Below are 56108 nucleotides of genomic sequence, written 5' to 3'. Positions count from 1 at the left end.
GCGGGCGGACGCGCACGACCGGGTCGACCTGCCGACCCGCATTCTCAACCTGGCCACCCGCACCGCCCTGGACGCCGCCGAACTCCCGCTGGCGCTGCGCCAGTTGTTCGGACGCTGCAGCATCCGCTCGGTACCGGCCGAGATCGACGAGGACGAGCTGGACGGCAGCACGATGCGGCTGCGCGACCCGTCCGGCGGGCTGCTGGAGATCACCCGCGACCAGCCGCCGTTCACACCCACCGAGTTCGCCCGGGCCCGGGCCCTGGTCGAGCTGGACGCGCAGTTGGGTCCCCGGGTGCCGGACACCCGGGCCGAGCTGACCCTGCCCATCGGCGGGGCGCTGACCGTGCGCCGGGCCGACCCGTCCGACCGCGTGGCGGCGGTGGCGCTGCACGAACGCTGCAGCACCCGCACGCTGCGCCAGCGCTATCACGGCCCGGCCGCCGACAGCGACCGCTACCTGGGCCACCTGCTGGAACCCCGCTACGGTCAGACGCTGACCACGGAGACCCCGGACGGCGAGCTCGTCGCCCTCGCCCACCTGATGTGGGACGGGGACAGCGCCGAGATCGCGGTGCTGGTCGAGGACGCCTGGCAGCGGCGCGGGCTCGGCAGCGAGCTGGTGCGTCGGCTGGCCGAACTGGCCCGCGACGCCGGGATCGGCGAGGTCTACGCGGTGACCACCGCGTCCAACAGCAGCATGGTGGCCACCCTGCGCCGCCTCGGCGTCCCGCTGGACTACCAGGTCGAGGACGGCACCCTGGTCATCACCGCCCACCTCGCCCTGGAAGCCGCCCCGGCCACCCACTGACCCGACGGCGGGCACAGAGCCCGCCGCCGGGATCGGGGCAGCGCAACCATGCTGTGACCGAGCCTGCACGCTCTGCTGCCAGTAGCGCCAGGGACATGCGGGAACTTGCACGTGACAGCGCGGTGGCATGAATCTCGGCTGCGCGTCGGCCGCTGGACGCGCCGGGGGCGCGAGGCAAAGGCCTCGCGCCCCCGGTGGTGGGTCGGGTTGTGGCTACTCGACGGTGACGCTCTTGGCGAGGTTGCGGGGCTTGTCCACGTCCCGCTCCAGCGCGACCGCCGCGTAGTACGCGAACAGCTGCAGCGGGATGCCGAGCAGGATCGGGTCGAGCTCCGGCTCGTTCCTGGGCACCAGGATGGCGTCCTCGGCGAGCTTGGCGTCGGGACGGGTGTGGCCGACCATCAGCACCGGGCCGCGGCGGGCGCGGATCTCGCCCAGCGTGGTGAGGTTCTTCTCCAGCAGCTCGTCGTCCGGGACGATGGCGACGGTCGGCAGCTCCGGGCCGATCAGCGCCAGCGGTCCGTGCTTGAGCTCGCTCGCCGGGTAGGCCTCGGCGTGGACGTAGGAGACCTCCTTGAGCTTCTGCGCGCCCTCGCGGGCCACCGGGAAGCCGCGCACGCGACCGATGAACATCATCCCGTCGTGGCTGGCGTACTTGGCGGCGAGCTCGGCGATCTCCTTCTCCTGCGCGACGATCTCGCGGATCTGGCCGGGCAGCGCCTTGAGGCCGGCGCAGATGCGGGTGCCGTCGGCGGGCGACAGGTCGTGCACCCGGCCGAGGTGCAGCGCGATCAGCGCGAAGGCCACGGCGGTGGAGGTGAACGCCTTGGTGGAGGCGACCGAGATCTCCGGACCCGCGTGCAGGTACATGCCGCCGTCGCACTCGCGGGCGATGGCGCTGCCCACGGTGTTGACGACGCCGAGGACCCGGCCACCCTTGCGCTTGATCTCCTGGACCGCGGCCAGGGTGTCGTAGGTCTCGCCGGACTGGCTGACCGCGATGTAGAGGGTGTCCGCCTCGATCACCGGGTTGCGGTAGCGGAATTCGGAGGCCGGCTCGGCGTGGGCGGGGATCCGGGCCAGCTCCTCGATGAGCTGGGCGCCCAGCTCACCCGAGTAGTACGCGGAGCCGCAGCCGAGGATCTTGACCCGGCGGAAGGCGCGGGCCTCGCGGGCGTCCATGTTCAGGCCGCCGAGGTGCGCGGTGGAGAAGCGCTCGTCGACCCGGCCGCTGAGGGTGCGCTCGACCGACGCGGGCTGCTCGTGAATCTCCTTGAGCAGGAAGTGGGCGTGGCCCGCCGTGTCGTAGGAGGCCTCCTCCCAGTCCACCGTGGAGGGCTGCTTGGCGGTGGCGCGGGCGTCCTCCTGGGTGAAGGTGTTGAAGCCGTCGGCGCGCACGGTCGCCAGCTCGCCGTCGTCCAGGTGCACGACCTGGCGGGTGTAGCGGACCAGGGCGGAGACGTCGGAGGCGGCGAACATCTCCTTCTCGCCGATGCCCAGCACGATCGGGCTGCCGTTGCGGGCCACCACGATCTTGTCGGGCTGCTGGGCGTCCAGCACCGCGATGCCGTAGGTGCCGACGATGCGCTTGAGCGCGGCGCGGACGGCGTCCTCCAGCTCCACGCCCTCCTGGGAGAGGCTGGCGATCAGGTGAACGAGCACCTCGGTGTCGGTCTCGGACTGGAACACCACGCCCTCGGCCTCCAGCTTGGCCCGCAGCTCGTCGGCGTTCTCGATGATGCCGTTGTGGACCACCGCGATGCGCTCGGCGCCGTCCAGGTGCGGGTGCGAGTTGGCGTCGCTGGGCTCGCCGTGGGTGGCCCAGCGGGTGTGGCCGATGCCGGTCTTGCCCGCGAACCGTGCCGGGACCAGGGCGGCGAGCTCGCCGACCCGGCCCTTGCTCTTGCGGACCTTGAGCGTGCCCTTGGTCGCCACGGCGACGCCCGCGGAGTCGTAACCGCGGTACTCGAGGCGCTGGAGCCCCTCCAGCAGGATGGGCGCGGCGTCCCGGGAACCGATATAGGCGACGATGCCACACATGTGCGGACTCCTTCGTTGAGGGTGATCGAAGAGAGGTGTTCAGGAAACGTGGTGAGGGGGTGCGGCCCGGCGGGCTCAGCCGTAGACGAGACGGCGCAGCTGGCGAACGGACAGCTCGGGTGCCCTGACCCGGCGCTGCCGCAGTTCGGCGGCGATCCGCTCGAAGATCCGGTCGTTGGTGAGCCCGCGCGCCTGCAGTTCCGCGTGCCGACGGCGGACGTACTCGTCCGCGCTCTCGGCGAAGTACGCGAGCACGTCAGCGACGACCCGGGCGGCCTCGTTGGGGCCGAGGGCCGTGGTGCGCGCGAGATGCTCCAGGAGATCGTCGTGCGCGGGTGCCAACGCGGGCGCACCTGCGGTTCGAGGTGCGGCACGCGGTGCGGTGCGAGGTGCGGCTGCGGAGCTGGACACGAAGAGTGACCTTACGCATCTCGCCTGACGAAACCAAGAATCCTGCCCGAAATCGGGCAGGATCTCGCACGGTCGGACCTTCTGCTGCGCTGTGTGACGTCACGTGACGCAGGGTGCGCGCCGGCGAACCAGTGCTGGATCAGCAGTGGATCAGCGGCGACGGCCGCGCCGGGCCGCGACGAACCAGCCGGCGCCGCTCAGGGCCAGCAGCAGGCAGCACGCGGTGGGCACCCAGTTGCCCCAGGAATCGTAGAGGGTGCTTCCGGTGGCCAGCGGCATGGGGTAGGTCGCGCTGCCGCGGTCGTCCTTGCCCAGCGTGCGTCCGACCTGCCGTCCCAGCGGGTCGTAGGCGACGCTGACCCCGGTGAGCGTCGCCTGGACGACCGGGCGTCCGGTCTCGGCGGCGCGCAGCGCGGCCAGCGAGGCGTGCTGCTCGGGGGCGGAGGTGTTCTGGAAGGTCGAGGTCGAGGACTGGATCACCACCACCTGGGCGCCGTCCCTGACCAGGGTGCGGCTCATGTCCGGGAAGGCCGACTCGAAGCAGACCAGCGGACCGATCCGGAGCGTCCCGCCGCCCGGCTCCGGCACGGTCATCACCACCGGCGTGCTGCCCCGGCGGCGGTCGACGGCGGCGGCCTTGGACAGGTCGGCTATCCAGCCGAGGACCGGCCGTAGCGGGATGTACTCGCCGAACGGCACCAGCCGGATCTTGTCGTAGCGCTGCCCGGTCAGGCCCTGCGGGCCGATCAGCACCGAGCTTTTGTAGATGCCGCCGCTGCCCGGGCGCATCGCGTCCACGTTGACCAGCAGGTCGGCGCCGACCCGGGAGGACAGCGCAGCCAGCTGGGCGGTCAGGTCCGGACGGGCGCCCAGGTCGTACCCGAGGCTGCTCTCGCCCCAGACCACCAGGTCGGGCCGGGTGCCGACGAGACCGCCGGTGATCTGCTCGCCGTGCTGGGTCCGGTCGTCCAGGTCGGTGGTGCCGCCCGGCTGCACCACCGCGATCTCGGCGGTGGCCCCGGTCAGCCGGGGCTGCGGGGCCCACGCGCAGGCGGCCAGGGTGCCCGCGGCCAGCGCGGTCAGGGTGGCGTAGGCGACGGCCGAGCGACCCCAGGCGGCTATCAGCACCACCACCGCGGTGTTCACCGCGACCAGGACGAGACTGTCCAGCCACACCCCGCCGACCGAGGCCAGCACCAGCGCCGCGTGCTGCCGGTACTGGCTGGCCCCCAGCAGTGCCCAGGGTCCGCCGAGGTACTGCCAGGAGCGGATGGTCTCGATCGCCAGCCATCCGCACGGGACCAGGACGACCGCCGCCAGCGCCCGGCCCGCGTCCGGACTGCCGTGCAGCAGCCGCCAGACCAGCCAGCCCCAGGGCACCCAGAACAGCCCCATCAGCGCGGCCACGACCAGGATCGCCACGCTGAGGGTGGGGATCAGCCAGCTCATCACACCGACCAGGAAGCCCAGGCCGCCGTACCAGGCCAGGCGCATCGCCCGGCGGCCGGTCGGCGCGGCGCGCAGCACCAGCATCAGCGGGACCAGGCAGACGTAGGCGAACCACCACCACCCGAAGGTCGGGAAGACCAGCACCGGCAGCGCCCCGGTGACGGCGGCCAGCAGCGGCATCGCGGCCCGGCGGCCGAGCCGGCGCAGCCGCCCGTGGCCTGCCGCCGGGGGCGGTCCGGGCTCCGCCCCGGCCGGCGGCGTCCGCTCCGTCTCAGCAGCCATCGGACCTCTCCCGGCGACGAAAGTCACGTGACCTCAGCCCTCTCCCACGCTTCCCAAGGCAACCACTTCAGTGTCCGTGCATTCCCCCTGCTCAGCACCTCGAATCCGGGGATCGGCTTCCGATCCGGCAAGGGCTGGGGCACCCTGGATCCAGGGAGGCTGACATGGCATCACTTCCGCCCCGCAGGCGGCGAGCACACCATGACATCAACGATCTGTCCACACGTGCGCGGTACCGCCCGCGGAACGTCCCCGGAGTGCTCGGCCGCAGGCCCCGGGGGCAGCGGCTCGGCGTCGATCTGACCGTACTGGTGCTGCTGCCGCTGTGGCCGTTCATCGCCTATCCGCTGCAGCGCCGGCACATCCTGGACAGCGTCACCCGCCACTCGGTGGTGATCGCGCTCAGCGCGCCGATGCGCTTCCTGGCGGACCGGCTGCTCAGGAGCCGCGGGAACGACGGCGGCTGGGGCTGGGGCCCACCGTCCGCAGGTGACCGCGAACCGCGGCGTCCCCGGTCCGGACCGCCGACGGACGCCATCGCGCTGACCGAACCGCACAGCTGAGCTTCCGGTCCGCCGGGTGCCGGGGACCAGGGCCATGGGGCCCCGGTCCCCGCCGGGGAGGTCGGGAGGTCGGGAACGGCTATCCGCGTCCGCCCACGCTGTCCTCCGCCGTCCCCTGGCGCTCCAGCCAGTCCAGCATCGACTGCGCGCGCCCGGCCAGTGCCGCCTGCCGCTGGTCGTCCGGGTCGATCAGCGCCAGTGCCTCGGTGAGCTCGGCGACCGCCGCCCCGTGCTCCTCCAGCGCGATCCTGACGGCGGCGCCGTCGGTCCGCGCCTGAACGGCCAGGGTGGTTCCCGGTCCGCCGAGCGCGGCGAAGGCGTCGGCCGCGCGACGGAACAACTCCCAGGACTCCCGGTAGAGCTCCGGCTGCGAGCCGCCGACGAGTTCGGCGTCGTTCCAGCCCTCGTCCTCGGCCACGTCCCGCAGCAGCGCGGCGAGCTGACGCCAGGTGTCGGCCAGCTCGTGCCGCAGCGCGGCCGCGTGCTCCGGGTCGAGCCGCATCTCGGGCTGCTGACCGGACGGCTGGTCGGGCCGCTCGGCGCCGGCCGGCTCGGCCAGCGCCGCTGCGGCGACCTGAGCGGCCTCCAGCATCAGCGCCCGGCCGGGGTCGGCCGAGCGTCCGGCGGCGAAGGTCTGCCAGGCGCGCGCCCGCAGCGTGCGGACGACCATCGTCGGCACGCCCGCCTCCGCCCACAGGCCCTGGGCCCGGAGATAGGCGGCATCGGCCTGCTCGGCACGCCCGGCCGCGCTCAGCGACTCGGCGGTCCGCGAGGCCAGCTGCGCCAAAGCACCGGGATCCCCCCAGCCCTCCGCGACCTGCGCGGCACGCGCGAACTGCTCCGCCGCGTCCGCGTGCTCGCGCAACTCGCCGAGGCAGTCGCCGAGCATCCGGCGCGCGCCCACCTCGGCCTGCTCGCCATGCGCCAGCAGGTCCGGCAGCGCGGCCTGCAGCACCTCGGCCGCCTCGGCGTGGCGTCCGAGCGCCTGGTAGGCGTGCGCGAGCCGGTAGCGGGCCACCGCGCCCAGGTGGGCGCCCTGGCCTGCCTCATCCAGCCAGCGGGTGGCCTCCAGGGCGTGCTGGACCGTCTCCTCGTAGGCCTCACGGCCCGAGAGCAGGTCGGCGAGCAGCAGCCGGGTCTGTCCGATCTCGACGGGCTCAAGGAAGTCGGCGCCGAGCCGCAGCGCCTCCAGGGCAGTGGCCTCGGCCGCCGCCGGGTCGCCCTGTTCGGCCTGGATCCGGGAGAGCGGGACCAGGGCGTCGGCGGCCCGCCAGGGCTCCTCCGCCCGCAGGAAGCCGTCGGCGGCGGCGCGCAGTTCGGCGGCGGCCGGGCCCGGCTCCCGCTGGACCAGCGCGGCCCGGGTGTGGTGCGCGTCGGCCAGCAGCGCCAGCAGTCGCCGGGTGTCCGGCGCAGCCGTCGCGTCCGGGTCGGCCGGCGCGGAGTCGGCGACCCGCCGCAGTTCGGCGAGCGCCTCCTCGGCCGCCGGGCGGTGTTCCTCGGCGCCGCGTTCGGTGACCAGAAGGGCGAGGACACGGGCCTGGCAGAGCAGCGTCACGGCGAGCTGACGAGCCGTCGCCCGCCCCGTCACATACTCCGCCGTGGCCAGCGCCACGGCGGCCGCCGCCCGGATCCTGGCCTCGTCCGGCGCGTCACCGAAGGCGACTGACAGGGCCGCCCTGGCCTCGTTGATCGCCGCCTCGCCGGGCTCCCCGGCGGCCCGGAACTCCGCCGCGGCCTCCCGGAAGGCGGCTTCGGCGGTCGACCGGTCGGCGCCACCGGCGCGGATGCCGCGCTGGACCGCCAGTTCGGCCCGGAGCAGCGGTTCGCGCTGCGGCTCGCACTGCGGTTCGTTCTGCTGCTCACCCCGCTGTTCGTCCTGCTCGCCGCGCTCGCCCAGGGCGGCTTCGACCGCGAGCCAGGCCTGACGGGACGTCGGGTGCCCGCTGTCGCGCAGGCGCCGGGCCTCGGTGAGCAGCTGCTGGACCCGGTCCGGCCCGGCGCCGTCGGTGTCACCCCCATGGGTCTCGGCGCCATCCGTCTGCGCGCCATCCCTCCGGGCGGAGGACGCCGCCTTCGGACGGACCGGCGCCGTTCCGGGCAGCACCGCGTTGACGCCCAGCGGCAGCCGGTCGAACAGCGGCTGCTGGGCGACCGCCCCGGCGCTGCGCCGGGAGACCGCGTCGGTGCCGTTGCGCTGGTCGAACCGGGCGCCGAGGTCGACCCGCAGCGCCTCGCTGTGGTCCAGCAGCGTGGCCACCGTCCAGCCGCGGCCCTGCGGTCCGGTCACGGCCTGCTCGCCCAGGCCCAGCGTGCGCACTCGGCCCAGCAGCAGCACCGCGGACTCGGCGAAGCTCAGGGTGCTGTCGGGGTTCCCGCCGTCGGCCAGGTGCCGGGCGTGCTCGGCCAGGATCTCCAGGCCGCGCGCCTCGTTGCCGGTCAGCGCGCAGAACTCGATGTGGCGGGCGATGGTCGGCAGCAGGCTCTCGTTGCCGCGCGCCATCCGGTAGCCGCGCAGGTGGTTGCTGCGGGCCTGGTCGAGCAGGCCGAGCCGCAGCAGCGGCAGCAGCGAGTACGACAGCACCCGGTGCGGCTCCTCGGCACAGCTCAGCCTGCCCCCGAGCACCGGATCCCAGAGCTCCATGGCGCGCTCGTCGTGCCCCTGCTCGGCCTCCCAGTAGCCGAGGCCGCCCGCCTCGCAGGCGTGGCAGTTGCTCATCCGGTCGCGCTCGCCGGCGGTCCACTCGGCGTAGGCGCGCTCGGTGCGCGGCAGGTCGCCCAAGTGACGGGCGACGTAGTACTCCTCGACCCGGACCGTCCTGGAGTTGTAGCCGGCCAGCCGGTAGCGGCGCTCCATCTCGACCAGCCAGTGCTCGATCGAGGCAAGCGGGATGTCCGGGTAGTCGATCATGCTGCCGGTGACCCACTTGAAGCGCCAGAACAGCTCGTAGGCCATCTGGTCGTCGAACTGGCCGGCGTCCTCGTCCCACATCTGCAGCATCCGCGCGAACGGCACGAACATCTTGCTGCGCTCGGCGCTGTACTCGTACGCGGTGATCAGCGCGGACAGGGTCTCCAGCAGCAGCCCGCGGTCGCCGGTCCGCTCGGCCCTGGCGACCAGTTCCTCGGCGCGTGCGTTGCGCAGCGCGCCGTTCGGGGAGTGGTGGTTCTCCCCCATCGCGGCGCGGATCTGCTCCGCCTGGTCCTCGCTCATCGGCTCTCCCCCTGGTCGTTCTTGTGGTCAGGCGTGCGGTTGTCGTGGGTGGCCCAGTCCAGCAGCCCCAGGAAGGAGCGGTTGAGCAGCGCCGAGTCGGCCGGGCTCAGCGGCCGCCGGGAGAGCAGCAGGGCCTGCCCGTAGAGGGCCTCGACGGCGATCCCGGCGAGCTCCTGGTCCTCGATCGAGGCGATCCGGCGCACCAGCGGGTTGTGGTGGTTGAGCACCAGCCGGGCCCGGGGCGCGCTGCCGCGCAGGGCGCCGAGGATCCCGGCCCACAGCGCGTCGGAACTCTCCTCCGCACGGGCCCGCTCCCGCTCGTGCCGGGCGTCGCGGTCGTCCAGGTGCAGCGCGGGCACGCCGACCGGCTCGAAGGTGCGCAGCGCCACGTCGCAGTCCAGCGGGTCGAGCCGGGTCCGGGCGGTGGCCAGGAAACCGGCCAGGGCCAGCTCGGCGGCGGGGTCGACCGGGTCCAGGCTCGCGGTGACGGCGCCCGCGTCGAGGTCGGCGACCACGGTGCCGGGCAGGACCTGCGGGAGCAGTGCGACCAGGTCGGCGTCGTAGGTGTAGCCGCCGTTCACCACGCCGATGCCCTGCGCGGCGGCGATCGGCGCGATCTGCCGGAACTCCTCGACGGTGGGCGCGATGTGGACGGTGCCGTGGTCCCGGGCGAAGCGCTCCAGGGTGGAGCGGCCCTCGCTGGTCTCCACCGTGAGCCAGGGCAGCATCAGCCCCAGCATCTCCGGATCGTGCCTGGCCAGGGACTTGACGCCGAGCTGGTGCACGGCCAGGAAGCGGCCCAGCCGGTCCGGGTCGCCGGCGGCCAGGGTGCTCAGCCAGTCCCGGACCGTACCGCCCAGCGCCTCCCGGACCGCGGCCAGCGTCTCGTCCTCGTAGAGGCTCTCGCGCGAGGCGGTGGGCCGCAGCGTGTCGGTGTCCAGCACACAGCGGACGAAGAACGCCCAGTCCGGCAGCAGTCCCTCGGCACGGTCGGTGAGCAGCATGCCCTTGAGCGAGACCCGGTGGCCGCCGCGCTGGGCGGGGCTGGCCGCGGCCGGGAGGATGTAGCCGACTCCGCGGATCCCGGCCAGCGGCACGTCCAGCTCGATGACGTCCAGCGGCTCGAAGCCGAACAGCTCGGCGCAGTGCCCCGCCAGCGCGACCCGCCGCGCGGCGGGGGTGGCGAAGGGCCGGTTCCACACCGGCGGCAGGTCGCTGACCTGGTGCCGCTGCCCGTCCTGGTCCACCACGGCCACGTCGTAGGGCAGCAGCGAGCCGAAGTCCCGCGCCAGTTCCAGTACGCGCTGCGGGGTCAGCCACTCCCCCGTGCCGGGCCGGGCGACCAGGTGCACGGTGGTGCCGGGCTCGGTGCGGGCGTCCTCGGGGAGCTGCCGCACGGTGTAGGAGCCGTCGTCCCGCGCGGCCCACTCGACCGGCGGCTGCTCCGGGTGCCGCGCCGAGCGACTGACCACCCGGATCTCCTGAGCCACCACGAAGCAGGCCAGCAGCCCGATGCCGAACTGTCCGAGGAACTCGCGCCGCGCCGACTCCAGGCCGTCGCGCTTGGAGCTGCGGCCGATGGTGGCCAGCAGGGTGTGGACGTCGCTGCTGGTCAGGCCGATGCCGGAGTCCTCGATCCGCAGCTCGCCGGCTCCCGCGTGCAGCCGGACCAGGGCCGGCGCGGCGGGGTCGTCGAGGCGGCGGGCGGTGATCGCGTCCACGGCGTTCTGCAGCAGCTCCCGGACGTACACCCGGGGGCTGGAGTACAGGTGGTGGGAGAGCAGGTCGACCAGGCCGCGCAGGTCGACCTGGAAGGTGTGGGCGGACGGTTCGGAGCCGCTCGCAGCGGCAGGGCGTGCGTCTGGTGTCATCGGCTGGGTGCACGGAGGCTGCGCGGCACGCCGTTGCGGGCTGCGCCGGGAACGGCGCCGCCGGAGCGGGCATGGGCAGGCGCGCGGGTCAGGGCGATCAGCAGCTGATCGCACGGGCGGGAGGAGGACCCATGGTAGGGCCGGGGTCTGACGTCGGACCAGGGGATTCTTCGGTCCCCTGATCACTGGGACACACCCTGGCACAGGGGACTGACAGCCACCGGTCCGACCGCCGGACACCGCGCCCGCCCACCGTACGATCGGGCGCATGAACGACTTCCGCGCGGCCGGGCACGCCGCTGTCGACCTGCTGGCGGACTACCTGGGTGGGCTGGCCGAGGGACCGGTCTGGCAGGCCATGGACCCGGCCGCGCGCGAGCGGCTGCTCGGACTGCCGCTGCCGCGGCAGGGGCGCGGTCTGGACCAGCTGGTCCGCGACATCGGCGCCGACGTGCTGCCGTACCCGATGGGCAACGGCCACCCGCGCTTCTTCGGCTGGGTCAACGCCGCGCCCGCCCCGGCCGGGGTGCTGGCGACGCTGGCCGCAGCCGCGATGAACCCCAGCTCGGCCGGCGGCGACCACGCCGACGTTCACCTGGAGCGCACGGTGGTGCGCTGGATCGCCGAGCTCGCCGGCTTCCCGCACCCGCCCGGCGCCGGGCTGCTCACCTCCGGCACGTCGATGGCCACCATCGTCGCCCTGGGTACCGCACGCGACCGCGCCGCCCGCGCGCTGGGCGTCGACGTACGCGAGGAGGGCATGGCCGCGCTGCCCCCGCTGGTCGGCTACGTCAGCGCGGAGACCCACTCCTGCGTCCGCAAGGCTGCCGAGCTGCTGGGCCTGGGCAGCCGCAACCTGCGCGCGGTGCGCACCGACGCGGCCGGTCACCTGGATCCGGTGGCCCTGCGCGAGCAGGTCAGGGCCGACCGGGCGGCCGGGCTGCGGCCCTTCCTCGCCGTGGCCTCGGCCGGGACGGTCAACACCGGCGCGGTCGACGACCTCGCCGCGATCGCCGACGTCTGCGCCGAGGAGGAGCTGTGGTTCCACGTCGACGGCGCCTACGGTGCGTTCGGCGTGCTCGACCCGGTCGTCGCCCACCGCTACGCGGGGCTGGACCGCGCCGACTCGCTGGCGCTGGACCCGCACAAGTGGCTGGGCGTGCCGGTGGACTGCGGCTGCGTCCTGGTCCGCGACGCCGAGGAGCTGCGCGGCGCCTTCAGCCTGGTCCCGTCCTACCTGCGCGACGAGAAGGCCGACGGACTGCGCTGGTTCTCCGAACTGGGCTGGTTCTCCGAGTACGGCATCGAGCAGACCCGGCCGTTCCGCTCGCTCAAGGTGTGGGCGACCATCGCCGCGTCCGGCCGCGAGGGCATCAGCCGGGACGTCGCCCACTGCACCGCGATGGCGCGCCGTCTGGGCGAACTGGTCGCCGCCGCGCCCGAGCTGGAGCTGGTCGCCCCGGTGGAGACCTCGATCACCGCCTTCCGCTTCGCCCCTGACGGGGTGTCCGCGGACCGGCTGGAGGGCGTCAACCGGCGGCTGGCGGTGGCCGTCCAGGAGCGTGGCCGGGCCTTCGTCACCGGCACCGTCCTGGACGGCCGCGAGGCGCTGCGGGCCTGCCTGATCAACCCGGCGGTCCGCGAGGAGGACCTGGCCGTCCTGGTCGCCGAGGTCCGCGCGGCGGCGGCGGAGCTGCTCGCCGCCGGCTGACGCCCCGCCGCGGCGGGGCCGGCTACGAGGTGGTGAAGTCGGCCATCATGGCCATGTCCTCGTGTTCGAGGTTGTGGCAGTGCAGCATGAACCGGCCGGCGTAGTCCTCGAAGCGGACCGCGAGCTCCACCGACTCGGCGGGCCGCAGGTCGACGGTGTCCTTCCAGCCCGCGTCGAAGCTGCCGGGGCTGTCGCCGTTGCGGCTCACCACCTGGAAGTGGTTCAGGTGCAGGTGCACCGGGTGGTGGAAGTCGCTGACGAAGCGCCAGATCTCGGTGCTGCCCAGCCGGGGACGGGCCAGCGACCGTCCGGGCTGGTAGGACTGCCCGTTGATGGTCCAGCCGGAGGCCGACTTCTGGAACAGGAACGACCGGGTCGCGGCCGCCCTGCCGACGTCCAGCGGCTCCACGCTCGACAGCGTGTCCGGGATCCGCGAGTCGTCGGACACCGTGCCGCCGCCCAGGTCGAACCGCATCACCTCGGCGGTGCCGCCGCTGCCCAGCTGGTTGACCAGCCGGACCCGGCTGCCCGGCGCGTAGCGGGACAGGTCCACGACCACGTCGAAGCGCTCGGCCGGCGCGATGTCGATGCTGTCGTGCGCCAGCGGACGCGCCAGCAGCCCGCCGTCGCTGCCGATCTGCACCAGCCCGCCGCCGCCCGGAGGCTGCGGATCGAGGGCCAGCCGGTAGCGGCGGGCGTTGGAGCCGTTGAGGATCCGCAGCCGGTAGCGGGCCCGGTCGGCATGCAGCACCGGCCAGGGCGCGCCGTTGACCAGCACCACGTCGCCGAGGACGCCGTTCATGTAGGCGTCGGTCACCCCCGGGGTCCGCTGCGAGGCGTCCAGCGCCGGGTACGCGAAGGAGCCGTCCGCCGCGAAGGAGCGGTCGCTGATCATCAGCGGCAGGTCGCGGTCGCCGCGCGGCAGCGGCAGCGCGTCCTCCTCGTCGTCCTGGACCAGGTGGAAGCCGGCCAGGCCGCGCCAGACGTTGGGTCCGGTGAAGCCCATCCGGTGGTCGTGGTACCAGAGCGTCGCGGCGCGCTGGTTCAGCGGATAGCTGTACGTGCGCCGGGTCGCGCCGCCGCCGCTGTCCGCGCCCGCCATCCCGGACATGCCGGGCATCGGCGCGGCGGGGTCGCCGCCGGCCGGGTGGAGCAGCTCGGTCGGGTAGCCGTCGCTGTCGGCCGGGGTGTGGCCGCCGTGCAGGTGCACCACGGTGGGGTGCGGCAGCTCGTTGCCGTGGGTCACCACGGTGCGCCGTCCGGAGCGGGACACCAGCGTGGGCCCCGGGTAGCTGCCCTGGTAGGTCCACGCCTCGGTGTCCGCGCCCGGCAGGATCCGCAGCAGCGCCGGGCGCTGGGTGATCTCGTAGTAGTCGGTCGTCGCGTCGCTGCGCACCGGGCTGAGCACCGGCGGCCGGGGCAGGACGGTCCGGTAGGGCTCGGGCAACGGCGCGGTGCTGCGCAGCAGCAGTCCCGGCTGACCCGGCGACAGCAGCCGTCCCAGGTACGGGGCACCGGCGGCGACCCCGCCGACGCCGACCACGGCCGCCGCGCCGACGCCGAGGAAGCGCCGCCGGCTCAGCCACGCCGGGGCCCGCGGGTCCGCGCTCATACCGCGACCTCCGCGGACTGCGCGTCCGCCTCGACGGCCGCGGGCTCCGGGGCGGGCGCCGGCCGCAGCGGCGACTGCCAGGCCAGCGCGGCGATCCGGCCGACCAGGGCGAGCACCAGGATGCCCAGCGGGATGTGGATGATCAGTACCCGGGCGAATCCGAGCGAGATCTGCAGCCCGACGCAGAGCAGCGCGACCAGGTTGAGCACCGCCGGCCGCCCGGGCCCCCGCCCCGGCCGCCACATCAGCACCGTCGCGAGCAGGGACACCAGCACCGCGGTGGCCAGGATCATCGCGGCCATCTGATGGGCCGCCAGCAGGCTGTAGTCGCCCTGCAGGAAGCCCCCGGCCAGGAAGGGCTGCGTCACCGCGAGCAGCGCGGCGACGCCGGCCGCCGCACGGAACACCAGGTGGGCCCAGCGCCGCACCGGAGAATTGCCGTCGTTCACGAGCACGTCCCCCAGGATGAGTCGAGAAGTTCCAGTTGAGATAGTCCCAATAGGGACTATCTCAACTGGACCCTATACTGGATCCCCATGGACGCCAACCCCGCTTCCCCGCCCGCACCGGACCCCGCGCCGCGCGGCATCGACCAGCCCGGGCAGATCGGACTGCTGCTGCGCCGGGCACACCGGCGGGCGGCGCGCGCGTTCGGCGACGAACTGCAGTCCCTCGGCGTCGAGAACCGCCACGCCGGGGTGCTGCTGCAACTCGCCCAGGCCGGCCCGGTCACCCAGCGCCAGCTGATCGACGCACTGGGCAGCGACAAGTCGTCGATGGTGCGCACCATCGACGAAATGGAGGCCCGCGGCCTGGTCGTCCGCCGACCGCACCCCACGGACCGGCGCGCGCACGCCGTCGTGACCACCGAGGCGGGGCTGGCCGTACTCGCCGAGGTCCGCAACCGCGCCGAGGACACCGGGCGCCGACTGCTGCACTGCCTTCCCCCCGCCGAGCAGGCCCAGCTGCGGGACCTGCTACTCCGGTTCATCGAGGCCGACACCGAGCCCACCGACGCCGAGCCCGCCGAAGCCGGACAGCCGGAAGGCCACCCCGGGGAGTGATCCCCGAGATGGCCTACCGGCTGTCCGTACCCACGGCCGCACGGCCGATCGACTACTACTCGATGACGAGCTCGACCTCGATGTTGCCGCGGGTGGCGTTGGAGTACGGGCAGACCTGGTGCGCCTTCTCCACCAGGGCGTGGCCGGTCTCGCCCTGCAGCGACTCGGGCAGCTCGACCCGCAGCACCACGGCCAGGCCGAAGCCGCCGTCACCGTTGCTGCCGATGCTCACCTCGGCGGTGACCGAGGCCTCGCTGGTGTCGACCTTGGCCTGACGGCCGACGAGTCCCAGCGCGCTGGCGAAGCAGGCGGCGTAGCCGGCCGCGAACAGCTGCTCGGGGTTGGTGCCGTTGCCGTCGCCGCCCAGCGCCGGCGGCATCGCGAGCGCCAGGTCGAGCTGTCCGTCCGAGCTGACGGCGCGGCCCTCACGTCCGTTCGCGGTGGCGGCTGCGGTGTACAGGGCGTTCATGGCGGTCTCCTTATTGCTGTCTCCGACCCGACAGTCCATATAGTTGCACACAACTTAGTTGCGCACAACTCAATGGTTGGCAATCAACCAGTATCCTGGAGCCATGCCACAGCTCCCCACCAGCGCTCCCGTCACCGCCACCGAGGACCTGCTCCGCCTGGAGCACCAGGTGTGCTTCGCCCTCAACAGCGCCTCGCGCGCCTTCGGCGGCTTCTACCGGGAGGCACTGCGCGACCTGGAGCTCACCTATCCGCAGTACCTGGCGATGCTGACGCTGTGGGAGCACCGCGAGCTGCCGGTGAAGCGGATCGGCGAGCTGCTGCGGCTGGACTCGGGCACGCTGTCGCCCCTGCTCAAGCGGCTGGAGGCGGCCGGGCTGGTGCAGCGCACCCGCAGCCCGCAGGACGAGAGGTCGGTACTGGTCAGCCTCACCCCCGCCGGTGCCGCACTGCGCGAGCGGGCCGAGCAGGTGCCGCTCCGGATCGCCGCCGCCACCGGCCTGGACCCGGCCGAACTGCGGGCGCTGCACGGGATGCTGCAGGGGCTCACCGACCGCCTGGACACCGCCTCGGGCGCCACCGGCCGCGAATGATCGAACCGGGCCCGGGTTCCCGTGCCAGACTGTGCCTGCACTCGACAAAAACCAGGAGGTCCCCCATGGCCGATGAGGCAGCGGCAGACACCGCGGCAGCCGACACGACGGCGGCGGAGGCTTCGGAGCACCAGAGCCCCGAGGATGACGTAAAGCGCAAGTTCCGCGAGGCACTGGCCCGTAAGCGCGGCGTCCAGGCGGACTCGGCCGGCGCGGGCGGCGGCGCGGAGCAGTCCAAGGTCCACGGCACGCACGGCAAGTCCGGCGGCCAGCGCGACTTCCGCCGCAAGAGCGGCTGATCTGCGGTCAACCGCAGACGGGCTCTGGGGCGCTGCGTTCGGCAGCGCCCCAGAGCCCGTTCATTCGTCCGGCGACTGTCGTCGCGCAGCCGTCGTCGTTTCAGCTGTCGTCGTTTCAGCTGTCGTAGTCCAGCGAGACCTGGTCCGAGACCGGTTCCGCCTGGCAGGTGAGCACATAGCCGGCCTCGATCTCCTCCGGCTCCAGCGCGAAGTTGCGACGCATCCGCACCTCGCCGGAGACCACCAGCGCGCGGCAGGTCCCGCAGACCCCGCCCTTGCAGGCGAACGGCAGATCCGGACGGGCCCGCTGGGCGCCCTCCAGCACCGTGGTCCCGAACGGCACCGCGACCGTGCTCTCCCGTCCGTCGAGCAGCACCGTGGCCTGGGCTGACGGACCGTCGAACACCGCCTCCGGATGGCGCAGCGTCGGCGGCACGCCTTCGGACTCCTCGGCGTAGAACAACTCGCGGTGCACCCGGCCCGCCGGCACCCCGGCCGCGTCCAGCGCCGCCCGCGCGTCCTCGACCATGCCGAACGGCCCGCAGAGCCACCAGTGGTCCACGTCGCCGACCTCGACCAGGGCCGCCACCAGCGCGGCGAAGCGCTCCCGGTCCAGCCGTCCGCTGAACAGCTCGGCCTCGCGCGGCTCCCGGGACAGCACGTGGACCAGCTGGAACCGGTCGAGATGACGGTCCTTCAGGTCGGCGAGGTCGTCGGCGAACATCACGGTGTCGCTGCGCCGGTTCCCGTAGAACAGGGTGACCCGCGCGTCCGGATCGGCCAGCACCGAGGCGGCGATGGACAGCACCGGGGTGATCCCGGACCCTGCCGCCACCAGCACGTGGTGCGCCGGGCGGTCCAGATCCGGGGTGAACGTCCCCAGCGGAGGCAGCGCCTCGACCAGGTCCCCGACCTGCAGTTCGTTCACCAGCCAGGAGGAGAACAGCCCCCCGGGCACCTCGCGCACGCCGATCCGCAGCGGGCCGCCCACCGGCGCGCAGAGCGAGTACGAGCGCCGCTCCTCGCTTCCGTCCACCATCCGGCGCAGGGTCAGCGACTGGCCGGCCCGGAAGCGGTACTCCTCCGCCAGCGCCGGGGGCACCTCGAAGGTGACCGCCACCGCGTCCGCGCAGAGCCGTTCCACCGTCGCCACCCGCAGCGGATGGAACACCCGCGACACCGCGCGCGCGGCGGTTCCGGGCGCGACCCCGGTACCGCCGAGCGCCTCGGGGACGGGTACGGCAGCGGGGGCGCCGCCGGTGGCGGGGGTGCGGGTGGCGGTGTCGCCCTGGGGGCGTGCTGCGACCATCACAGCTCCTTGACCTGGTCGAAGGGTTCGCGGCAGGCCCGGCAGCGGCGCAGCGCGGTGCAGGCGGTGGCGGAGAAGCGGCTGGTCTCCTCGGTGTCGGCCGAGCCGCAGCGCGGGCAGACGACGACGGCCCGGACCGGGGACAGCGTCAGCGGCACCGGCCCGGAGGCCCGCACCGGCGCCGGTCCCGGCGGGGCAATGCCGTGGGCGGCCAGCTTGGCGCGGCCCTCGGCGGTGATCCAGTCCGTGGTCCACGGCGGGCTGAGCACGGTCCGTACCTCGACCTCGGCGAAGCCGGCCGCCCGCAGCGCGCCGTCCAGCGCCGCCCGCATCTCGGCGACGGCGGGGCAGCCGCTGTAGGTCGGGGTGAGGCCGACGCTGACCGCGGCGCCGTCGGCGCTGACCGAGACGTCCCGCAGCACGCCGAGGTCGGCGAGGGTCAGCATGGGCAGCTCCGGATCGGCGACCGAGGCGGCCACCTCCCGGGCCCGCGCCTCGACCCCGGCCGGCGGGTCGCTCACGGCGGCGTTCACCACGTCGCCTCCGGGTCCGAGCGGGCCACCGACTGGAGCTCCTCCAGCAGCGGCGCCAGGTGCTCACTGTGCCGGCCCCGCCGGCCGCCGCCGAGTTCCACCGCCACCGTCGACGCAGCCACCGTCGACGCCGACGGTGTCACCGTCGGTACCGGCAGCTCGGCCGCCGCCAGCACCTGGCGCAGCGCGCACTCGACCTCGTCGCGCACCTCCGGCTCCTCGGCGAACAGCTCGCCCAGGTACGGCCAGAGCTCGTCCAGCGCGCGCAGCATCCGCTGCCGCGACTCCTCGGTGCCGTCGCCCAGCCGGACCGTCCACTGGGCCGCGTGGTCGCGGTGGTAGGTCAGCTCCTGCACACCCTTGGACGCGATCGCGGCCAGCACCGGGTCCTCGTCCCCGGCCAGGCGCTGCAGCACCGCCAGCCGCCAGCTGGAGAACAGCAGCAGCCGGGCGACGCACTCGGCGAAGTCCCCGTTGGGCAGCTCCGCCAGCAGCACGTTGCGGAACTCGGCCGGCCCGCGGAAGTAGGCGAGGTCGTCCTCGGTGCGACCGGCGCCCTCGGCCCGGCCGGCCCGGGAGAGCAGCAGCCGGGCCTGGCCGAGCAGGTCCAGGCCGATGTTGGCGAGGGCGACCTCCTCTTCCAGCTCCGGGGCCCGGGTCACCCATTCGGCCAGCCGCTGGGCGGCGACCAGCGCGTCGTCGCCGAGCGCGAGGCAGCGGGCCGCCAGGGCGGCGGCGTCGACGCCGGGCGGCAGGGCGGGGTCCACCCCGTGCAGCGGGTCCTCGAAGCCGGTGCCGAAGGCCCAGCGGGCATCGCCCTCGGGCGAGTTCTCGGCGAGGGAGAGGTAGACGTGGTCGTCGTCAGTCATGGTCGGCAGCCGTCCGGTCCGTGGGCTCAGATGTGCGGGACGTCGTCGGGGATCGCGTAGAAGGTCGGATGGCGGTAGACCTTGTCGCCGCTCGGCTCGAAGAAGGGGTCCTTCTCGTCCGGGCTGGACGCCGTGATCGCGTCGGCGCGCACCACCCAGATGCTCACGCCCTCATTGCGCCGGGTGTAGAGGTCCCGGGCGTTGGTGAGCGCCATCCGCTCGTCGGGGGCGTGCAGCGAGCCGACGTGGACGTGGTTCAGGCCGCGCTTGCCGCGCACGAACACCTCGTAGAGCGGCCAGTTCGACCGCGGTGACTGCTGCTGCTCGCTCATGCGCCGTCCTCGTTCCGGTGGGTCAGGTCAGCGGCCCGCGACCGCTTGGCGGCATGGGCGGCCGCGGCGTCGCGGACCCAGGCGCCGTCCTCGTGGGCCTGGCGGCGGCGGGCGATCCGCTCGGTGTTGCACGGCCCGTCGCCACCGATCACACGCTGCAGCTCGGTCCAGTCGGGCGTGCCGAAGTCCCAGCCGTCGCGGTCCTCGCTGCGGCGCAGCTCAGGGTCGGGCAGCGTCACCCCGAGGCGCTCGGCCTGGGGGACCGTCATGTCGACGAAGCGCTGCCGCAGTTCGTCGTTGCTGTGCCGCTTGATCCGCCAGGCCATCGAGCGGGCGCTGTTCGGCGAGTCGCCGTCCGGCGGCCCGAACATCATCAGCGACGGCCACCACCAGCGGTCCACCGCATCCTGGACGGCGGCCCGCTGCCGCTCGGTGCCGCGCATCATGGTCAGCAGCAGCTCGTACCCCTGCCGCTGGTGGAAGGACTCCTCCTTGCAGATGCGCACCATGGACCGCGCGTAGGGCCCGTAGGAGCTGCGGCACAGCGGGACCTGGTTGCAGATCGCCGCGCCGTCCACGAACCAGCCGATCACCCCGATGTCGGCGAAGCTCAGCGTCGGGTAGTTGAAGATCGAGGAGTACTTCTGCCGGCCGCTGATCAGCCGTTCGGTCAGGTCGGCGCGGTCGGCGCCCAGGGTCTCGGCGGCGGAGTAGAGGTAGAGGCCGTGCCCGGCCTCGTCCTGCACCTTGGCGAAGAGGATGGCCTTGCGGCGCAGCGAGGGCGCGCGGGTGATCCACTCCCCCTCGGGCTGCATGCCGATGATCTCGGAGTGGGCGTGCTGGGCGATCTGGCGCACCAGCGTGGCGCGGTAGCCGTCCGGCATCCAGTCGCGCGGCTCGATGCGCTGGTCGTGCGCGACGGTCCGCTCGAAAGCGGCCTCGGCCGACATCGGAGCGGCATCGGCGCCGGCATCAGCCGACACAGGTACGGACATGCGGTCACCCCCGGGCTGGGCGGCAGACCGCAGGAAGCTGCGGCCCACTTTCAGACTACCGAACGATCGGTCGGGACTCAAGGACCGACGGGTACCTTGTCAGCCGGTCCGCAACCGGCAGGATGGGCGTCATGACCTCGATGCGCAAGGGCTCCAACCTCCCCGTTCCCGGTACCGCACTGCGCGCGGTGGTGAGCTGGCGCACCGACGCGCCCACACCGGACGTGGACGTCTCCGCACTGCTGCTGGACGGCGCGGGCAAGGTCCGCTCGGACGCCGACTTCGTCTTCTACAACCAACCGTCCCACGCTTCCGGCGCGGTGCGGTACGAGGGCAAGCGCCCGCAGCCGGGCGAGATGGCGGACACGGTGCTGGTCGACCTGGCACAGGTCGAGCCGTCGGTGGAGCGCGTCGTGGTCGGCGCCTCGGCGGACGGCGGCAGCTTCGGGCAGGTGCCGGGACTGCGCCTGCGGGTCCTGGCCATGGACGGAACCCCGGTGGCCGAGTTCGACATCGGGGACGCGACCAGCGAGACCGCGTACCTCTTCGGCGAGTTCTACCGCCGCGACGGGGCCTGGAAGTTCCGCGCGGTCGGCCAGGGCTACGCCACCGGCCTGGCCGGCCTCGCCACCGACTTCGGCATCTCCGTCGACACCGACGACACACCCCCGCCCCCACCAACACCCGCGCCCGCCGCCGCAACGCCTCCGACGGCCGCCGCGCCCGCACCGCAGACCCCGCCGGGCTTCGGCCCACCCCCGCCCGGCTACGGCACTCCCGCCGCGCCTCCCTTCATGCCGCCCACCCCCGCACCCCCGTTCACCCCGACGCCCGCCGCGCCCCCCACCCCCGCACCCCCGTTCATGCCCGCCGGCACCACACCTGCCGCGCCCCCGTACACGCCACCGACCGCCACACCGCCCGCGCCCCCGTTCATGCCCACGGCACCCGCGCCCGCCCCGCCCGTTGCCGCCCCGCCCGCCGCGCAGGCGTCCGCGCCGATGAGCCTGAAGAAGCAGAAGCTGATCACGCTGGAGAAGCAGCTCTCCGACCGGGGCGAACTCGGCCTGCTCGACCTCACCAAGCGCGCCGCCGTCAGCCTGGAGAAGCGCGGCCTGTCGGAGCACACCGCGCGGGTCGCCCTCTGCCTGGACATCTCCGGCTCGATGGGCGGCCTCTACCGCGCCGGGAAGGTCCAGGGCCTGGTCGAGCGCGTGCTCGCGCTCGGTCTCCGCTTCGACGACAACGCCGAGGTGGACGTCTTCCTGTTCGGCACCAACGGCCACAGCGCGGGCGGCGTCGGCCTGGACTCGTACCGGGGCTGGACCGACCGGATGCTGCAGCAGTGGCGGCTGGAGGGCGGCACCGACTACGCCGCCGCCATGCGGCTGATCCGCGAGGAGTACTTCGGCACCTCCGCGCTGCGGTACGGACCGGTCGCCGACCGGCAGCCGGTCTACGTCATGTTCGTGACGGACGGTCACACCACCAGCGAGCAGCAGACCCGCGACCAGGTGATGGCCTCCAGCTACGAGCCGCTGTTCTGGCAGTTCATGGGCATCGGCCGGTCCGCGAAGTCGGTCGACGCCCCGATGGTCGCGCAGCAGCAGCCCGACCCGCAGGTGAAGCAGTCCCGCTTCGGCCGGCGGCTCCGGGCCATGGCCGCGAACTGGAGCGACGGCACCTTCCGGTTCCTGGAGGAGCTGGACGACCTGCCCGGCCGCTACACCGACAACGCGAACTTCTTCTGCGTCCAGGACCCGGCGAACCTGACGGACGATCAGCTCTTCGACCTGATGACCGCCGAGTACGCCCAGTGGCTGCAACGCGCCCGCGGCCTGGGCCTGATCACCCCCTGACCGGCGGTCAGACCCCGCGCACGTCGCCGCCGCGCGTCCGCAGCACCTCCGCGACGTCGGCGGCGAGCGCGGGCAGCTCGGCGGCGGACAGCGAGGAGACGGTCAGCCGGACGCCCGGCGGCGAGGCCAGCCGGAACCGCGCCCCGGCGGCCACCGCCCAGCCGCGCTGCATCAGCCCGGCGACGGCCGCGGTCTCGTCCGGTACCGGGATCCAGAGGTTCAGCCCGCTGCGCCCGTACGCGCGCACACCGCGCGCGGCGAGCTCCGCCAGCAGGGCGTCCCTGCGGGCGCGGTAGGAGGCGGCCACCGGCGCGGTGTCCTCGGCGGCCCAGAGCGCGGCGACGGTCCGCTGCAGCAGGTGGCTGACCCAGCCCGCACCGAGGCGCTGGCGGCCGCGTACCCGGTCCATGGTCTCGGCGTCGCCGGTGAGCACCGCGACCCGCAGGTCGGGGCCGAGGGACTTGGCCGCCGAGCGGACCACCGCCCAGTGCGTCATGGTCGCCCGGCCGTCGGGGCCCGCGCACAGCGGGTGGAACGGGAGGTCCACGATGCCGTGGCCGTGGTCGTCCTCGATCAGCAGCACCCCGGGGTGCGCCGCCAGAACGGCTCGCAGGCCGGCGGCCCGCTCGGCGCCGACGGCCGCTCCGGTCGGGTTCTGCGCCCTGCTGGTCACCATCAGCGCCCGCACGCCGTCGGCCAGCGCCCGGGCGACCTCGCCCACCAGCGGGCCGTCCTCGTCGACGGCGATCGGTACGGCCTTGAAGCCCAGCGCCGGCAGCAGGTCCAGCAGGCTGCCCCAGCCCGGGTCCTCCACCGCGACGGTGTCCCCGGGGCGCAGCCGGGCCAGGAAGATCCGCTCGATCGCGTCCAGCGACCCGGAGGCCACTCCCACCGGCGCGGCCGGGACCCCGTCCCCGCCGAAGGACGCCTCCGCCAGGGCCTGCAGCTGCGGATCGATCGAGGGACCGCCGTAGAGCACCGGGGCGGTCGCGTGCGTCAGCGCCGCGCGGTGCACCGCGTCGGTCAGGTCGGGGGTCAGCGAGGTGTCCGGATTGCCGTCGGCGAGGTTGCGCACCCCCGCGGGTACGTCGATGCGCATGGCGTCACGCGGGGTCAGCGAGGGCCGCTCGCGGACCCGGCTGCCGCGTCGGCCCGCCGTCTCGATGACGCCCCGGTCCCGCAGCAGCCGGTAGGCGGCGGCCACGGTGTTGGGGTTGACGCCGAGCTCGACGGCCAGATCCCGCAGCGCGGGCAGGGCCGACCCGGGCTGCAGCCAACCGTCGCCGACCGCCTGTTCGACGTCGGCGGCGATCTCCGTGGCGCGACGTCCGCGAATCCGATAATCTCCTAGCACAAAATGCATTATGCACTAATACATACCCCCTGTCGACCATGAGGTACGTGATGCTGATCCACCCCTGGGACCGAGGCGCCGACCACGAGTGGCGGAACTGGCTCGCCGACCACGACTTCGGCCTGCTCGCCGCCAACGGCCAGGACGGGGCCGCGCCGGTACTGGTCCCGACCCACTTCCTCTTCGTCCCGGGCACCGCCTCCGGCGAGGCCGACGTGGTACTGCTGCACCTGGCCCGCCCCAACCCGGTCTGGGCCGCGATCGAGGCCAACCCGCGGCTCACCCTCGCCGTCACCGACGACTACGCGTTCGTCCCCGGCCCGTGGCGCCCCCAGCCGGACACCGCGCCCGAGGACGGCGTCCCCACCAGCTACTACGCCTCGGTGCACCTCACCGGCACCGCCGAGATGATCGACGACCCGGCGGCCAAGGCGGCGCTGCTGGACCGTCAGGTCGCCCGCTTCGAGCCCGAGGTCCCGCGCCGGCCCATCGTCCCCGGCCAGGCCCCGTACGGTCGGATGCTCTCCGCCATCCGCGGGATCCGGCTGCGGATCACCGAGGTCAGGCCGAAGTTCAAGTACGACGACAAGCGCACCCCCGAGGTGCAGGAGGCCGTCGCCGACCGGCTGCTGACACGCGACCTGCCCCGCGACGGCGGCGCCCGCGCCCAGCTGCTCCGCCGCCGCGAAGCCCGCGCCGACAGCTGACCCGCCACCCGGCCCGCCGGCCTGGCCGACGCCCGGCCCGCCGCCCGCCGGACCAGCGGCGCCCGTGGCCGCCGGACCAGCGGCGCCCGCCCGGCCGCAGCCGCGGCGCCCGTGGGCCGTCCGGGGCAGGCTCGCACCCGGACGGCCCACTCCCCCGGTCGTGCCGCCGCCGCGTACCGCACGGCCTTCCTACGCTGGTCGGACGGCCCCGAGCTGCGGGCCCGCCGCCACCCCGACGGCCCGCCGCACTCCCGGGAGCCCGCCCTGAGCAGCACCGCGACCACTCATGAATCCGCCTCCGGCGAAGGCAACCTGAGGCGGGTGGTGTTCGTCGCGGCGGCAGCCGCCATGGGCGGGTTCCTGTTCGGCTACGACAGCTCGGTGATCAGCGGCGCGGTCACCGGCATCCAGAAGCACTTCAACGTGGGCAGCGGCGAGACCGCCCTGGTCGTCTCCTCCGCCCTGCTCGGCTCGGCGGTCGGCGCGATGGGCGCCGGCTGGCTGGCCGACCACATCGGCCGGATCAAGGTGATGCACATCGCGGCGGTGCTGTTCGCGATCAGCGGCGCCGGATCGATGTTCCCGCCCAACATGTTCGTCCTCGGCCTCTGGCGGGTCATCGGCGGCGTCGCCATCGGCATGGCCTCGGTGATCGCCCCCGCCTACATCGCCGAGGTCGCCCCGCCGGCTGTGCGCGGCCGGCTCGCCTCGTTCCAGCAGGCGGCGATCGTGCTCGGGATCTTCATCTCACAGCTCGTCAACTACACCCTCAACCAGGTCGCCGGCGGCCATCCGAACGACCACATCGCGGGCATCGAGGCCTGGCAGTGGATGCTCGGCGTGGAGACCGTCCCCGCGTTGATCTACGGCGTGATGTCCTTCACCATCCCCGAGTCCCCGCGCTTCCTGATCTCGGCCGGACGGCTCGACGAGGCCCGCGGGGTACTCGCGGACGTCGAGGGGCCGGAGAGCGACGTCGACGCCCGGATCGCGGAGGTCCAGAGCGTCATGGCGTCCGAGCACAAGACCCGGCTGAGCGACCTGCTCGGTGGGCGCTTCGGACTCCAGACGATCGTCTGGGTCGGTATCGGCGCCTCGGTGTTCCAGCAGTTCGTCGGCATCAACGTGATCTTCTACTACTCGTCACTGCTGTGGCAGTCGGTGGGTATCAACGCCAGCAACTCGCTGCTGATCAGCGTCTCCACCTCGCTGGTCAACATCGTCGGCACGGTGATCGCGGTCGCCCTGGTCGACCGGGTGGGGCGCCGGCCGCTCGCCCTGGTCGGCTCGGCCGGGATGGCCGTCGCGCTGGGCACCGCCGCCTGGGCCTTCTCCTACCGTCACGGCACCGGCACCAGCGCCACGCTGCCCAACACCCAGGCCACGGTGGCGCTGGTGGCCGCGCACGTCTTCGTGCTCTGCTTCGCCTTCTCCTGGGGCGTGGTGGTGTGGGTGCTGCTCGGCGAGATGTTCCCCAACCGGATCCGCGCCCTGGCCCTGTCCGTGGCCGCCTCCGCGCAGTGGATCGCCAACTGGGCGATCACCGTCAGCTTCCCGAACCTCGCGGACTGGAACCTGTCCGCCACCTACGTGATGTACGCGTGCTTCGCGCTGCTCTCCATCCCGTTCGTCTACTTCTGCATCAAGGAGACCAAGGGCAAGGCCCTGGAAGAGATGGGCTGAGGCCTCCGCCGTCCCAGGCCGTCGTTGACCGTGCGTCAGGCGAAGGTCTCGGTGGCGGGCCAGAAGTCGGCGTAGAGGTCGTGCTCCATGACCCGGTAGTCGAAGTACGACTCGTCGGAGAAGACGACGCGTATCTCCACCATGCCGCCGCGGGTCTTCCCGGTCCGGCTGATGGAGCGGATGTTCTGCCGAGCGACGGAGACCTGCCGGGAGGGCGGGGAGGTCTGCCCGGCTATGCCGAGGTCCCAGATGGACAGACCCAGCTTGCTGATGACGATGGGACGGGTGGGCGAGCCCTCGCGCGGAAGGGTCCGGGCGATGGTTCCGGTGTCACCACCGATGTGGCGCGCCTTGGACACCTGCTCGGTGACCTTGTTGATGATCGTTCCGGTCAGGCGGGCGGTTCCGAAGCCGCTGCCGAAACCGGTCTCGTAGGCGACCGGCGCGCCGAAGATGAAGCCCAGCAGCTCGTCGCCGGGACCGAGGGCCTCGATCAGCGTGCCGCGGTGGTCCGGCAGGTTCGCCATCGCCCTGGCTACGAGTCGGTCACGCAAGCCCATTTGTCTCTACCTCATGTTCGTCACTACGGGGACACACGGTGAGGGCCTCGCCTCAACGCCGTACCGGCAACACTGCCAGCCACCGCGGAACGTCCACATCGGTAGAACTACGTAACCGGAGGGCTACGTATCGGTGGGGCGGGCGCTTCCCGCGTCCGCCCCACGGGGCCGCGTTCTCGCCCCGGCCCGCCGGCCCGGCCTGATTCTCCGTCAGGGACTGGGTGCCGGCTCGTCGGACGGGCAGACGCTGCGCACCCGCAGCGCCACCACCAGCGGGTCGACGCCCGCGCCCTGCAGGATCGCGGCGGCGCGGCAGGACGGGTCCGCGGCCAGCTCGCCCAGCAGGTCCAGGGCCTCGGGGTGGCCCCCGGTGCGTATCCGCGCGGAGGGACCGACCCGCGCCAGTGCGGCGGCCGCCGACCGGCTCCAGCCCGGCAGGCTGGGCAGGACCGCGCCGAGGGCGTTCTCCCCCTCGCCGGACCCCCAGTGCCGGCCGAAGCCGATGCTGCGCTGGGCCAGGTACCCCATCAGCCGGGTAGCCTGTGCGGGCAACGGCGCGGCCAGGCCGAGCACTCGGTCGTCGGATTCGAGCAGTGCGTGCAACAGGTGCCCGGTGTCGATTTCGGCGTCGCCCGCCCTGACGGCCCGGCGTCGGGCCCGGGTCACCACCGCACCGAGCCCCGGACCGCCGGGCCCACCTGCGTGCTGGGCTGCCTGTTCGACGCGCTCGGGGGCCACGTCGGAGAGATTCGAGTACAAGTGATCCACCACATCGTGAGAGACGGGGCAGGAGGCCTGATCGGCTCGGCCGTCGGCCGGTAATCCGGAAGTCTGCTGCGTAGCGTGAGCAAGCGTCAACCCACAGATACGATCTTCGCATCACGCAGTAACGGTTCCCCGCGACGGGCGATCCGGGCCATCCCCTGCGCCAGGGCCACGACATGGCGCGATGCCCGAGGTTCCGCCACGATTCGCCATACGGCGCACAGGTGCGCAGGCAGGCGTGCGCGATCCTTCCGCGCCCCCGGCAACGCAACCAGGCCGTCCCTCGACACGTCCGACAGGACGAACCGAGTCCCTCCTGCCACCCCTCGCACACCTCCGAGGACGCCCGCCCGAACCACGCCCCGGCAACCCGCGCCGGGAACTCCCCACGCCCGTACCCGGACGCCCCACGCCACCCGGAGACCGCACCCCGCCCCGAGACCCGTCCTGTCCCCGAGACCTCTTCCCGCCCCGGAGCCCGCCATCGATCCCAGCCCGCTGCGGACCCGCCCGGCCCCGCCACCGCCGGCCCCGCTTTCCGACCGGCCACTGCTCTACCTGGACGTGGACGGCGTGCTCAACCCCGTCTGCCCGCGCCCGGAGGGCGAGTTCACGTCGCATCAGGTGCACGGCTGCTCGGTGCTGATATCCGCGCGCCACGCCGCCTGGCTGCGCGAACTCGCCGGGACCTACCAGCTCGCCTGGGCCACCACCTGGGAACGGCACGCCAACCACTGCATCGCACCGCTGCTGGGACTGCCGGAGCTGCCGGTCGTCCCGGTACGCGGACAGCCCACCGGGGACTGGCTGCCGATCGTGCGGCACGCCGCCGGCCGCCCCTTCGCCTGGGTGGACGACGCGATCCCGGAGCCGGTGCTGCGCGGCAGCGCCGGCCGCCGCGACCGGCTGCTGCTGCGCGTCGATCCCGGCCAGGGCCTGCGCCGCAGTCATGTGGACCGACTGCTGCGCACGCCCCCGCTACGGATCAGTCTTCCTCGGCCAGGATGAGGTAGAGCTTCTTCCGGGCCTCGGCCAGCACCGCGAGCGCCTTGGTGCGCTGCTCGGGACTGCCGGTGGCCACCACCTGGTGCAGGGCCTGCCGCACCGCGCCCTCGGCCTGGCCGAACTCGCGGATGACGGACCAGTGTTCGCCCTGCTCGGGCTCCTCCCACGGAGCGTCGGGGCCGGCCTCGGCCTCGGCGCGACCGCTCTCGGTGAGCTGGAACAGCCGCTTGCCGCCGCTCTCCTCACCGGTGATCAGCCCCTCCTCCTCCAGCATCTGCAGGGTGGGGTAGACCGAGCCCGGGCTCGGCTTCCAGGTGCCGCCGGAGCGCTCCGCGATCTCGCGGATCATCTCGTAGCCGTGCATCGGCCGGTCCCTGAGCAGCGCCAGCAGCGAGGCACGGACATCGCCGCGCCGCGCGCGGCCGCCGCGCCCACCACCCCGCCGGTGCGGGCCGTGCCCGCCGAACCCGAACGGTCCGAAGCCGGGCCCGAACGCCCCCGGCCCCCCGAACCCTCCCGGCCCGGGCGGCGGAGGGGGAGGCGGCGGCCCGAACCCGCCGAAGGCCTCCCGGTGCTCGTGCCGCGGCCCGCGTCCGCCGCCCCAGCTCCGGTCACGTCGACCGGGCTGCGGCGGCTCAAAGGGGATTCCCATACGCATGATTGTTTCTCCTTCATGAACGACTGTCTCGATAGCTCAACGATATATCGGTAGCACTCACTCGGCAAGGGCTTTCGACGGGATCGGGTGTATTACCGTTGCTCCGCATGACCCACGCCGAGATCGGGATCACAGCGGAGCTGGTCCGGGATCTGCTGCGCGATCAGCACCCTGACCTGGCCGATCGCCCTGTGCGGCTCGGCGCGCGTGGGTGGGACAACCAGCTGTGGCGGCTCGGCGACGACCTCGCCGTCCGGCTGCCCTGGGCGACACAGGCCGCGGACGCGCTGCTGCGCAAGGAGCACGCCTGGCTGCCCGCCCTCGCCCCGCACCTCCCGCTGCAGATCCCCGTCCCGCAGCGCCTCAGCCCGCCCTCCGAGCGGTTTCCGCGACCCTGGCTCGTCACCACCTGGGTGCCGGGCGAACCCGCCGACCGCGCCCCCGTCACGCGCGCCGCAGAGGCGGCCGACACCTTGGCCGCCTTCCTGACGGCTCTTCACCAACCCGCCCCCAGCGGGGCGCCTGTCAGCGACTACGGCCGCGGTGGGCCGCTGGCCGACCGTGCCGAGGGGTTCGCCCAGCAGCTCGCCTCGGCCACCGAGATGGGGCTGATCCCCGACCCGGACGCCGTCCGCGCCGCCTGGGAAGACGCCGCCGCCGCCCCCGAGTGGACGGGCCCGGCACTGTGGCTCCACGGCGACCTGCACCCGGCCAACATCCTCACCGCAGACGGCACCTTCTGCGGCGTGATCGACTTCGGCGCCCTCTGCGCAGGCGATCCGGCCTGCGACCTCGCCGCTCCCTGGACACTGCTGCCGGACGGCGCCGCCGACCGCTTCTATCGGGCCTACCAGCCGGCCCCGGACGCCGCGACCCTGCGCCGCGCCCGCGGCTGGGCAGTGCTGCGCGCCCTCGGCGGCATCCTCATCGGAGAGGCCGGTGTCCACGGCCGCCCCGGCGGCAAGCCCGGCTGGGGCCCACCCGCCCACGCCGCGCTGCGACGCCTCATCGCAACGATCTGATTAATCGACCCCACGGCTTGTGACATCAGAGTCGGATCGCCGCTCGTCAGCACGCACAACACCACGGCGCGCGGCACCGGGCCCGAGGTCCGCAGCGCCGCGAAGGACGCGTTGGCCGCTGAGACCCAGCGCGATCGAGATCAGTTGACCTGGCCGGCGGGCCGCACAACGAGGTGGTTGATGTCCACGCCTTCGGGTTGACTGACGGCGAACAGGATCGCCTCGGCGACCTGCTCGGCGGTCAGTGTCGGCGCCGCTGCGGGTGATCCACCGCGCTCGTCCCAGAACGGGGTGTCCACAACCCCTGGGGCGACAACAGTGACGCCGACGCGGTCCTTGGCCACCAGGAGTCGGACGTTCTCGGCCAGGGCGTGCGCGGCCCACTTGGTGACGGAGTACAGGTTGCCGGGCGTGTTCCTGATGCCCGCCACCGAACCGACGATCACGATCCGGCCCTTGGACTCCCTCAGGTGTGGCAGTGCCTCGCGTGCCAGCAGAGCCGGGCCGAGGATGTTGGTGAGAACCATGGCACGCATGGCCGCAGGGTCGTGGTCCTCCAGCGTGCCGGGCAGGGAGAACCCGGCGTTCGCGATCACCGTGTCCAATCGGCCCCACAAGCCCACGACTTGACGCACGGCAGCGGCGACATGGCTCTCGTCGCCGGCGTCACCGGTGATGGTCAGCAGCCGCTCGCCCGCCCCGGCGGAGGTGGCGAACGCGGCCAGGCGACCGGCATCGCGGCCGGTGATCGCCACGCGGTGGCCTTGCTCGAGCAGGATACGGGCAGTGGCCGCACCGATCCCGCTCGAACCGCCGGTGATCAACGTGACGGGTTCCATGGCACGGCCTCCTTGGTGACGGCGGTATCGGCGATGCGCCAGGCTCCAGGTGTTGATGAACACTGAGTTGGCGGACGCAGGTTACCCGATGGTCATGATGCTGTGACGCACCACGAAGATCGGGCGGCCTGCGCCGCAAGTGTCGATCCCATGCCGGACCGACCGCGGCCCGTAGCCTGGGCCACGTGAACGTTCTCTTCGTCGCGAGCGTGGCGGTTGTCACCGCTGACCCACCGCAGAGCCGCAGGCTGTTCATTGATGCCCTCGGCCTCCCACTGGAGGGCGAGGGCGATGGCTACTACTCCAGTGGAAGCATCCCCGGCAGCAAGCACTTCGGCGTGTGGCCACTCTCGCAGGCGGCAGAGGCGTGCTTCGGCACACCGGAGTGGCCCGCGGGTCGGTTGGTCCCCCAGGCCTCAATCGAGTTCGAGGTGGAGGACGCGGAAGCTGTCGCAGTGGCAGGCGACGAGCTTCAGCGCGCGGGCTTCGAGCTGTTGCACGCGGCCCGCACAGAGCCGTGGGGGCAGACGGTGACCAGAATTCTCACGGAGGACGGCTTGATCGTCGGCATCTCCTACGCTCCGTCGTTTCACGAAAAGGAGCCTGCCTGAGCGCCGGGCCGCGCCCGCGAGAGCAGCACGACGGGTCGTCGAATGCGCGCCCGCCACCCGGCGAACCCCCAGGCCCACAACGGCGCAGGCGAATCCGCCCCTGCGTTGCGCCGGTAGGCGCGGGGTCCCGCAGATTCCCCACTGGCATACTCTGGACTGTGCTGACTGTTGATCAGACCGCTGAACCGGAGCCGATACCGCCCGCAGCCCCGCCGCGCAGCGTCGCAGGGACCGTGTGGCGGGCGCTGGTGGCGGTGCTCGTCTGCCTCGGCGCGGTCGCCGGAGGGGCCTGGGTCGGCGCGAAGGCCCTGCCGATCGACGGACGCTTGCTGGAGGCGCCCGCTGCGGTGCCCGGGCTCGTCGTCATCGGTCTCGGTTTGGGCATGCTCCGGGCTCGGCCATGGTTCGCCGTCGTTCCTGGGCTGGCGGCAGACGCCGCCGTCTGCGCCGGCGCGGGGGTGATCCACGACCGTCTGATCTCCGCCGGGCGGCTCCACCTGGACACCCTCGGCGCCCGGCTGCTGGCAGGCGGTTTCGCGCTTGCGCTTCTCATCAGCGTCCTCGGGATCGTGGTCGCCGCCGTCTCCGGTCACCGCCACCCCCGCGAGGACGGTTCCACCGCCCCCGCGTAGACGGCACCCCTGCCAGCTGCGATTGAGTGACCGCCAGGCTGCAAAGTCCAGGGCATGCCGTCCACAACCCGGATGACGCCCGCCAGGAGTGCTGCCTCGCTGTTGTGTGCACGATCCTGTTCGGGGCTGTGTTGATCGGGGTGCCGTTCTTGCTCGGCCCGAAGGGCTGACCTCCCCAACGCCAGGATGCGACCGGGCAGGTCGAGCCGGCGCGCGTAGCGTTCACTCTCGTTCCAATGCAATGACCAGAGCATCTGCCGTTGCGTTAGATTCACTCTCATTGCAACGAAATTCTGGCTTTCACCTGCATTGATGTGCATTTATAGCAACGAGTATGTTGCGTTGTTATCGAACGCAACGTAGCGTTTCTCTCATCGGAAACGGCGAGCTGCACAAGGAGAACATCATGCAGAAGTTCGACACCCCCGCCGCGATCACCGCCGTGCGGACATCGCCGCCGGGCGCATCCAGGTCATCGCCGCCGACCGCACCGACACCACCGTCGAGATCCTGCCCGCCAACCCCGCCAAGTCCCGCGACGTGAAGGCGGCCGAGCAGACCACGGTCGAATACCGCGACGGCGTCCTGCGGATCCACACCGCGGAGCCCCAGAACCAGTACCTCGGCCCGTCCGGTTCCCTGGAGGTCACCGTCCACCTGCCCGCCGGCTCCCGCGTCGAGGCCAAGACCGCCAGTTGCGAGCTCCGCGGCGTCGGCCGCCTCGGCGACGTCGCCTTCGACGGCGCGTACCGGCAGATCAAGATCGACGAGGCGGCGAGCCTCCGCCTCACCGCGGTCGACGGCGACGTCGAGGTCGGCCGACTGGGCGGTCCCGCGCAGATCAGCACCGCCAGGGGCGACATCACGATCACCGAGGCAATCCGCGGCACACTCGATCTCCGCACTCAGATGGGCGACATCTCGATCGGCGCCGCCACCGGAGTCTCGGCGGCCCTGGACGCGAGCACCGGCCACGGCCGCGTCCGCAACGCCCTCAAGAACGACGGCACCACCGGACTCGACATCCGCGCCACCACCCCCCAGGGCGACATCACCGCCCGCTCCCTCTGAAGCGCCGCGCCTCCAGAAACCTTTCACCGCACCACTCTTGATCCACTTTCACCCCGAAGAGAGAACCAGCCATGACCATCAAGCAGCAGTCCGCGTGGAGCGGCATGGTGACCGTCGACGACACCGCCCTTGCCGTGACCGACACCGGCGGAACCGGCACTCCCGTGATCTACCTCAACGGCTCCTACGCCGACCAGAAGCCCTGGCGGCGCCTCATCGCCGACCTCGGCGGCGACTACCGCCACATCACCTTCGACGAGCGGGCCCGGGGCAAGTCGCGGCGCGCCTCCGACTACTCCTTCGAGGCGTGTGTCCGTGACCTCGACGCCGTCCTCAAGGCGCGGGGCGTAGAGCGGCCGATCCTGGTCGGCTGGTCCTACGGTGCCCTGGTCGCGATGCACTGGGCCGCTCGCAACCCCGACCGCGTCACGGCAGTGGTGTCCGTCGACGGCGCGATGCCGACCGTGGAGATCGACGACGCCACCCGCGAGCAGGTCCGGAACCTGTTCCGCAAGCTGAGCCCCCTGTTCCCGCTGCTGCGCCCGCTCGGCCTCGCGGCTCGGATGAGCACCGCGCAGCACGCCGAGATCAACCTCGAACTCATCGACCTGTGCTCGGCCCGCGCCCTCGCCCCGGTCCTTGCCGGCGTGACCGCACCGACCCGGTACATCATCGGCACCGGCGGCAACCTGGGCGCCACCGAGAAGGAGATGGAGGACATGCGCGCCGAGCTGGGCCGGATGCTCGACGGCAACCCGACCATCCGGATCAGCGGGAAGGTCGCCAGCAACCACTCGCACATCCTCAGCAAGGACTTCCGCTCCGTCGCCGACGCGGTCCGCGAACTCGCCGCCTCCCGCGACCCCAGGGTCAGCTGAGCCGCGACGGACCGCGTCACGATCAGGACGGCGTCAGACTGCTCGACGCGGCCGGCGGCACGGGAGCGTGGTGCTCAGCCGAGGAAGTCGACGCGGTCGATGAGACCTTCGCGCACGCGGTAGGCCACCAGGACGCGGATCGGGTCGTCGGCCACGCCGTGGGCGAGTTCGTGGTCGACCACCCAGTCGCCTTCGCTGAGCCGCCCCAGGATCTCCGCCCGGCAGCGTCCTTCGGCGAATTGTGGGGCGTACCTGTCACGGAGAGCCTGACGGCCCTGCAGTCGGCTGCCGTCACGCCGGAGGACCAGGACGTCCTCGGCATAGGTGGCGGCGAAGGCGTCGATGTCGTGGCTGTTGTAGGCGGCGAGCTGCTGCTCGACCACTTCGCGCGGATCGGTCATGCCCGTGATCATTCCATCCTTCAACAAGACCAACCGCTGCCCGCCGCCGGATAACCAGGAGCGCCCGGCCGAGGCCTGCCGGTAGCGTCGCACAGCGGCAGGCCGAGAGGCCGCCGCGTACCGGCCAAGCACTCCCCGAACAGCCCCGACCCCGGAGGACCGCACCCCATGGACCGCATCTCAGCTGAACGGCCGGCCGAGCGGGCGCTCACGGCTCCCACGGTGTCCTGCGTCTTCGTCTGCCACGACGGCGCGGGCCGGATCCTGCTGGCCCGGCGCGGCGCGGGCGCGCGGGACGAGCCGGGGGCCTGGGACACCGGGGCGGGGGCCCTGGAGCACGGTGAGTCGTTCGAGTCGGCGGTGCGGCGCGAGGTCCGCGAGGAGTACCTCGCCGATGCCCTGGCGATCGAGACGCTGGGGGTGCGCAACATCCTGCGCGGCGATCCGGTCTCGCACTGGGTGGCGGTGCTGTTCGCCGTCGAGGTGGATCCGAGTCGGGTCGCCATCGGCGAGCCGCACAAGTTCGACGCCCTCGACTGGTTCACCCTCGACGACCTGCCGCAGCCGCAGCACTCACAGCTCGGGGAGACCCTCGCGCTGTTCCGCGCCGCCCGCTGATCCCTGCCGGATCCCCGCCGGATCGCTGCGGCGCCGCCCCGCCGGACGGTGACCACCGTCCGGCGGGGCGGCTGACGCTCGCGGCGGCCGTTGCACCCACAACAGTGGTGCGCCGGCAGCAATGGTGCGCCGACGGCGGTGCGGCGGCGGCCTGCGCGCGGTGGTGTCAGGCGCGGGTGTCGGGTCCCTGGCGCCGGACGTCCTGGACGTGGCGCAGGGCCTCGCGCAGGTCACCGAGCCAGGTGTCGGCGTTCTCGCCGACCTGGCGCACGCACCAGGCCAGTGCCTCGCTGCGGCTGCGGGCCACACCGCCCGCGACCAGCGTGTCCAGCACCTGCCGCTCCGGCTGCTTCAGCCGGGTCATCGCGGGCACGGCCAGGTGCGTGAACAGCACCCGGGTGTCCTCGTGCCGCACGCCCCAGGAGACCTTGCGCCCGAAGCGGCGCTCGGCCTCGCGGGCCACGGCGATGCGCTCGCCGCGGGTCCTCTCCCTGAACTCGTCCACCGCGGTCTCGGCGGACTCCCCTGCCGCGATCCGGCCGACGACCGTGATCTCCTCACGGTCGACCGTGATCTCCGGCGTCTCCTCGAACAGTCCCTCGGGAAGGTGCTCGGCGAACCACTGCGCCAGCGTCTCCCCGGTCGTACCGGTTGCACTCATGAAATTAGGATTACATGATTACACCGCCCTGCGGACGGCACTGCGCTGAGCCGTCAGCGAACAGCTGCGGCGGAGGACGGACAGGGTCCACGGCACGGCGGGTCTGCGGGGCGGCGGGTTTCCGGAACGGCCGACAGCTCAGGTCGGCAGCCAGCTCACATGGCCGGCGAGCAGCACGTAGCCGACGAAGGCCACGGTGTCGATCAGCGTGTGCGCGACCCAGAGCGGGGCCACCCGGCCCCAGCGCCGGTACAGCAGGCAGAAGATCACACCCATCACCACGTTGCCGACGAATCCGCCGACGCCCTGGTAGAGGTGGTACGAGCCGCGCAGCAGCGCACTGGCCGCCACCATGGCCGGCCAGGACCAGCCGAGCTGACCGAGCCTGCGCAGCAGGTAGCCGACCACGATGACCTCCTCGACCATCGCGTTCTGCGCGGCCGAGAGGATCAGCACCGGGATACGCCACCAGACGTCCGGCAGCGAACTGGGCACCACGGTGAGGTTGAAGCCCGCCGCCCGCGCGCCGAGGTAGAGCAGCAGTCCCGACCCGCCGATCCCGGCGGCGATCAGCACCCCGCGCCCGAGGTCGGACCGGCGCCGGCTCAGGTCGAAGCCGAGGGCGCGCAGCGACGAGCCCTCACGCAGCAGCAGGTGCGCCACCAGCGCCACCGGCACCAGTGCGCTGGCGATGTCGAACAGCTGCCAGCTGAGGTCCAGCCAGGGGCGGCCCGGCGCGAGCGAGCCGTTGAGCGTGGCGGTCTGCGACTTCAGCGCGGCGGGCGCGGTCAGCGAGCCGATGAAGCTGATCAGCGCGCTGACCCCGCTGGCCCCGAGCGACAGCCCCAGCACGATGACCGTTTCCTGCCCGAGCAGCCGCCGGGTCAGCCCCACCGGGGCGGGGAGGGTGTCGGTGCTGGTGGTCACGGAGCTGTCTCCCACACGAAGCTGAGCGAGCCGGGCGATGGATTCGGCCGATCATCGCACAGGACGCTGTGACCGGACGCCTCAGCGCACCGGCCAGGTGTGCACCGGCTCTCCGGTGCGCATCAGCTCCATGTAGCGGCGGGTCATCGCCTCCAGTGCGGGCCGGCGCTCCAGGCCGAGCCGGTCCCTGCGGTCGTGGAAGACCGCGCTCTGCCAGGCGGCGCCGTTCACCCCGCGCAGGCAGCGCTGCTCGATGATGCCGAGGTAGCGGTCCCGGTCGACCGGTTCCACGCCCCAGGCGTCCAGGCCCTGCCGCGCCAGCGGCAGCAGCTCGTCCAGCACCAGCTGGCGCACCGGGAGCTGGGCCACGCCGCCCCCCGCGCGCACACCGGGTCCGCGCGCCCCGAAGCGGCCCACCCTGGGCCACCACAGCTCGGCGTCCAGTCCGTACCGGGCGGCGGCGTGGAAGTTCTCGGCGGCCAGTTCGAACGGCAACCGGGTCCACACCGGCCGCGCCTGGTCCGCCAGCGAACGCACCAGGCCGTAGTAGAAGGCCGCGTTGGCGAGGGTGTCGACCACGGTCGGCCCGGCCGGCAGCGCCCGGTTCTCCACCCGCAGGTGCGGGACGCCGTCGGCGATGTCGTAGACCGGCCGGTTCCAGCGGTAGATGGTGCCGTTGTGCAGCCGCAGCTCGCGCAGTGTCGGGATGCCGCCGGCCGCGAGCACCTTCATCGGGTCCTCGTCGTCGCACAGCGGCAGCAGCGAGGGGAAGTAGCGGTGGTTCTCCTCGAACAGGTCCATCGCCGAGTCGATCCAGCGTTCGCCGAACCAGGTGATCGGGCGGACGCCCTGGGCCTTCAGCTCCGCCGGACGGGTGTCGCAGGCCTGTTCGAAGAGGATCGGCCGGGTCTCCCGCCACAGTTCGCGCTCGAACAGGAACGGCGAGTTGGCTCCCAGCGCGAGCTGAGGCCCGGTGAGCGCCTGCGCCGCGTTCCAGACGCCGGCGAAGCGGCTGGGTGTCACCTGCAGGTGCAGTTGCAGCGAGGTGCACGCGGCCTCGGCGACGATGGACACCGAGTCCACCCGCATCCGCTCCACACCGTCGATGTCCAGCGCGATGTCCTCGCCGCGCGCCGCCAGGATCCGGTCGTTCAGCAGCTGGTAGCGGTCGCCCCGGGACATGTTGTCCAGCACCGCGTGGTCGCTGGTCAGCGTCGGCAGGATGCCCACGGTGACGATCCTGGCACCGACCTCGGCCGCCTTGCGGTCCGCGTAGCGCAGTCCGGTGTCGATCTCCTCCCGCAGCTCCTCGAACACCCGGCCGCCGAGCCGGTGCGGGGCGATGTTGACCTCGATGTTGAACTGGCCCAGCTCGGTCTGGAAGTCGCCGCTGGCGATCGAGTCCAGGACCTGCTCGTTGAGCATCGCCGGATGCCCGTCCTCGTCGGCCAGGTTCAGTTCGATCTCCAGGCCCATGACCGCCCGGGGGCGGTCGAAGCGCCGTTCCGCCAGCATCAGCTCCAGCGCGTCCAGGCACTGTCGGAGTTTCCGCCGGTACAGCTGACGGTCTGCCAGATCGGAACCGCCGGCCGCGACCTTCTCCCCCATGAGCGACTGCCTCCCTCGGTCGTCCGCGTGGAGCACCCGTGCGGGCTCTGAGCATCATGCCCACCGGATGAGATCGATAGCCGCCCGATCGGCATGTGCCAACACGCTCCTGCGTACACAAACGTGGCGGGAGGCCACTTGCGGCCGCACACGGTGGGTAGTAGAAGAGTCACGGCGCGCACCCGTTCGTATAGACTCGTCGTACTGGTATGAGTTGCCCGACCTGGTGGCAACTCCTCCTGCGCAGGCTTCGACACCCGTACCGTCCGCAACGGCTCGGACCAGCGCCCACGAACGCACCGCTCGGCCACACCGCACCACGCACGGCTCCGACGCACCAGGCACCGCACCCGCATACGCGAACTCCCCCAGGCTCCGACGTCCGCCCCCGGCGTCGGCGGCTTCCCCGCACGTCTCTGCCACGAGAGGCGAATCCATGCCCCTGTCGCTGCCCCAGCCTCCTGCCGCCGCCCTGCGCGCCGTCCTCGACGCGCTCGACGACCCCTCCGCCGTGCGTGCGGTCCGCACCGCGGCCATGCGCCGAAGCGCGGGGCTGCTGGCCCCGGCGAACCCGCTGCCGGTCCATCTGCTCGATCCGGTGGCGTCGTATCCGCAGGACAGCCCCCTGGCCGGGGCGCGGCGCACCGGCTGGCGCTTTCTGATCAGGGACGGCGACGAGGTGCTCGCCGCGGCGGACACCGTGGAGTCCCCCGAGGGTCAGGCCTTCTCGCACTTCGCCGAGGGTCCCTACCCGCTGTCGACGCTGCGGGCGCTGCAGCAGGCGGCGCAGCACACCGGGGGGTCACCCACGGTCTACCTGCCCCGCCTGCTGTCCGTGCCCGGCCACTACATGGCGGCGCTCTGGCTGCACCCGATCCTGGATCGGGCCCAGAGCGCGGACCTGCTGATTCCGCTGGCCCCGGCGCCGCTGGGGGTGACCGCGCACCTGCCGCACCACGCGGACGAGCTGCTGGCGCTGCTCGCCGTGGGTAGCCGGCAACTCCTCACCGCAACCGGCTGAATCACCCGCTCCAGCGATCACCACCACCCGAAATGACCATGCCGAGCATGGTCATTTCGTCATGCCCGGACGGGGCTACCGGCTCCAAACGGGTGGTCCATGATGCAGAGCGGTGACGCATGTCACCAAAAGGCTGCGGAAGCGTCTCCAGGCGTCAACACTGGGAACCAGCACGGGCAGCTTCAGCTTCTACCCGGGAAGCAGGCGGTTCACACCTCCGAAGCGGACCGCGCGGTGATCTGAAACGTCGAATCGAGGGTACGCGCTATGTGCCAGCACCGTCCTGAATGCCCTTCGGCCGATTCACCGGACCGAGAGGCGGCCGTCGTCGTCGCGAGCCACCCCGAACAGGGCTGGAGTCTGCTGTGCAACGGCGTCCTGCTGTTCGAGGACACCGGCGAGATCCTCCCCGACGGCCGGGTGATCGCTCCGCGACGGAGCCTCGCCGCAGCGTAGCCGCCTTCGGCGGCAGAAAGACGCAGGGCGCGGGGAACTGCGCGACCAACCCTCTACCTCAGTCGATGGTTGGCAGCGCAGTTCCTCGCGCCCCTTTTTGCGAGGCTTACGCCTCGTAGTCCTCGAGCGGCGGGCAGGAGCAGACCAGGTTGCGGTCGCCGTAGGCACCGTCGATGCGGCGGACCGGCGGCCAGTACTTCTCGGCGGGGTTGACCCCGGCCGGGAAGACCGCCTCCTGGCGGGTGTAGGGGTGCTCCCAGTCGCCGGCCAGCAGCGCGGCCGTGTGCGGGGCGTTGGCCAGCGGGTTGTCCCCGGCCGGCCACTCGCCCGCGCCGACCCGGTCGATCTCGCCGCGAATGGCGATCATCGCCTCGCAGAAGCGGTCGATCTCACCGAGGTCCTCGCTCTCGGTCGGCTCGATCATCAGCGTCCCGGCGACCGGGAACGACATCGTCGGGGCGTGGAAGCCGTAGTCGATCAGGCGCTTGGCCACGTCGTCCACGCTCACCCCGGCCGACTTCGCCAGCGGGCGCAGGTCGATGATGCACTCGTGCGCGACCAGGCCGGACGGGCCGGTGTAGAGCACCGGGTAGTACGGGGCCAGCCGCTTGGCGATGTAGTTGGCGCTGAGCACCGCGACCTGGGTGGCGCGCTTGAGGCCCTCGCCGCCCATCAGCCGGACGTACGACCAGGAGATCGGCAGGATCGCCGCCGAGCCCCAGGGCGCGGCCGAGATCGGGCCGACCCCGGTCTCCGGGCCCGCCGACGGCTGCAGCGGGTGGTTCGGCAGGTACGGGGCGAGGTGCGCGCGCACCGCGACCGGGCCGACGCCGGGGCCGCCGCCGCCGTGCGGGATGCAGAAGGTCTTGTGCAGGTTCAGGTGCGAGACGTCGCCGCCGAACTTGCCCGGCTTGGCCAGGCCGACCATCGCGTTGAGGTTGGCGCCGTCCACGTACACCTGGCCGCCGGCCTCGTGCACCGTCGCGCAGATGTCGGCGATGTTCTCCTCGAACACGCCGTGCGTGGACGGGTAGGTGACCATCAGCACCGAGAGCTGGTCCCGGTGCTGCTCGATCTTGGCGTGCAGGTCCTCGACGTCCACGTCGCCGTCGACCAGGGTCTTCACGACCACGACCCGCATCCCCGCCATCACCGCGCTGGCGGCGTTGGTGCCGTGCGCGGAGGAGGGGATCAGGCAGACGTCACGGCCGGTGTCGCCGTTGGCGTGGTGGTAGGCGCGGACCGCGAGCAGTCCGGCCAGCTCGCCCTGGGAGCCGGCGTTGGGCTGCAGGCTGACCTTGTCGTAGCCGGTGAGCTCGGCGAGCCGGTCCTCCAGCTCGTGGATCAGGGTCAGGTACCCGGCGGCCTGCTGCTCCGGCGCGAAGGGGTGCACCGCGGCGAACTCCGGCCAGGTGACCGGCTCCATCTCGGTGGTCGCGTTGAGCTTCATGGTGCAGGAGCCCAGCGGGATCATGCCGCGGTCCAGCGCGTAGTCCTTGTCGGCGAGCTTGCGCAGGTAGCGCAGCATGCCGGTCTCGGAGCGGTGCGCGTGGAACACCGGGTGGGTGAGGTACTCGTCGGTGCGCAGCAGTGCCTTCGGCAGCCGCTCGCCGGCGGCGGCGTCCAGCGCGTCGACCTCGGCGACGGCGGCGGCCGGGATGCCGAAGGCGGTCCAGACCGCGGCCAGGTCGGCGCGGGTGGTGGTCTCGTCGCAGGCGACGCCGACCAGGTCGGCGTCGACCAGGCGCAGGTTGACCCCGGCCAGGCGGGCCGAGTCGACCACGGCGGCGGCGCGGCCGGGCACCCGGGCGGTGACGGTGTCGAAGAAGGCGTCGTGGACGATCTCGACGTCACCCGCGCGCAGGCCCTCGGCCAGCACGGTGGCGTAGCGATGGGTGCGGGCGGCGATGTCGCGCAGCCCGTCCGGGCCGTGGTAGACCGCGTACATCGAGGCCATCACGGCGAGCAGCACCTGGGCGGTGCAGATGTTGCTGGTGGCCTTCTCGCGGCGGATGTGCTGCTCGCGGGTCTGCAGGGCGAGCCGGTAGGCACGGTTGCCGTCGGCGTCGACGGAGACGCCGACCAGGCGGCCGGGCAGGCTGCGGGCGTACTCGGCGCGGACGGCCATGTAGCCGGCGTGCGGTCCGCCGAAGCCCATCGGCACGCCGAAGCGCTGGGTGGTGCCGATCGCGATGTCCGCGCCCAGCGCGCCGGGCGAGGTGAGCAGGGTCAGGGCCAGCAGGTCGGCGGCGACGGCGACGACCGCGCCCAGGCCGTGCGCCTGCTCGATCACCGGGGCGAGGTCGCGGACCACGCCGGAGGCGCCCGGGTACTGCAGCAGCACGCCGAAGACGCCGCGCTCGGCCAGCTCGGCGGGGATGCCCGCGCTGAGGTCGGCGACCACGGTCTCCACCCCGGTCGGCTCGCACCGGGTCTGGATCACGGCGATGGTCTGCGGCAGGGCGTCGGCGTCGATGACGAACACGCCGCCCTTGACCTTGCCCATCCGGCGGGCCAGCGCGACCGCCTCGGCGGCGGCGGTGCCCTCGTCCAGCAGCGAGGCCCCGGAGGTGGGCAGACCGGTGAGGTCGGAGACCACGGTCTGGAAGTTGATCAGGGCCTCAAGCCGGCCCTGCGAGATCTCCGGCTGGTACGGGGTGTAGGCGGTGTACCAGGAGGGGTTCTCCAGCACGTTGCGCAGGATCACCGGCGGCGTGAAGGTGCCGTGGTACCCCAGTCCGATCATCGAACGCAGCACCTGGTTGCGGTCGGCCAGCGCGCGCAGCTCGGCCAGCACCTCGGCCTCGGAGCGCGCGGCGGGGAGGTCCAGTGCCTCCAGGCTGCGGATCGCGGCCGGCACGGCGGCGGCGGTGAGCTCGTCCAGGCTGGCGTAGCCGACCTGGGCCAGCATCTTCGCCTGCGCTTCGGCGTCGGGGCCGATGTGGCGGTTCTCGAAGGGGCTCGACTGCTCAAGCCCGGAGAGTGTGGACGTCATGGCTGGGGAGCCTCCTGGTCGGACCCGGATGGCACTGTGGGTGTGCCGGGACGACCTCCCCCTCTGTCATGGAACCTGAGAGCTTCACCGGCCGCAGCCGGCTTTCACCGTCGGTGAGGGCCGTGTGGAACAGGCCCTGCTTTCCAGAGTGACCTCGCGCGCGCGGTACGGGTGCCTGAGAGATTCCGGGGAGGAGTTGCTCCTTCGGCGCCGCAGCGGTGCACGGACTCTCCCGCGCGCACTCGACTGGTCGGGGCAAGGGTACCAGCGGGAGTCGGACATCCATCGAATGGAGTAGCGACACACCCGCAATGGCTGCGGGCATTCGACAAATCGATCTTTGTGCCTTTTCGTATGAGTTGACCAGTATTGCCCAGCCCGCCGTGAGGAGTGGACGAGCCGTGCAGACCGAGATCGACCCCAGGGACCTGATCGGCCACAAGGCTGTGGACCGCAACGGCGACAAGATCGGAACGGTGGACGAGGTGTACCTGGACGACGCCACCGGCCAGCCGGAGTGGGCCGCCGTGCGCACCGGGCTGTTCGGTCGCGACGCCTTCGTCCCGCTCGCCACCAGCGAGTTCATCAGCGACGAGCTGCGGGTGCCCTACGAGAAGTCGCAGGTGAAGGACTCCCCCGACTTCGGCGCGGGCCAGCACCTGTCGCCGGCGCAGGAACTGCAGCTGTACCGCTACTACGGTCTTGAGGTTCCGACCGGCGGCCAGGACAGCGGCGCGGGCAGCGCCGGGGGCGCGGCCGGGGACGCCGCGAAGGCCGCCGCCAAGGCGGACCCGGCCTCGACGTCGACCACCGGCACCGTGTCGACCCCGGTGGTCTCCGCGAGCGGCGCGGGCATGGCCGCTCCGGTGGCGGCCACCGTCGCCGCCACCACGGTGCCGTCGCGGGCGGAGGCGCCGCCGCGCCACGACACCGCCGGCACCGCACGCGCGGACGCGGCCCGCATGGAGGCTCCCCGGACGGACGCGCCCCGGATGGACACCAGCCGCACCGCGGCGTTCACCGCCGCGCCGCCCGCCGCACCGCCGCAGAGCCCCGCGGCCACCACCGCGAGCACCCCGGTGGCCAAGCCGGACCCGCTCACCGACCCGCTGCCGGGCAGCGCCGCGCCGAGCCTCGCCAAGGGCGGTGCCGCGCCGTTGGCCTCCCGTACCGCGGAGCAGCAGGCCAACGTGGGGGTCCCCGAGCCGGTCGAATTCGTCTGCCGTGAGGAGCGGCTGGACATCTCCACCGAGTGGCGCGTGCTGGGCCGGGCCCGGCTGCGCAAGTACGTCACCACCGAGCAGGTGGAGCGCCGGGTCCCGGTGATCCGCGAGCGGATCCGGGTCGAGCGGGTGCCGGTCGGCGCGGAGGAGCGGGTGCAGCTGTCGGACCAGGAGATCGCGGAGAGCTCGGAGGAGGTCACCCTGCACGAGCAGCGGGTGGTGGTCCGCAAGGCGATCGTCCCGGTGGAGCGGATCCGGCTGGTGACCGAGCGGTTCACCGAGGAGGAGGTGGTCCGGGACGAGCTGCACCGGGAGCACATCCAGGTGCAGGACAGCACCCGCCCCACCGGCCCGACGCCGGTCCCCGGCAGCGGCCAGCCGATGGCTCCCCCCTACACCCCGCCCGCGCGCCCCGAGGACCCCGATCACGCCATCGGCGCCTGACCCCCCGTCGGCGTCCGGTCCTGGGCCGGCGCCGGCTCCGGGGGCGGCGGGTCCCGGGGCGGCGGCTGGCCCAGGGGCGATGCCGGCTCCGGGGGCGGCGGCTGGTCCTGGGGCTGCGCAGTCCGGGCGGTGCGCAGCAGCGACTGGGCGCGGGCCGGGTCCAGGTCCGGGTCGTCGACGGCGAAGGTCCGTACCCGGCCGACCGGCGACCACGGGCTCTCGAAGCGGACGGTCACCCGGCCGACCCCGCTGCCCTGCACCCAGCCGGGGCCCAGCTCGGCGTGGTGGACGTCCTGGCCCGGCATCCAGCGGCGCGCCGCGGGCGACCGGGCGTCGGCCGGCTCCGGTACCAGCCGCCCCGGGTGGAACGCCCGGGGCCCGGCGGGCCCCCCGTACGCGGCGTCAGACCCCTCCCCGGCCTCCGCCGCATCTGCGCCGCTCCCGGCGTCCGCAGCGGCCCCGGCAGCGGTCCCGTCCCCCGGCACGCTCCCGGCGTCCGCAACGCCCTCAGCCGTAGCGGCGGAGCCCTCCGCGTGGGCCTCCGCCTCCTGCCGAACGTCCAGGGCCTCGCGCTGGGCCTGGGCGAAGAGGTCCTCCTGGGTGAAGTCCGCCAGTCCGGACACCCCCACACCGAGCAGCCGGACGCCGCCGGTGAGTTCCACCTGTTCCAGCAGCCGGCGCGCCATCCCGGAGATCACCAGCGGATCGTCGGTCGGGGAGGGCAGCGTCTCGGAGCGGGTCAGTGTGGAGAAGTCGAAGCGGCGCACCTTGATCACCACGGTCCGCCCGGAACGCCCCGCCGCACGCAGCCGCCCCACGCAGCGCTCGGCCAGCCGGTCGAGCTCGTCCCTGATCCGCTCCCGGTCGGCCAGGTCCACCTCGAAGGTGTCCTCGACGGAGACCGACTTGGCGTCCCGCTCGGCCACCACCGGCCGTTCGTCCAGACCCAGGGCGAGCGCGTGCACACCGGCGCCGTGCGCCCGGCCCAGCAGGCGCACCAGTTCGTCCTCGGGAGTGGCCGCGACCTCGGAGACCAGGGTGAGGCCCACCCGGCGCAGCGTCTCGGCCGTGGCGGGGCCGACCCCGGGCAGGGCGCGGACCGGCAGCGGGTCCAGCACCTCGCGCTCCCGCCCGGGTTCGATCAGCACCAGCCCGTCCGGCTTGGCGTCCTCCGAGGCGATCTTGGCGAGGAACTTGGTCCCGGACAGGCCCACCGACGCGGTCAGCCCGACCCCCTCGCGAATGTCGCTGCGCAGGTCCTCGCCCAGGGCCCGCAGCAGTTGCGCGCCCTCCTCGGGCCCGCCGGAGGCCAGCAGTTCCCGGTAGGGTCCGGCCTCCAGGTCGACGAAGGCCTCGTCCAGGCTCAGCGGTTCCACCAGCGGAGACAGCTCCCGCAGCAGGCCCATGACGAAGTCGCTCACCTCCCGGTAGAGCTCGAACCGGGGGATCAGGAACGCCGCGTTCGGACAGAGCCGCCGGGCCTGCGCCATCGGCATCGCCGAGTGCACGCCGAACCGGCGCGCCTCGTAGGAGGCGGTGGCGACCACGCCCCGGTTGCCCAGGCCGCCGACGATCACCGGCTTTCCGCGCAGGCTCGGCTTGGACGCCTGCTCCACCGCGGCGAAGAAGGCGTCCATGTCGAGGTGGAGGATCGACGGCAGGGCCCGCATGCCTCGATCATCGCGCACACCACTGACAACGCCCGGCAGCATGGGACGGGACTCAGTGCACCGGCATCGGGACGGGTGGGCCGAGCAGCGAGGGATCGGGGGTGAACAGCACGTCCAGGGCGGCCTCCCCGGCCGCCGGAAGCTCGCGGAAGCCGCCGTAGTACCAGGTGGCGTCGTGCGTCTCGTCGACGCCGACCCCGTAGGCGTCGATCCCGGCCGCCCGGCACAGGGCCAGCGCGCGCCGGATGTGGAACCCCTGGGTGACCAGGGTCGCCCGGCGCACCCCGAAGATCCGCGCGGCCCGCGCGCAGGAGTCCCAGGTGTCGAAGCCGGCGTAGTCGCGGACCACCCGGTCCGAGGGGACCCCGTGCTGGAGCAGGTAGTCGCGCATGGCGTCGGGCTCGTCGTAGCCGACGTGGCCGTTGTCGCCGGTGACCAGGAACTCCTGGACCGCCCCGCGCCGGTACAGGGCGAGCGCGGCGTCCAGCCGGTGCGCCAGGTACGGGGTGGGCCTGCCGTGGTCGAGCCCGGCGCCGAAGACCACCGCGACCGGCTCGGACGGCGCGTTCGCCACGGTACGCAACCGCCCGTCGCTGCTGAGGTGCAGCCAGGCCGGCGGCAGCGACACCAGCACCGTCAGGGCCACGAAGAGCTGGAACGCCAGCCGTTGGCCCCGCCTGGTCCGCAGCGCGCGCCACAGCGTTCGTGCCCGGCGCCTCGCCCATGATCCGTCGAGCCGTCCCGCCGAGCCGTCCCGCGCCCGTTCCCGCAGCACCTGTTCCCGCAGCACCCGTTCCCCCGCATCCGCTCGGTCCCCGCCGCAATGATCGTGGACGATGATCGCAGCCGGGGTTTCGAGGAGTGCGGACGCGGGTTTCAGCCCGCCCGGTTGCGGCGCCGGGCCAGTTCGTCGCCGGGGTCGTAGCCGACCAGCGTCTCGCCGGTGTCGGCGCGTTCGCCGTGCAGCCGCCGCAGCGAGCCGTCGAGCTCCCGCCACACCGCGCCCAGGGCGATGCCGAACACGCCCTGCCCGCCCTGCAGCAGGTCGACGACCTGGTGCGGAGTGGTGCACTGGTGCACCGTGGCGCCGTCGCTCATCAGCGTGATGCCGGACAGGTCCGCGACGCCGCAGGCCCGCAGGTGCACCACCGAGGCCCGGATGCTCTGCAGCGAGACGCCGGCGTCCAGCAGCCGCTTCACGACCTTGAGCAGCAGGATGTCGCGGAACCCGTAGAGCCGCTGGGTACCGGAGCCCTGGGCCGCGCGCACGCTGGGCTCGACCAGGCCGGTCCTGGCCCAGTAGTCCAGTTGGCGGTAGGTGATCCCGGCGGCCGCGCACGCGGTGGGGCCCCGGTAACCGATCAGCTCCGAACCGGGGTCGACGCCGGAGGGCGGGTACGCCTCCGGGTCGGGCTGCTGGGCCGGGAGGGACTCCCTGCCGCCGCAGTCCCCCCCACCCTGCTCGGGCACGACGGTCGCCGCGACCGTCTCCCAGCCGATGCGGGCGGGGCGCCCGGACGGACGCAGTGCGGGGTGGATCGGGCAGGAGCCACCCGCGGCCATGCTGTCGCCGGTGCTGCTCACGCGGCCCTCCGTCCACTCGTCCAGCGGAATCGCCCTGGGGTGCCCGATCGCAGGCGGGGTGCGAAGTGGCGCACCCGGGACGTCCACACCCGACGGTAGGCAGTTGCCGAACGCGCGTCAACGATCGCCACGCTCGGCATGGCGGGTGATGTCGCCCTGATGAGTGGTTTAGCGTGCCCTGAGCACGGGTAAAGGCCTCCGAATGCCCGACTGCCCCAACATGAGGGGTACCGCAGGTGCCTACTGGTTGCTGCTGCCGAAGTCCTCGGGCGAGATCTGGTCCAGGAACTCCCGGAACCGTTCGACCTCGTCCTCCTGCTCGTCCGGGATCGCGATCCCGGCCTCGTCCAGGACTCCGTCGCTGCCGTAGATCGGCGCGCCGGTGCGCAGCGCCAGGGCTATGGCGTCGGAGGGACGGGCGCTGACCTCCACCCCGCTGGCGAACACCAGTTCGGCGTAGAACACACCCTCCCGCAGGTCGGTGATCCGCACCTCGGTGAGCTGCTGACCCACCGCCTCCAGCACATTGCGGAACAGATCGTGCGTGAGCGGACGCACCGGCGTCATCCCCTGCTGGGCGAAGGCAATGGCGGTGGCCTCCCCCGGGCCGATCCAAATGGGGAGATACCGGTCGCCCCCCACCTCGCGCAGGAGAACAATCGGCTGGTTGGAGGGCATTTCCACCCTGACACCCACGACGTCTAGCTCGTTCACACCTGCAACCCTAGGGTGCGGCGGGCCGATACTCCAGTTCTCACGGGTTCTGCCCGCGATTGCGTGGCATTCCGGCCTCCCCGCAGGTGCCCGGCGAGATCCCGAAATCGCCCCGCCACGCTCAGACTCCCGGCTGGGCGCGCAGCCCGGCCTGCACCAGAGCCGCGTGCAGGCGCACCGACAGCGTCGCCAACTCCCTTGCCAGCGCCGCCGCATGAGCCCGGGTCTGCGGGTTGCGGTGGCGCCGCAACGGCGCCACCACCTGCTCCACCAGGCCGACCTCGCGGTCCGCGGCGGCCTTCACTGCGCGCAGGTGCCGCGGCTCCAGGCCGAACCGCCCCAGCTCCGCGACCAGCCGGGCCACCTGCAGCATCTCCGGGTCGAACCCGCCGTCCGCGGTGGCCACGACCAGGCCGTAGGACTCCCAGTCGGCGAGTTGCTGCTCCCCGATCCCGGCCGCCGCGAGCAGTTCCGCCCGCCCCAGCCTCGGACCGGGCAGCACCGCCTCACGCGCGCCCTCCGGGTCGGAGCCCGGACCGGACGGGCCGGCGCCCACCGCCTGCTGCTCCGCCCCCGGCAGGGCCGGGGGCGCCTCGCCGGCGTCCATCGCGTCCAGGTGCTCACGGATCACCCGCAACGGCAGGTAGTGGTCGCGCTGCATCCGCAGCACATAGCCCAGCCTGGTGACGTCGTCACGGCTGAACTTGCGGTAGCCCGAGGGCGTCCGCTGCGGCTCGACCAGCCGCTCCGCCTCCAGGAACCGGATCTTGGAGATGGTCACCTCGGGGAACTCGTCACTCAGCACGCCGAGCACCGCACCGATGCTCAGCAGTTGCCCGGCCGTGTCGGACCCGCCGTTGTCGCCCTGCACAGACCATCTCCTCCGTGATGTGCCGGACCTGCTACGGCGGTCCGGCCGTCAGTACCCCCTGCGACCCTCGAAGAAGACCAGCCGGTACTTACCGATCTGGACCTCGTCGCCGGTGCTGAGCGGCACCTCGTCGATCCGCTCCCGGTTGACGTAGGTGCCGTTGAGGCTGCCGACGTCCGCGACGCTGAAGCCGGTGGGCGTGCGCCGGAACTCGACATGCCGCCGGGACACGGTGATGTCGTCCAGGAAGATGTCGCTCTCCGGGTGCCGGCCCGCCGTGGTCAGCTCGGTGTCCAGCAGGAACCGGCTGCCCGAGTTCGGACCGCGACGGACCACCAGCAGCGCCGAGCCGGGCGGCAGCGCGTCGACCGCGGCCTGCGCCTCCGGCGAGATCGCCGGCGACACCGCGGCCGCCGACACCTCGGGCTCGTAGGCCTCCAGCCCCGAGATCGAGATGGTCGACGTGGTCTCCGACGGGCGCTCCGCCGCGCCCCGGGCCCGCAGCGGTGCGCCGCAGTTGGAACAGAACCGGCTCGCCTCGGGGTTGCTGCTCCCACAGCGGGTGCACACGGTCACGCCTGCGGCCTCCTGTCGCGGATCGCCCCCCACGCTCTGCGCCGCACTCTGCTGCGCATAGGGATCGACGCCAAACTCTCCACCTGAGGTTGAGGGTACTGCCCCTGGGGCTATGCCGCCCCCACCCTGCGCGTCCGCGTGTCGCGCGTCGCCGCGGAACAGCGCGCGGTCGTCGGCGGGGGCGAAGGCGTCGTACTCCGATGCGCCACGCATGCCCGGCACGACCGGGCCTCCCTCGTCCGCCCGGCGGTGCCGGGCGGTAGGGGCTTCCACGGCAGCCTTCGGGGACTTCCGACCGAACAGCTTCGAGAACAGACTCACGGACGATTCCCCTTGCGTGACACGAACCCGCCGGTGAGGCAGGGTGAAGCCATCATGGACGATAGGTGTGAACTCCGGCCACAGAACCGGACTGCAGGCCTCAAGACGGCCCGACGAGCCGTCATGGTTGCGCCGAGTGAGCGTAGTCAGTCGATGTGAGCGGGATCAAGGCCGTGACCGCGACCGACGACTTCTCCGTCACCGTCGCCGTGGCCTGGTCCTTGTCCACCGTCTGCACCACTCCACCGGGAATGTTGAGCGCGGTGTCGAGGTCGTGCGAGTTGCCGATCACGGTGAAGCGGTACGGCTGCGAGACCTGCGTGCCGCCGACCGTGACCATGCCGGTTCCGGCGTCGGCGAACCACGTGTTCGCGACCACCCGCACATCGTTGATCTGCACCGCCTCCGCCCCAGCCGCCCGCAGCTCCTCCAGCGTGTTGAGCAGCATATCGGCCTGCACCTTGCCGGCGGGGTCGGTGATGGTGAGCTCGATCCCGGGGCCGGTCGCGCCGACCGTACCGGCCAGCACCCCCAGCTGCTGCTCCTTGGTCAGCGTCTGGATCTGCGCCTCCTTCGCCTGCTGGGAGCTGTTCTGCAGGGTGGTGAGCGACTGCTGCAACTGCTGCCGCTCACTCTGCAGCCGCTGCTGACGCGCGTCCACCTCGTCCAGGATCCGGACCAGGTCCTCCTGCCGGGCGCCGCGCAGCTGGCTGTCGCTGGTGCTCGTCGAGCGCACCTGGATCGCCAGGCCGAGGCCGAGCGAGAACAGCAGTACCGCGACCAGGAGTTGGGCCCGGTTCAGCCGCGGCGGCCAGATCGCGGCCAGCAGCCGCTGCCGGCCGCTCAGCGACTCGGCCGCCGTACCGTCGACGCCGGCTTCCGCGGCGTCCGCGTCCCGCGCGTCGCCGGGCGCGGCGGCATCGGCTGCCGCGCTGTCGCGTGCGACGCCTCCCGGCGGAGTTCCGGGTTCGGAGGCGGGAGGCTCCGCGACGGGCTCCGCCCTGTCCTCGTCCTTGCTCACCTGTGCTCCCGCCACGTCCGACCTGCGCCGATCATCCCACTTCCGCTGCCCCGCCCGTGCACCGGGTGCACGCGTGCCACGTCTCAGGCCCGGAACAGGTGCCGGCGGATCGCCGCCGCGTTGGAGAAGATCCGGATGCCCAGCACCACCACCACGCCGGTGGACAGCTGCGAGCCCACCCCGAGCTGGTCGCCGAGGAACACGATCAGGCCTGCGACCACGACGTTCGACAGGAACGACACCACGAAGACCTTGTCGTCGAAGATACCGTCGAGCATCGCCCTGATCCCGCCGAAGACCGCGTCCAGCGCGGCCACGATGGCGATCGGCAGATACGGCACCAGGGCGGTGGGAATGCCCGGCTGGACCACCAGCCCGACGATGACCCCGACGACGAGGCCGAGTACGGCGATCACGGTGTTGCTCCTCCCCTACCGGTCGGCACCGCGGAGAGCAGGGTGCTCCTGGCCGCCGCCGGTAGATCGACACGGTCCTGCGGACCGACGCTGAATCTGATCCCGTACGACTGCTGGAGCTGGCGCAGATAGACCCCGCCGGTCACGTTCTGGTCGAACGCGGCCCCCATCTGCGGCCCCCCGATGGCCAGCACGGTGTACGGAAGAACCAAGGGCCGGTTGTCGACGAGTATCGCGTCACCGGCCGCACGGATCGCGGACAGTGAGGTGAGCCGCTGCCCGTTGATGGCGATCCCCTGCGCGCCGGACTGCCACAGCGCGTTGACCACCAGCTGGACGTCGCGGTCCCGGACCCGGCCGCTGTCGGCGAACCCGGCGGCGGTACGCGGGTTGTTGGCCCCGACGTCGGTGCCCACGGCCGCCGAGTCGTCCAACACGACCTGCAGTCCCGGCCCGTAGGCGGCCGAGGTGCCGGACACCAGCTCCAGCCGCTGCAGCCGCGCCGCCTCCGCGGCGTCGCCGCCGCCCTGCCCGCGCAACGCCGCGATCTGGGCCTGGAGCTGCTGCACCTGCTGCTGGACCTGGTCCGCGTTGGCCGTCTCCAGGCCCACCCGGGCCACCAGTTCCTGCCGCTCCTTCGCCGCGACCGGCGCGGACGCCCGCACCTGGACCGCCCCGATGGTCAGCACCAGCGCGGGCAGCGCCAGACCCACGCCCAGCAGCAGCTTCCCCCGCAGCGAGCCGGGCATCCGGCTGCTCCCGTAGGCCCCGCGACGACGGGCCGCCTCGGCGTAACCCTCGTCGAGGCTGTGCTCCATGACAGTGGTCAGCAGCGACATGGAGGCGTCGGGCCGCGCATAGCGCTCCGCCCGTTCACGCTCCGCCCCGGTGTCCGACATGGGCCACATCGTCGCACGTCGGCGCGGCTCCCCCGACGCAACTCGCGTCCCGGGCGCCGAACCCGGCACACGATCGTGACATTCCCGGCGCCGGCTCCGGCCGGCCTCCGGTCAGGCTCCGGCCTGGGACCCGGCCGGGCTCCGCCGGGCTCGGGCCGGGGACCGCCCAGAGCCCGGCCGGAGCCCGGCCCGGGTCTCAGCGGTCGGTGGCCTCGACCACGGCCGCCCACTCGTCCAGCAGCGCCTGCGTGGACGCGTCGTCGGGTCCCTCGGCCCAGAGGTGGGTGACCGCCTCCGCCGGATCGGGCACCACCATGGTCCAGCGGCCGTCGGGCTCCACCACCCGGACGCCGTCCGTGGTGTCGACATGCCGGTCCCCGGCCGCCTCCACCACCGAGCGCATGACCAGGCCCTTCGCCGACCACGGGGTCGCCAGATCCCGGCGGTGCACATGCGCCTTGGGAATCCGCGCATCGATCTGACTGAGAGTCAGCTGAGTCCGGGCCACCAGACCCACCAGCCGGACGAAGGCCCCGGCACCGTCGAACACGCCGCTGAATTCCGGGATGACGAAACGCCCGCGCCCGTCGCCGCCGAAGATCGTGCCCTCAGCGGACGCGGCGCGGGTCAGGTCGTCCGGCGAGGTCGTCGTCCACAGCACCTGGGTGCCGTGGTAGGCGGCGACCTGCTCGGCGATCCTGGTCGTGGTCACCGGGAGCGCCACCTTGCCGCTGCGGCCCTCGGCCGCCACCAGGTCCAGGAACACCAGCAGCGCCCGGTCGTCCTCGATCAGGTGCCCACGCTCGTCGACGAACGAGACCCGCTCGCCCACCGGGTCGAAGCGCACCCCGAACGCGGCCTTGGACGAGGCCACCATCTCGCCCAGCCGCACCAGGCCGGCGCGGCGCTCCTCGTCGGTCTCGGTCGGCCTCGCCTCGTCCATGCCCTGGTTCACGGTGAGCGCCTCGATGCCCAGCCGGCCCAGGATGCTGGGCAGCACCAGGCCCGCGCTGCCGTGCGCGGCGTCGATGACGACCTTCAGCCCCGCCTCGGCGACACCGCTGATGTCGACCGCACGCAGCAGGGTGCCCGCGTAGGAGTCGAACACGCTGCTGGGGAAGGTCAGGTCACCGATCTCTCCGGGGAACGCGCGCCGGTACTCCTGGCGGGCGTAGACCCGGTCCAGCTTGCGCTGACCGGCCTGGGAGAGGTCCGCGCCGCGCTCGTCGAAGAAGAGGATGTCCAGCGAGTCCGAGACGCCCGGCGTGGTCCGCAGCATGATGCCGCCGGCACTGCCCCGGGCGGTCTGCTGCCGGGCCACCGGCATCGGCACGTTCTCCAGGTCGCGCACGTCGATGGCGCTGGCCTGCAACGCGGAGATCATGGCGCGCTTGAGCGCACGGGCACCGCGTGAGTGGTCACGGGCGATGGTGACCGTGGCGCCCTTCTTCAACGTGGTCGCGTAGGCGCCGGCCAGCCGCACCGCGAGTTCCGGGGTGATCTCGACGTTGATGACCCCGGACACGCCACGGACCCCGAACAGGTGCTCCTGGCCCCGGGACTCCCAGATCACCGAGGTGTTGACCACCGCGCCGGCCTCGATGGTCTTGAACGGGTACACGCGGACATTGCCCGCGATGATCGACTCCTCCTCGATCAGGCACTCGTCACCGATCACCGCCCCGTCGTCGATCCGGGCCGCCCGCATCACATCGGTGTTCTTGCCGATCACGCAGCCGCGCAGATTGCACTGCGGCCCGATGTAGACGTTGTCGTGGATGATCGCGCGGTGCAGGAAGGCCCCGCGCTTCACCACCACGTTGCTGCCCAGCACGGTGTTCTCACGCAGTTCGACACCGGCCTCGACCTTGGCGTAGTCGCCGATGTAGAGGGGACCGCGCAGGATCGCCTCGGGGTCGACCTCGGCGCCCTCCGCCACCCACACGCCCGGCGAGATCTCGAAGCCGTCGATGTCGACGTCGACCTTGCCCTCCAGCACGTCGGCCTGCGCCTTGCCGTAGCTCTCGTGCGTGCCCACGTCCTCCCAGTAGCCCTCGGCGATGAAGCCGTAGATCGGCTTGCCCTCCTTGAGCAGTTGCGGGAACACGTCTCCGGACCAGTCCACGGACTGGTCCGCCGCCACATAGGAGAAGATCTCGGGCTCCATCACGTAGATGCCCGTGTTGACCGTGTCCGAGAAGACCTGGCCCCAGGTGGGCTTCTCCAGGAAGCGCTCCACCCTGCCCTCGTCGTCGACGATGGTGATGCCGAACTCCAGCGGGTTGGGCACCCGGGTCAGGCACACCGTGACCAGCGCCCCCTTGGAGCGGTGGAACTCCATCAGCTCGGTCAGGTCGAAGTCGGTGAGGGCATCCCCCGAGATCACCAGGAACGAGTCGTCCTTGAGTGCGTCCTCGGCGTTCTTGACACTCCCGGCGGTACCGAGCGGGGTCTCCTCGTTCGCGTACGTGAGGTTCATGCCCAGCTCTTCTCCGTCACCGAAGTAGTTCCGGACGAGGGAGGCGAGGAACTGCACGGTCACAACGGTGTCGGTCAGACCGTGCCGCTTCAGCAGGCGGAGCACATGCTCCATGATCGGACGGTTCACGACCGGCAGCAGGGGCTTGGGCATGCTCGACGTCATGGGGCGCAGGCGGGTGCCCTCGCCTCCGGCCATCACTACGGCCTTCATGTCGGGTGGTTCCTCCTTGTGGCCTCGGTACTGGACGAGTCGTCCACCGACCGGCCCTGGATCGAGGCCCCCTGCCACTACCGCACGGGTACCTCGGGCTCAGTCGGCCACGGCACCCGACCGCATCAGCCGCCGGGTCTGAACCGCGTACAGGATCCCTGCCCACCAATACAGCGTCGTACCCCACCAGACGAACGCCCATCCGATGATGAATGCCACAGTTCCGAGCCAGTCATGCCTGTCTGTCAGCAGAAGTAGCGGAAAGGCGTACATCAGATTGAAAGTGGCCGCCTTTCCGAGAAAATTCACCTGTGGCGGTCCGTAGCCGGCCCGTCGCAGGAACGGCAGCAGCGCCGCGATGAAGACCTCGCGTCCCAGCAGCAGCGCGGTCAGCCACCAGGGCATGATCCCGCGCCAGGTCAGACCGACGATCGTGGACAGCACGAACAGCCGGTCCGCGAGCGGGTCCAGCAGCTGCCCGAGCCGGCTGATCTGACCCCACTTGCGGGCCAGCTTGCCGTCGAGGTAGTCGCTCACCCCGCTGGCCATCAGGATCAGGATCGCCCAGCCGTCGTGGTTGGGCCCACCGAACTCGGGCCACAGCACCAACCAGAGGAACACGGGTACACCAACGAGCCGCGCCATGCTGAGCAGGTTGGGGATGGTGAGCACGCGATCGGTCTGCACGCGTGTCTCCTGAACCTCCACCCGGGGGCCTCCTGAAACGAACGGACGATGTACGGCGACTTTACCCGCCCCCGCAGCCGATGGCCGCAGCGGATGGGTCCCGACCGGCGCGGGTGAACGCAGAAAGGCCCCCTGACGCTGGGTCAGGGGGCCTTCTGTTAATGGTTGTTCGGCGGTGTCCTACTCTCCCACAGGGTCCCCCCTGCAGTACCATCGGCGCTGTGAGGCTTAGCTTC

52 protein-coding genes, 1 pseudogene and 1 riboswitch (1 of these 54 running past the window's edge) are annotated in these 56108 nt (G+C 72.6%); of the genes and pseudogenes, 19 read left to right on the top strand and 34 right to left on the bottom strand.

The genetic code is table 11. The annotated features are described in order from the left end of the window. Positions 1–811, top strand: the 3' portion of a protein-coding gene (locus ABH925_RS20555) for a GNAT family N-acetyltransferase (RefSeq protein ID WP_370149921.1). Its footprint begins 521 nt before the window's first position; the window shows 811 of its 1332 coding nt (coding positions 522–1332); its start codon lies off the left edge, out of view; it ends in the stop codon at positions 809–811. Between the two features lie 213 nt (positions 812–1024). On the opposite strand, the gene glmS is transcribed toward ABH925_RS20555, so the two are convergent. The 3 genes from glmS to lnt all read right to left on the bottom strand — a co-directional run bounded on the left by glmS (position 1025) and on the right by lnt (position 4993). Continuing rightward, entirely contained in the window at positions 1025–2851 is a 1827-nt protein-coding gene (glmS, locus tag ABH925_RS20550; RefSeq protein ID WP_370149919.1) for a glutamine--fructose-6-phosphate transaminase (isomerizing), read from the bottom strand. 75 nt (positions 2852–2926) lie between these two features. Continuing rightward, entirely contained in the window at positions 2927–3193 is a 267-nt protein-coding gene (locus ABH925_RS20545) for a hypothetical protein (protein ID WP_370149916.1), read from the bottom strand. 219 nt (positions 3194–3412) lie between these two features. Next, positions 3413–4993: an apolipoprotein N-acyltransferase gene (lnt, locus tag ABH925_RS20540; protein WP_370149914.1), complete on the bottom strand. Its 1581-nt coding sequence runs from the start codon at positions 4991–4993 to the stop codon at positions 3413–3415. A 164-nt stretch (positions 4994–5157) separates the two neighbouring features. Here lnt and ABH925_RS20535 point away from each other — a divergent pair, with 164 nt between their 5' ends. Further along, on the top strand, positions 5158–5556 hold the full coding sequence (locus ABH925_RS20535) for a hypothetical protein (RefSeq protein WP_370149912.1): 399 nt from the start codon (positions 5158–5160) through the stop codon (positions 5554–5556). A 79-nt stretch (positions 5557–5635) separates the two neighbouring features. Here ABH925_RS20535 and ABH925_RS20530 read toward each other — a convergent pair whose 3' ends face one another. Then, a complete protein-coding gene (locus ABH925_RS20530) occupies positions 5636–8767 on the bottom strand; it encodes a tetratricopeptide repeat protein (RefSeq protein WP_370149911.1) in 3132 nt (1043 codons plus the stop codon). Beyond that, complete coding sequence (locus ABH925_RS20525; protein ID WP_370149909.1) at positions 8764–10638, bottom strand: HSP90 family protein; 1875 nt, start codon at positions 10636–10638, stop codon at positions 8764–8766. Before ABH925_RS20525 ends, ABH925_RS20530 begins: the two co-directional genes overlap by 4 nt. 268 nt (positions 10639–10906) lie before the next feature. Here ABH925_RS20525 and ABH925_RS20520 point away from each other — a divergent pair, with 268 nt between their 5' ends. Then, positions 10907–12349 (top strand): aspartate aminotransferase family protein, encoded by a 1443-nt coding sequence (locus ABH925_RS20520; protein WP_370149907.1) that lies wholly within the window; start codon positions 10907–10909, stop codon positions 12347–12349. Positions 12350–12371: 22 nt separating this feature from the next. On the opposite strand, the gene ABH925_RS20515 is transcribed toward ABH925_RS20520, so the two are convergent. Next, positions 12372–13961 carry a multicopper oxidase family protein gene (locus ABH925_RS20515; RefSeq protein WP_370149906.1) on the bottom strand — a complete coding sequence of 530 codons (1590 nt, stop codon included), beginning with the start codon at positions 13959–13961 and terminating at the stop codon, positions 12372–12374. Continuing rightward, entirely contained in the window at positions 13958–14416 is a 459-nt protein-coding gene (locus ABH925_RS20510) for a hypothetical protein (protein ID WP_370149904.1), read from the bottom strand. The genes ABH925_RS20515 and ABH925_RS20510 overlap by 4 nt, the downstream gene beginning before the upstream one ends. A gap of 81 nt (positions 14417–14497) precedes the next feature. On the opposite strand from ABH925_RS20510, the gene ABH925_RS20505 reads away from it, so the two are divergent. After that, the gene (locus ABH925_RS20505; protein WP_370149902.1) at positions 14498–15025 is read left to right on the top strand and encodes a MarR family winged helix-turn-helix transcriptional regulator; all 528 of its coding nucleotides are present in this window, start codon (positions 14498–14500) and stop codon (positions 15023–15025) included. A 55-nt stretch (positions 15026–15080) separates the two neighbouring features. Here ABH925_RS20505 and ABH925_RS20500 read toward each other — a convergent pair whose 3' ends face one another. After that, positions 15081–15494 (bottom strand): organic hydroperoxide resistance protein, encoded by a 414-nt coding sequence (locus ABH925_RS20500; protein ID WP_370149900.1) that lies wholly within the window; start codon positions 15492–15494, stop codon positions 15081–15083. Positions 15495–15597: 103 nt separating this feature from the next. Here ABH925_RS20500 and ABH925_RS20495 point away from each other — a divergent pair, with 103 nt between their 5' ends. Both ABH925_RS20495 and ABH925_RS20490 read left to right on the top strand, forming a co-directional pair. Beyond that, on the top strand, positions 15598–16086 hold the full coding sequence (locus ABH925_RS20495) for a MarR family winged helix-turn-helix transcriptional regulator (RefSeq protein ID WP_370149898.1): 489 nt from the start codon (positions 15598–15600) through the stop codon (positions 16084–16086). 65 nt (positions 16087–16151) lie between these two features. After that, on the top strand, positions 16152–16385 hold the full coding sequence (locus ABH925_RS20490; RefSeq protein WP_370149896.1) for a DUF5302 domain-containing protein: 234 nt from the start codon (positions 16152–16154) through the stop codon (positions 16383–16385). A 115-nt stretch (positions 16386–16500) separates the two neighbouring features. On the opposite strand, the gene paaE is transcribed toward ABH925_RS20490, so the two are convergent. The 5 genes from paaE to paaA are packed head-to-tail and all read right to left on the bottom strand — an operon-like array spanning position 16501 to position 20378. Beyond that, a complete protein-coding gene (paaE, locus tag ABH925_RS20485; RefSeq protein ID WP_370149895.1) occupies positions 16501–17694 on the bottom strand; it encodes a 1,2-phenylacetyl-CoA epoxidase subunit PaaE in 1194 nt (397 codons plus the stop codon). Then, positions 17694–18230, bottom strand: a complete 537-nt coding sequence (gene paaD, locus ABH925_RS20480) for a 1,2-phenylacetyl-CoA epoxidase subunit PaaD (protein WP_370149893.1) — start codon at positions 18228–18230, stop codon at positions 17694–17696. The genes paaE and paaD overlap by 1 nt, the downstream gene beginning before the upstream one ends. Beyond that, positions 18224–19096: a 1,2-phenylacetyl-CoA epoxidase subunit PaaC gene (gene paaC, locus ABH925_RS20475; RefSeq protein WP_370149892.1), complete on the bottom strand. Its 873-nt coding sequence runs from the start codon at positions 19094–19096 to the stop codon at positions 18224–18226. The genes paaD and paaC overlap by 7 nt, the downstream gene beginning before the upstream one ends. A 26-nt stretch (positions 19097–19122) precedes the next feature. Continuing rightward, a complete protein-coding gene (gene paaB / locus ABH925_RS20470) occupies positions 19123–19428 on the bottom strand; it encodes a 1,2-phenylacetyl-CoA epoxidase subunit PaaB (RefSeq protein WP_370149889.1) in 306 nt (101 codons plus the stop codon). Further along, positions 19425–20378: a 1,2-phenylacetyl-CoA epoxidase subunit PaaA gene (gene paaA, locus ABH925_RS20465; RefSeq protein ID WP_370150121.1), complete on the bottom strand. Its 954-nt coding sequence runs from the start codon at positions 20376–20378 to the stop codon at positions 19425–19427. The genes paaB and paaA overlap by 4 nt, the downstream gene beginning before the upstream one ends. A gap of 176 nt (positions 20379–20554) precedes the next feature. On the opposite strand from paaA, the gene ABH925_RS20460 reads away from it, so the two are divergent. Next, positions 20555–22282 (top strand): VWA domain-containing protein, encoded by a 1728-nt coding sequence (locus ABH925_RS20460; RefSeq protein WP_370149888.1) that lies wholly within the window; start codon positions 20555–20557, stop codon positions 22280–22282. A gap of 7 nt (positions 22283–22289) precedes the next feature. Here the strand turns inward: ABH925_RS20460 and ABH925_RS20455 are convergent, their stop codons facing one another. Beyond that, entirely contained in the window at positions 22290–23645 is a 1356-nt protein-coding gene (locus ABH925_RS20455) for an aminotransferase class I/II-fold pyridoxal phosphate-dependent enzyme (protein ID WP_370149886.1), read from the bottom strand. Between the two features lie 29 nt (positions 23646–23674). Here ABH925_RS20455 and ABH925_RS20450 point away from each other — a divergent pair, with 29 nt between their 5' ends. Together ABH925_RS20450 and ABH925_RS20445 are read left to right on the top strand one after the other, a co-directional pair. Next, positions 23675–24343 (top strand): FMN-binding negative transcriptional regulator, encoded by a 669-nt coding sequence (locus tag ABH925_RS20450; RefSeq protein ID WP_370149885.1) that lies wholly within the window; start codon positions 23675–23677, stop codon positions 24341–24343. Positions 24344–24607: 264 nt separating this feature from the next. Next, positions 24608–26026, top strand: a complete 1419-nt coding sequence (locus tag ABH925_RS20445) for a sugar porter family MFS transporter (RefSeq protein ID WP_370150119.1) — start codon at positions 24608–24610, stop codon at positions 26024–26026. Between the two features lie 35 nt (positions 26027–26061). Here the strand turns inward: ABH925_RS20445 and ABH925_RS20440 are convergent, their stop codons facing one another. Both ABH925_RS20440 and ABH925_RS20435 read right to left on the bottom strand, forming a co-directional pair. Further along, positions 26062–26580 carry a hypothetical protein gene (locus tag ABH925_RS20440; protein WP_370149884.1) on the bottom strand — a complete coding sequence of 173 codons (519 nt, stop codon included), beginning with the start codon at positions 26578–26580 and terminating at the stop codon, positions 26062–26064. Between the two features lie 216 nt (positions 26581–26796). After that, positions 26797–27345 carry a Clp protease N-terminal domain-containing protein gene (locus tag ABH925_RS20435; RefSeq protein ID WP_370149883.1) on the bottom strand — a complete coding sequence of 183 codons (549 nt, stop codon included), beginning with the start codon at positions 27343–27345 and terminating at the stop codon, positions 26797–26799. Between the two features lie 489 nt (positions 27346–27834). On the opposite strand from ABH925_RS20435, the gene ABH925_RS20430 reads away from it, so the two are divergent. Continuing rightward, positions 27835–28359: an HAD domain-containing protein gene (locus ABH925_RS20430; RefSeq protein WP_370150118.1), complete on the top strand. Its 525-nt coding sequence runs from the start codon at positions 27835–27837 to the stop codon at positions 28357–28359. Here the strand turns inward: ABH925_RS20430 and ABH925_RS20425 are convergent. Then, the gene (locus ABH925_RS20425) at positions 28337–29008 is read right to left on the bottom strand and encodes a PadR family transcriptional regulator (protein ID WP_370150117.1); all 672 of its coding nucleotides are present in this window, start codon (positions 29006–29008) and stop codon (positions 28337–28339) included. The two genes, ABH925_RS20430 and ABH925_RS20425, sit on opposite strands and share 23 nt — an antisense overlap. Positions 29009–29121: 113 nt before the next feature. On the opposite strand from ABH925_RS20425, the gene ABH925_RS20420 reads away from it, so the two are divergent. Further along, positions 29122–30036: an aminoglycoside phosphotransferase family protein gene (locus tag ABH925_RS20420; protein ID WP_370149881.1), complete on the top strand. Its 915-nt coding sequence runs from the start codon at positions 29122–29124 to the stop codon at positions 30034–30036. Between the two features lie 140 nt (positions 30037–30176). Here the strand turns inward: ABH925_RS20420 and ABH925_RS20415 are convergent, their stop codons facing one another. Then, positions 30177–30875 carry an SDR family oxidoreductase gene (locus tag ABH925_RS20415; protein WP_370149879.1) on the bottom strand — a complete coding sequence of 233 codons (699 nt, stop codon included), beginning with the start codon at positions 30873–30875 and terminating at the stop codon, positions 30177–30179. Between the two features lie 185 nt (positions 30876–31060). On the opposite strand from ABH925_RS20415, the gene ABH925_RS20410 reads away from it, so the two are divergent. The 4 genes and pseudogenes from ABH925_RS20410 to ABH925_RS20395 all read left to right on the top strand — a co-directional run bounded on the left by ABH925_RS20410 (position 31061) and on the right by ABH925_RS20395 (position 34067). Continuing rightward, a complete protein-coding gene (locus tag ABH925_RS20410) occupies positions 31061–31486 on the top strand; it encodes a VOC family protein (protein WP_370149878.1) in 426 nt (141 codons plus the stop codon). A gap of 158 nt (positions 31487–31644) precedes the next feature. Then, positions 31645–32118, top strand: a complete 474-nt coding sequence (locus tag ABH925_RS20405; RefSeq protein ID WP_370149877.1) for a hypothetical protein — start codon at positions 31645–31647, stop codon at positions 32116–32118. Between the two features lie 406 nt (positions 32119–32524). Beyond that, positions 32525–33189: pseudogene (locus tag ABH925_RS20400) on the top strand (DUF4097 family beta strand repeat-containing protein). A 71-nt stretch (positions 33190–33260) separates the two neighbouring features. Continuing rightward, entirely contained in the window at positions 33261–34067 is an 807-nt protein-coding gene (locus ABH925_RS20395; RefSeq protein WP_370149875.1) for an alpha/beta fold hydrolase, read from the top strand. A 74-nt stretch (positions 34068–34141) separates the two neighbouring features. Here the strand turns inward: ABH925_RS20395 and ABH925_RS20390 are convergent, their stop codons facing one another. Beyond that, the gene (locus tag ABH925_RS20390; RefSeq protein WP_370149873.1) at positions 34142–34468 is read right to left on the bottom strand and encodes a nuclear transport factor 2 family protein; all 327 of its coding nucleotides are present in this window, start codon (positions 34466–34468) and stop codon (positions 34142–34144) included. 168 nt (positions 34469–34636) lie between these two features. Here ABH925_RS20390 and ABH925_RS20385 point away from each other — a divergent pair, with 168 nt between their 5' ends. Further along, the gene (locus ABH925_RS20385) at positions 34637–35086 is read left to right on the top strand and encodes an NUDIX domain-containing protein (RefSeq protein WP_370149871.1); all 450 of its coding nucleotides are present in this window, start codon (positions 34637–34639) and stop codon (positions 35084–35086) included. Between the two features lie 166 nt (positions 35087–35252). Here the strand turns inward: ABH925_RS20385 and ABH925_RS20380 are convergent, their stop codons facing one another. From ABH925_RS20380 to ABH925_RS20370, 3 genes are all read right to left on the bottom strand, one after another. Continuing rightward, positions 35253–35747: a hypothetical protein gene (locus ABH925_RS20380; RefSeq protein ID WP_370149869.1), complete on the bottom strand. Its 495-nt coding sequence runs from the start codon at positions 35745–35747 to the stop codon at positions 35253–35255. A gap of 138 nt (positions 35748–35885) precedes the next feature. Then, the gene (locus tag ABH925_RS20375; RefSeq protein ID WP_370149867.1) at positions 35886–36674 is read right to left on the bottom strand and encodes a CPBP family intramembrane glutamic endopeptidase; all 789 of its coding nucleotides are present in this window, start codon (positions 36672–36674) and stop codon (positions 35886–35888) included. Positions 36675–36755: 81 nt separating this feature from the next. Continuing rightward, the gene (locus tag ABH925_RS20370; RefSeq protein WP_370149864.1) at positions 36756–38282 is read right to left on the bottom strand and encodes a glutamate--cysteine ligase; all 1527 of its coding nucleotides are present in this window, start codon (positions 38280–38282) and stop codon (positions 36756–36758) included. A gap of 436 nt (positions 38283–38718) precedes the next feature. On the opposite strand from ABH925_RS20370, the gene ABH925_RS20365 reads away from it, so the two are divergent. Next, positions 38719–39303 (top strand): hypothetical protein, encoded by a 585-nt coding sequence (locus ABH925_RS20365; protein WP_370149861.1) that lies wholly within the window; start codon positions 38719–38721, stop codon positions 39301–39303. A 267-nt stretch (positions 39304–39570) separates the two neighbouring features. Continuing rightward, positions 39571–39759, top strand: a complete 189-nt coding sequence (locus ABH925_RS20360; protein ID WP_370149858.1) for a DUF5999 family protein — start codon at positions 39571–39573, stop codon at positions 39757–39759. A 106-nt stretch (positions 39760–39865) separates the two neighbouring features. Here the strand turns inward: ABH925_RS20360 and gcvP are convergent, their stop codons facing one another. Then, positions 39866–42754: an aminomethyl-transferring glycine dehydrogenase gene (gcvP, locus tag ABH925_RS20355; RefSeq protein WP_370149854.1), complete on the bottom strand. Its 2889-nt coding sequence runs from the start codon at positions 42752–42754 to the stop codon at positions 39866–39868. Positions 42755–42907: 153 nt separating this feature from the next. Next, positions 42908–42999: riboswitch (glycine riboswitch) on the bottom strand. Positions 43000–43155: 156 nt separating this feature from the next. Between gcvP and ABH925_RS20350 the strand changes: the two genes are divergently transcribed. Next, complete coding sequence (locus ABH925_RS20350; RefSeq protein ID WP_370149851.1) at positions 43156–44421, top strand: PRC and DUF2382 domain-containing protein; 1266 nt, start codon at positions 43156–43158, stop codon at positions 44419–44421. Here ABH925_RS20350 and ABH925_RS20345 read toward each other — a convergent pair. From ABH925_RS20345 to ABH925_RS20295, 11 genes are all read right to left on the bottom strand, one after another. Then, complete coding sequence (locus ABH925_RS20345) at positions 44403–46091, bottom strand: DNA polymerase IV (RefSeq protein WP_370149848.1); 1689 nt, start codon at positions 46089–46091, stop codon at positions 44403–44405. The two genes, ABH925_RS20350 and ABH925_RS20345, sit on opposite strands and share 19 nt — an antisense overlap. A gap of 52 nt (positions 46092–46143) precedes the next feature. Beyond that, a complete protein-coding gene (locus ABH925_RS20340; protein ID WP_370150115.1) occupies positions 46144–46878 on the bottom strand; it encodes a vancomycin high temperature exclusion protein in 735 nt (244 codons plus the stop codon). Between the two features lie 89 nt (positions 46879–46967). Then, positions 46968–47675 carry a MerR family transcriptional regulator gene (locus ABH925_RS20335; RefSeq protein ID WP_370149845.1) on the bottom strand — a complete coding sequence of 236 codons (708 nt, stop codon included), beginning with the start codon at positions 47673–47675 and terminating at the stop codon, positions 46968–46970. 240 nt (positions 47676–47915) lie between these two features. Then, positions 47916–48389 (bottom strand): bifunctional nuclease family protein, encoded by a 474-nt coding sequence (locus ABH925_RS20330; RefSeq protein WP_370149843.1) that lies wholly within the window; start codon positions 48387–48389, stop codon positions 47916–47918. Positions 48390–48510: 121 nt separating this feature from the next. Then, positions 48511–49260, bottom strand: coding sequence for a MerR family transcriptional regulator (locus ABH925_RS20325; protein ID WP_370149841.1), 750 nt, complete (start codon positions 49258–49260; stop codon positions 48511–48513). Between the two features lie 48 nt (positions 49261–49308). Next, positions 49309–49836 carry an FHA domain-containing protein gene (locus ABH925_RS20320; RefSeq protein WP_370149839.1) on the bottom strand — a complete coding sequence of 176 codons (528 nt, stop codon included), beginning with the start codon at positions 49834–49836 and terminating at the stop codon, positions 49309–49311. A gap of 442 nt (positions 49837–50278) precedes the next feature. Further along, the gene (locus ABH925_RS20315) at positions 50279–51178 is read right to left on the bottom strand and encodes a DUF881 domain-containing protein (RefSeq protein ID WP_370149836.1); all 900 of its coding nucleotides are present in this window, start codon (positions 51176–51178) and stop codon (positions 50279–50281) included. 83 nt (positions 51179–51261) lie between these two features. Further along, positions 51262–51594 (bottom strand): small basic family protein, encoded by a 333-nt coding sequence (locus ABH925_RS20310; RefSeq protein WP_370149832.1) that lies wholly within the window; start codon positions 51592–51594, stop codon positions 51262–51264. After that, positions 51591–52493 (bottom strand): DUF881 domain-containing protein, encoded by a 903-nt coding sequence (locus ABH925_RS20305; protein WP_370149830.1) that lies wholly within the window; start codon positions 52491–52493, stop codon positions 51591–51593. Before ABH925_RS20305 ends, ABH925_RS20310 begins: the two co-directional genes overlap by 4 nt. A gap of 196 nt (positions 52494–52689) precedes the next feature. Continuing rightward, the gene (locus ABH925_RS20300) at positions 52690–55185 is read right to left on the bottom strand and encodes a sugar phosphate nucleotidyltransferase (protein ID WP_370149827.1); all 2496 of its coding nucleotides are present in this window, start codon (positions 55183–55185) and stop codon (positions 52690–52692) included. Positions 55186–55284: 99 nt separating this feature from the next. After that, positions 55285–55893 (bottom strand): CDP-alcohol phosphatidyltransferase family protein, encoded by a 609-nt coding sequence (locus ABH925_RS20295; RefSeq protein ID WP_370149824.1) that lies wholly within the window; start codon positions 55891–55893, stop codon positions 55285–55287. Between the last annotated feature and the right edge of the window lie 215 nt (positions 55894–56108).

The organism is Streptacidiphilus sp. EB129 (assembly GCF_041262645.1).
Taxonomy (GTDB): domain Bacteria; phylum Actinomycetota; class Actinomycetes; order Streptomycetales; family Streptomycetaceae; genus Streptacidiphilus.
Note: the sequence above shows the minus strand (reverse complement) of the source record. Positions and strands in the feature narration are given on the sequence as shown.

Excerpts from the sequence above, each read along its gene's own strand:
- glmS (WP_370149919.1), bottom strand. The coding sequence starts at position 2,851 with ATGTGTGGCATCGTCGCCTATATCGGTTCCCGGGACGCCGCGCCCATC.
- lnt (WP_370149914.1), bottom strand. The coding sequence starts at position 4,993 with ATGGCTGCTGAGACGGAGCGGACGCCGCCGGCCGGGGCGGAGCCCGGA.
- ABH925_RS20535 (WP_370149912.1), top strand. The coding sequence starts at position 5,158 with ATGGCATCACTTCCGCCCCGCAGGCGGCGAGCACACCATGACATCAAC.
- ABH925_RS20530 (WP_370149911.1), bottom strand. The coding sequence starts at position 8,767 with ATGAGCGAGGACCAGGCGGAGCAGATCCGCGCCGCGATGGGGGAGAAC.
- ABH925_RS20525 (WP_370149909.1), bottom strand. The coding sequence starts at position 10,638 with ATGACACCAGACGCACGCCCTGCCGCTGCGAGCGGCTCCGAACCGTCC.
- ABH925_RS20520 (WP_370149907.1), top strand. The coding sequence starts at position 10,907 with ATGAACGACTTCCGCGCGGCCGGGCACGCCGCTGTCGACCTGCTGGCG.
- ABH925_RS20515 (WP_370149906.1), bottom strand. The coding sequence starts at position 13,961 with ATGAGCGCGGACCCGCGGGCCCCGGCGTGGCTGAGCCGGCGGCGCTTC.
- ABH925_RS20505 (WP_370149902.1), top strand. The coding sequence starts at position 14,498 with ATGGACGCCAACCCCGCTTCCCCGCCCGCACCGGACCCCGCGCCGCGC.
- ABH925_RS20500 (WP_370149900.1), bottom strand. The coding sequence starts at position 15,494 with ATGAACGCCCTGTACACCGCAGCCGCCACCGCGAACGGACGTGAGGGC.
- ABH925_RS20495 (WP_370149898.1), top strand. The coding sequence starts at position 15,598 with ATGCCACAGCTCCCCACCAGCGCTCCCGTCACCGCCACCGAGGACCTG.
- ABH925_RS20490 (WP_370149896.1), top strand. The coding sequence starts at position 16,152 with ATGGCCGATGAGGCAGCGGCAGACACCGCGGCAGCCGACACGACGGCG.
- paaE (WP_370149895.1), bottom strand. The coding sequence starts at position 17,694 with ATGGTCGCAGCACGCCCCCAGGGCGACACCGCCACCCGCACCCCCGCC.
- paaC (WP_370149892.1), bottom strand. The coding sequence starts at position 19,096 with ATGACTGACGACGACCACGTCTACCTCTCCCTCGCCGAGAACTCGCCC.
- paaB (WP_370149889.1), bottom strand. The coding sequence starts at position 19,428 with ATGAGCGAGCAGCAGCAGTCACCGCGGTCGAACTGGCCGCTCTACGAG.
- paaA (WP_370150121.1), bottom strand. The coding sequence starts at position 20,378 with ATGTCGGCCGAGGCCGCTTTCGAGCGGACCGTCGCGCACGACCAGCGC.
- ABH925_RS20460 (WP_370149888.1), top strand. The coding sequence starts at position 20,555 with ATGACCTCGATGCGCAAGGGCTCCAACCTCCCCGTTCCCGGTACCGCA.
- ABH925_RS20455 (WP_370149886.1), bottom strand. The coding sequence starts at position 23,645 with ATGCATTTTGTGCTAGGAGATTATCGGATTCGCGGACGTCGCGCCACG.
- ABH925_RS20450 (WP_370149885.1), top strand. The coding sequence starts at position 23,675 with ATGAGGTACGTGATGCTGATCCACCCCTGGGACCGAGGCGCCGACCAC.
- ABH925_RS20425 (WP_370150117.1), bottom strand. The coding sequence starts at position 29,008 with ATGGGAATCCCCTTTGAGCCGCCGCAGCCCGGTCGACGTGACCGGAGC.
- ABH925_RS20420 (WP_370149881.1), top strand. The coding sequence starts at position 29,122 with ATGACCCACGCCGAGATCGGGATCACAGCGGAGCTGGTCCGGGATCTG.
- ABH925_RS20415 (WP_370149879.1), bottom strand. The coding sequence starts at position 30,875 with ATGGAACCCGTCACGTTGATCACCGGCGGTTCGAGCGGGATCGGTGCG.
- ABH925_RS20395 (WP_370149875.1), top strand. The coding sequence starts at position 33,261 with ATGACCATCAAGCAGCAGTCCGCGTGGAGCGGCATGGTGACCGTCGAC.
- ABH925_RS20390 (WP_370149873.1), bottom strand. The coding sequence starts at position 34,468 with ATGACCGATCCGCGCGAAGTGGTCGAGCAGCAGCTCGCCGCCTACAAC.
- ABH925_RS20385 (WP_370149871.1), top strand. The coding sequence starts at position 34,637 with ATGGACCGCATCTCAGCTGAACGGCCGGCCGAGCGGGCGCTCACGGCT.
- ABH925_RS20380 (WP_370149869.1), bottom strand. The coding sequence starts at position 35,747 with ATGAGTGCAACCGGTACGACCGGGGAGACGCTGGCGCAGTGGTTCGCC.
- ABH925_RS20370 (WP_370149864.1), bottom strand. The coding sequence starts at position 38,282 with ATGGGGGAGAAGGTCGCGGCCGGCGGTTCCGATCTGGCAGACCGTCAG.
- ABH925_RS20365 (WP_370149861.1), top strand. The coding sequence starts at position 38,719 with ATGCCCCTGTCGCTGCCCCAGCCTCCTGCCGCCGCCCTGCGCGCCGTC.
- ABH925_RS20360 (WP_370149858.1), top strand. The coding sequence starts at position 39,571 with ATGTGCCAGCACCGTCCTGAATGCCCTTCGGCCGATTCACCGGACCGA.
- gcvP (WP_370149854.1), bottom strand. The coding sequence starts at position 42,754 with ATGACGTCCACACTCTCCGGGCTTGAGCAGTCGAGCCCCTTCGAGAAC.
- ABH925_RS20345 (WP_370149848.1), bottom strand. The coding sequence starts at position 46,091 with ATGCGGGCCCTGCCGTCGATCCTCCACCTCGACATGGACGCCTTCTTC.
- ABH925_RS20305 (WP_370149830.1), bottom strand. The coding sequence starts at position 52,493 with ATGTCGGACACCGGGGCGGAGCGTGAACGGGCGGAGCGCTATGCGCGG.
- ABH925_RS20300 (WP_370149827.1), bottom strand. The coding sequence starts at position 55,185 with ATGAAGGCCGTAGTGATGGCCGGAGGCGAGGGCACCCGCCTGCGCCCC.